This is a genomic window from Saccharopolyspora gloriosae (assembly GCF_014203325.1).
GTDB classification, from domain to species: domain Bacteria; phylum Actinomycetota; class Actinomycetes; order Mycobacteriales; family Pseudonocardiaceae; genus Saccharopolyspora_C; species Saccharopolyspora_C gloriosae.
On the sequence record NZ_JACHIV010000001.1, the window covers coordinates 2,695,162 to 2,750,395 of the forward strand.

Here is a 55,234-nt window from a genome sequence, read left to right on the forward strand (position 1 = left end):
GTGCGCACGCCCCGGGCGGTGGTGCTGCGGATCCCGGTGGAGGTCGTCATGACCGGTTCTCCTTGCGGTTCGGGCGGGGCTGTCCGTGGGGCGCGCACGCCTCGGTTCGCGGTCAGGGCTGACTGTAACCGACCGGGCGGCGCGTGCGGGAGAAGTCGATCGAGGGCGCATCCCGGCTCGCGCACCCGGTTCGGCTCCGCGCTATGACGTGTGACCGGGGTTGCACCGCGCGTGACCTGTTCGTCCCGTACCGCGGCCTATCCTGTGCCCGAACCGCCGGGGCGAGCGCCGCGGTGGCCGGGACGTGCCGGGAGGTCGTGGCAGTGGCGGAGACGAGGCCGGGCGGAATCCGCCCGCGCAACCGGCGGGAACTCATCCTCGAGGCCGCCTCGCGCCTGTTCTACGAGCGGGGCTACGCGCGGGTCGGCGTCAGCGACATCGCCGAGGCCGTCGGCGTCGGCCCCTCGGCGCTGTACCGCCACTTCAAGGGCAAGCAGCTGCTGCTGCGGCGGGTCGTGCTCACCCACCTGCAACCCTTCGAGCGGGTGCTCGACGACCGGTCCGACGACCTCGACGCCGTGGTGCGCGAACTCGCGGCGGCGGCGCTCGACCACCGGGAGCTCGGCGTGCTCTGGCAGCGGGAGGCCCGGCACCTGCCCGACGAGGACCGCGACGAGCTCAAGGACCAGCTGCGGGTGGTCGCGGGCGGCCTCGCCGACCTCGCGCGGGCCTGGCGCCCTGAGCTGACCGAGGACGACGCCCGGTTCCGCGGCTGGTGCCTGTTCAGCGCGCTGACCAGCCCGTCGTACCACCGCGTCGAGCTGCCGCGCGCCCAGTTCGAGGCGCTGCTGCGGGACGTGATCGTCACGATCACCGCGCTGCCGCCGCTGGTCTCCGGTCGCGGGACGGCGAACTCCGACGCCGACGCGCTGCTGCTGCAACGCGGCGGCGCGTCCCGGCGGCGGCAGCTGCTGTCGGCGGCGACCCGGCTGTTCGCCGAACGCGGCTACGCGGCCGTGACCACCGAGGAGATCGGGGCCGAGGTCGGCATCGCCGGCCCCAGCGTCTACAACCACTTCGCCAGCAAGCAGGAACTGCTCGACGCCGTGATCACCCGCGGTTCGGCGTGGCTGGAGATCGACCTCGGCCGCACGCTGGTCCGCTCCTCGGACGCGGCGGAGACGTTGCGGGCGCTGCTGTGGTCCTACATCACCTTCGCGCTCGACCACGGCGGGTTCATCGACATCCTCGTCGGCGAGGTGGGGCACCTGCCCGACCACGAGCGGCACCGGGCGCGCCAGACCCAGCACGAGTACGTCACCGAGTGGGTCTCGCTGCTGCGGGAGGTCCGGCCCGAGCTCGACGCGGCGACCGCGCGGGTGCTGGTGCAGGCGACGTTGACGTTGGCCAACGACATGGCCCGGACCGGCACGGTGCGCGCTCCCGAGGCGGTGCGGCGGGTCGGCGCGGCACTCATGTTCACCAGCGGTCCATGACTTCTTCTTGTGAGGTGCGTGCTAGCCGCTGTTCACTTCTCGCGACCCGCAGGGTGGTTTTCTAGGTATTTCGACGTTCATCGCAGGGTAGGGCGTGCTCACTTCTCGGTTGACTGACCGGGTGGGCTCGAACTAGCCTCCGAACGGGGGACCCGAGCGTCGAGGACGTGCGGGTTCCGGTCGTGCGGACGTGCGCAGGACGCGGTCCGCGGTGGTGCGGCCCGATCGCGGGCTCGCCGCCGAAGGGGCGCGACGGGCGCGTCCACGACCACGGAAGTCGTCCACGAGCGAGGAATGGCGGGTCGCAGGAGCGATGAGCAGCGCGACGGAACCGGTGGGCGTGCCGCCGGCGGAGGAGCCGGACATCCACACGACGGCCGGTCGGCTGGCGGATCTGTACCGGCGCAACCACGAGGCGGTGCACGCGGGTTCCGACCGCGCGATCGAGCGCCAGCACGCCAAGGGCAAGCTGACCGCCCGCGAGCGCATCGACCTGCTGCTCGACGAGGGCTCGTTCGTGGAGCTCGACGAGCACGCCCGGCACCGCTCGACGAACTTCGGCCTCGACGCCGACCGCCCCTACGGCGACGGCGTGGTGACCGGGTACGGCACGGTCGACGGCCGCAAGATCTGCGTGTTCTCGCAGGACTTCACCGTGTTCGGCGGCTCGCTGGGCGAGGTCTTCGGCGAGAAGATCGTCAAGGTCATGGACCTGGCGCTCAAGATCGGCTGCCCGCTGGTCGGCATCAACGACTCCGGCGGCGCCCGCATCCAGGAGGGCGTGGCCGCGCTCGGCCTGTACGCGGAGATCTTCAAGCGCAACACCCACGCCTCCGGCGTGATCCCGCAGATCTCGCTGGTCGTCGGACCGTGCGCGGGCGGCGCGGTGTACTCGCCCGCGATCACCGACTTCACGGTGATGGTCGACCAGACCTCGCACATGTTCATCACCGGCCCGGACGTGATCAAGACGGTGACCGGCGAGGAGGTGACGTTCGAGGACCTCGGCGGTGCCCGCACGCACAACTCCCGCTCCGGCAACGCGCACTACCTGGCCTCCGACGAGCAGGACGCGGTCGACTACGTCAAGGAACTGCTCTCGTTCCTGCCGTCGAACAACCTCTCCGAGCCGCCCGCGTTCGACGCGGAGGCCGAGGCCGGTTCCATCGCCGACAACGTCGGGGAGTCCGACCTCGAACTCGACACCCTGGTGCCGGACTCGCCGAACCAGCCCTACGACGTGAAGGAAGTCCTCGCCAAGGTCCTCGACGAAGGCGAGTTCCTGGAGGTCTCCGCGCTGTTCGCGCCGAACATCGTCGTCGGCTACGGCCGGGTCGAGGGCCGCAGCGTCGGCGTGGTCGCCAACCAGCCGACCCAGATGGCGGGCACCCTCGACATCGACGCCAGCGAGAAGGCCGCGCGGTTCGTGCGCACCTGCGACGCGTTCAACATCCCGGTGCTGACCTTCGTGGACGTCCCCGGCTTCCTGCCCGGCACCGACCAGGAGTGGAACGGCATCATCCGGCGCGGCGCGAAGCTGCTCTACGCCTACGCGGAGGCGACCGTCCCGCTGGTGACGGTGATCATCCGGAAGGCCTACGGCGGCGCCTACGACGTGATGGGCTCCAAGCACCTGGGTGCCGACATCAACCTGGCGTGGCCGACCGCGCAGATCGCGGTGATGGGCGCGCAGGGCGCCGCGAACATCCTCTACCGGCGCAGGCTCGCCGAAGCCGCCGAGAACGGCGAGGACGTCGAGGCGCTGCGCGCGCAGCTGCAGCAGGAGTACGAGGACACCCTCTGCAACCCCTACGTCGCCGCCGAGCGCGGTTACGTCGACTCGGTCATCCCGCCGTCGCACACGCGCGGCTACCTGGCCCGTTCGCTGCGGATGCTGGCGGACAAGCGCGAGTCCCTGCCCGCCAAGAAGCACGGCAACATCCCGCTGTGAGGAGCTCTTCCAGTTCAGCGGCTCCGCCGCTGGCAGGACGAGGATCGAGGGTCGTTCTTCGAGGACTTTTGAGGAGCCGCAATGAGCAGTTCGGACGAGGACGCGGCACCGGAGCTCAGCGTGGTGCCCGGCGAGGACGACGGCACCGGCTCGGACCGGCGCCCCGTGCTGCGCGTCGTGCACGGCAAGCCCACCGACACCGAGATCGCCGCGCTGACCGCGACGCTCACCGCGCTCAGCGGGAGCGGCGGGGCGGCCGAACCGGAGGCCCCGGTGTCGTACTGGGCCTCCCGCGGGGACCGGCTGCGGCACGGCCCGGCGCACGCGTCGCCGCGTCCCGGCAGGGGCGCGTGGCGCTACTCCACCCGGCCGCGCTGATGCGGGCCGACCAGGACGCCGCCGGGCGCGGCGTCCGCCTACCGACCCGGCGATCCCCCGCAGCGGGATCCGCCGAGACAAGACCACTGCGGACAGGGATGGTGTGAACACCATGGGGTTGAAGAAGGTTCTGGTGGCCAACCGCGGCGAGATCGCGGTCCGAGTGGTGCGGGCGTGCCGTGACGCCGGCATCGCCTCGGTGGCCGTCTACGCGGAACCGGACGCGGACGCGGTGTTCGTGCGGCTCGCGGACGAGGCGTTCGCGCTGGGCGGCGCCACCGCGGGCGAGTCCTACCTGGACTTCGAGAAGGTGATCTCGGCCGCGAAGCGGGCCGGGGCCGACGCGGTGCACCCGGGGTACGGGTTCCTGTCCGAGAACGCCGACTTCGCGCAGGCCGTGCTGGACGCCGGCCTGGTGTGGATCGGCCCGACGCCGCAGGCGATCCGCGACCTCGGCGACAAGGTCACCGCCCGGCGCATCGCGCTGGCGGCGGGTGCCCCGCTGGTGCCCGGCACCAAGGACCCGGTCGCCGACGCCGACGAGATCGTCGCGTTCGCGCAGGAGCACGGGCTGCCGGTGGCCATCAAGGCCGCGTTCGGCGGCGGTGGCCGCGGCCTCAAGGTCGCCCGCACGATCGAGGAGATCCCGGAGCTGTTCGACTCCGCGGTGCGCGAGGCCGTGTCGGCCTTCGGCCGCGGCGAGTGCTTCGTGGAGCGCTACCTGGACCGGCCCCGCCACGTCGAGGCCCAGGTGCTGGCCGACCAGCACGGCAAGGTGATCGTGGTCGGCACCCGCGACTGCTCCTTGCAGCGCAGGCACCAGAAGCTGGTGGAGGAGGCGCCCGCGCCGTTCCTCAGCGAGGCGCAGCGCGCGCAGATCCACTCGGCCGCCCGCGACATCTGCTCGCAGGCCGGCTACCACGGCGCGGGGACGGTGGAGTTCCTCGTCGGAGTCGACGGCACGATCTCGTTCCTGGAGGTCAACACCCGGCTGCAGGTCGAGCACCCCGTTTCCGAGGAGACCACCGGCCTGGACCTGGTCGCCGAGCAGTTCCGCATCGCCGCCGGTGAGCACCTGCGCCTCGACGAGGACCCGACCCCGGTCGGGCACTCCATCGAGTTCCGCATCAACGGCGAGGACCCGGGCCGCAACTTCCTGCCCGCGCCGGGCACGGTGACGAAGTTCGTCGCCCCGGCCGGCCCCGGCGTGCGCGTCGATGCCGGCGTGGAGTCGGGCAGCGTCATCGGCGGGCAGTTCGACTCGCTGCTGGCGAAGGTCGTCGTGACCGGCGCCGACCGCGCTCAGGCCATCGCCCGGTCCCGCCGGGTGCTGGAGGAGATGCAGGTCGAGGGCATCGCCACCGTGCTGCCGTTCCACCGCGCCGTGCTGCGGGACCCGGCCTACGTCGCCGACTCCGGCGCGGAGTCGTTCACCGTGCACACGCGGTGGATCGAGACCGAGTTCGACAACCAGCTGACCCCGTTCACCGACTCCGTCCCGCCGGAGGAGGAGGTCGCTCAGCGGCGGACGGTCGTCGTGGAGGTCGACGGCCGCCGAGTGGAGGTCTCGCTGCCCGCGGAGCTGGGAGCGGGCGCCGCCCCGGCCGCCGGCGCGGGGAAGAAGAAGCCGCGCAAGCGCGCGTCCGGCGGCGCGGGCGCGACCGTCTCCGGTGACGCCGTGACGGCGCCGATGCAGGGCATCCTGATCAAGCTCGCCGTGGAGGAGGGCCAGCAGGTCGCCAGCGGCGACCTCATCGGGGTGCTGGAGGCGATGAAGATGGAGAACCCCGTGACCGCGCACAAGGCGGGCACGGTCACCGGTCTCACCGCGGCACCGGGCGACTCCGTGTCGCAGGGCGCCGCGCTGTGCACGATCAAGGATTGAGGCGCCGTTCCCGGACCCGGTGAGCGACCGGGCGGGAGCGCGGGCGGGCGCGGCGGAATCCGCGCTCGCCCGCGGCGCTCGCTCTCGTCGGCGGGACGGCGCGCGGCGCTCCTCCCGCGGCGCGGGTGGATGTCCACTGTGGACCATCGTGTGGACGTCGCGGCGCGGGATCAGGGAACCGAACTCCCCGTTGGAGGAATGATGGACGCGTTGTGCACCTGCCTGTGCCGCCAAGCCGGGCACCACGGGATCTGCCAGGAGTCGCCGGAGCACGGCCTGCGGCTGCTGAGCCCGCAGCTCACGATGACCTCGACCGGCGAAGTCTGCCGGGCCTGCTACCAGGCCACCTCGGCCAGGTTCGCCGCCACCGGAAGGCGGCTGCCGCAACCCGCCTGACCCCCGCGTCCCTTCCCCGGCGACACGCCCGATGCGGGACTTTGGCCCATGTCAGCCGCCCCGCCCCGCCCTGCATCGTGGATCGACGGGGCTGGTCGGCAGCTGCGCCAGGCCACGAAGGGACGAGATCATGGAGGGCGTGTCGGGTTTCCCGGCGGCGCTGGGGCTGGCGCCGGAGCAGGTCGAGCAGGTGGTGCGGCTGGCGGGGCGCGCGCCGTCGTTGCACAACCGGCAACCCTGGCGGTTCCGGTTGACCCCCGACGTGATCGAACTGCACGCCGACCCGCTGCGGCGGATGCCCGGCACCGACCCGCAGGACCGGGAGCTGCGCATCGGCTGCGGAGCGGCGCTGTTCAACCTGCGGCTGGCGCTGGAGCACGTCGGGCTGCGACCGCTGGTGACCTTGCTGCCGCGCGGGCACGAGCCGACGCTGCTGGCCGAGGTGCGCCGCGGCGGATCGCTGCGGGTGGGCACCGAGCAGTCCGAGCTGCTGCGCGCCATCACCACCCGCCGCACCAACCGGCGGCCCTTCCTGCCCACCCCGGTCCCGAAGGTGCACCGCAACGCGCTGTGCGGCTCGGTGTCCGTGGAGCACGCCTGGCTGCACGTCATCGAACGCGCGCAACGCGCGGAGCTGCTCGGCATGGTCCGCAGGGCGCACGACGAGCAGCTGCGCAGCGAGGCGTTCCGCGCGGAGATGGCGGCCTGGACCGGGCTGCGCGAAGGCGCCCCGGAAGGCGTGCAGGCCTCCTCGGCGGGACCGACGCGCGAAGCGCAGGACGAATGGGTGCTGCGGGACTTCTCCGGTGGCCGGGAACGTCCGCGGGTGCCGGGCAAGGACTTCGAGGACGACCCGCTGACCTTCGTGCTCTGCACCTACAGCCAGGGCAAGCAGGCCGACCTGGAGGCGGGGGAGGCGTTGCAGCGGCTGCTGCTCACCGCGACCTCGCTCGGGCTGTCCACCTCGATGCTCTCGCAGGTGATCGAGGTGCGGGAGACGCGCGCGGAACTCCGCGCGATGCTCGGCGGCACGCTTGAACCGCAGGCGGTGCTGCGCATCGGCTACGGCACGCCGGTGCCTGCGACGCCGCGGCGCGCGCCGGAGGAACTGCTCATCACCGGGGCCGAGCGGGAGCGTGCGCCGTCCACTGCGGTGGCGCCGGGCTCCCGGTGAGCTCCTGAGCCGGCGGTGCGCCGGTCCCGCGCCGGGAAAAAGCGCGCCGGAATCGAATTCCGCGCATTGTGCGCAGCCTAACCTTCTTTGCGGGTCCACTGCGCGCGAACTATTTTGTCCGCATGGTCGCCACGAATGAACACGACGGAACCGATGAAATCGGGCACACCCACGCGGATGTGTCCGGCGGCTGGTTGCGACCCGCGGTTTTCGGCGCGATGGACGGGCTCGTGACGAACATCGCTCTGGTCGCGGGCGTGGGCGGTGCCGGGGCGAACGGCCACTTCATGGTGCTCTCCGGCACGGCCGGACTGGTGGCCGGGGCGTTCTCAATGGCGCTGGGCGAGTACAGCTCGGTGGAGACGCAGAACAATTCCGTGCGATCCGAGTCGGTGAAGGAACGCGCGGAATTGGTGCGCGACCCGGTCGGGGAAAGAGCGGAACTCGCCGACATGTTCGTCGAGGACGGGATGAGCCGGGAGACCGCCGAGCGCGCCGCCGCGGAAATCCACGAGAACACCGACCAGGCGGTGCGCACGCACCTGGTGCACGAACTCGGCGTGGACCCGCAGGAACAGCCGTCGCCGCTGGTCGCGGCAGGCTCGTCGTTCCTGTGCTTCGCGATGGGAGCGTTGATCCCGCTGCTGCCGTTCCTGGCGGGCGCGGACTCGCTGCCGCTGGGCTTGCTGGCCGGGGCGATCGGCCTGTTCATCTCCGGTGCGCTGGTCGCGCGCTTCACCACCCGGCCTTGGTGGTGGAACGGCACCCGCCAGCTGCTGTTCGGTGCGCTCGCGGCGGGCGCGACCTTCCTGGTGGGGCAGCTCATCGGGGTCTCGGCGGCCTGATCGCGATTGGCGGAGGGAACCCCTGGGGTGTCGGCCGGTCGTGGATCTGGGCGCGCCGATGTGGTTCCCTCCTGGTGGGACGTCCCGTCTCACAACGGCGTGGACGGGCGTCTCTTCACCGCACCGCCGTTCAGCGCGCGTCGCGGGAGCGGATGAGGACGTCGATCCCGTCGAGTACCCGCGCCAGCCCGAACTCGAAGTGGTGCTCCGCACTGCTGGCGGCGCCGTGCGCCGAGCCCGCGGCGCTGCCGACCTTCGCCGCGGTGGGGAAGTGCTCCGGATCGAGCAGCCGGTCCAGCAGCGGGGCGTGCGCCTGCCACCACTGCTCATCGGTGAGCCCGGTGCGGCGTTCCGCGTCGGCCGCCTCCAGCGCGCCGCGCGCGGCCGTGCGGGCGTGGCCGAGGACGAGGCTCAGCACCGAATCCATTTCGACCTCGCTGAGGCCGATGCCGTCGACGGTCCGCAGCTCGCGTTCGTACTTGGCGGTCTCCTGCGGTCCGAGCACCGGCCGGGCGGTCGCGATCTCCAGCGTCCACGGGTGCCTGCGGTGCAGGTCCCAGTTCTGCCGCGCCACGTGTTCGAGCCGGGCCCGCCAGCCGGTGACCTCGGGGCCGGGCGCCTCGGTCTCGCCGTAGACGGTGTCGAGCATGACGTCGATCAGGTCGTCCTTGCCGGGCACGTAGGTGTAGAGCGACATCGTCCCGGCGCCGAGGCGTTCGGCGACGCCGCGCATGGACAGCGCGGCGAGCCCTTCCGCGTCGGCGAGCGCGATGCCGGCCCGCACGATCTCGTCCGCGCCGAGGCCCGGTTTGCGGGAACGGTGCTCCGGGGCCCGCCACAGCAGTGCCAGCGTCCGCGCCGGGTCCCGTTTCCTGATCACCATGCACGCTCCTGTTCGCCGTCCGATGTTCCGGACGCCGCGTGCCGGGGCCGGATTCGGCCACCTAGCCTAGCCAACCCGCCGCGCCGCTTCACCGATCCCGATCATCAAACCCCGCCACCCCGACCACTCGGCACCCAGCGACCCGGATGAACGGCCCGTTCGCCCAATCCTGTTCGACGAACGGTCCGTTGACTCCGAAGCACCACGCGCAGGTCGCCGAGGTGGCGGGAGTGGGTGAGCGGCCCGTTCGCCCAATTCCGTTGGACGAACGGTCCGTTGACTCGAAACCACATGTCCGCGTCGGCGGGGCCGGAGTGGGTGAGCGGCCCGTTCGTCCAATGTCGTTGGTCGAACGGGCCGTTCACTTCGTTCGGTGGGGGCGCGGCGGGGTGGTGCGGCGGTATAAGGGGCGTATGCCTGCTGCTGGTACCACCGCTGTGGTGTTTCCCGTGCCCGGAGCCGATGCGTTGCTGCGCGCCGTCGGCGAGCGGTTCCCCGGTGCGGTGCGCGCCGGGTTCCCCGCGCACATCACGGTCCTCCACCCGTTCCTGCCGCTGTCCGATGTGGACGATGAGGTGGTGGCGGAGCTGGCCGCGATGTTCGCCCGCCGCGGCCCGCTGCGGGTGGAGTTCGCCGTGTCCGAGCAGCGGCGCCACTTCGACGAGGGCTTCGTGGCGCTGCTCCTCGAACCGGACGGCCCGCTGCGCGAGCTCACCGCCGAGCTCGGCGCTCGGTGGGACCTGCGCCCGTACGGCGGCGCCTACGGCGAGCCGGATCCGCACGTGACGGTCGCGCTCGACGTGGCGCCGGAGCAGGCCGGGCTCATCGCCGAGCAGGCGGCGGGCGCGCTCCCGCCGCCCGCCGACCTCGACGAGGCGTGGCTGGTGGCCTTCGACGGAACCTGGTCGCTGCGAGCGCGCCTACCGCTGGCTCCCGGAGGGGGCGGTCAGTAGACGCCGTCTTCGCCGTTGGCGGCGCGCAAGGTGCGCATGGCCTCGGCGAGCGCCTCCGAACGGTCCAGCCCCAGTGGTGCGAGCACGCGGCGGCGCAGGATCTCCGCGCAGGCTTCGCGCGCCCGCTCGGCGACGTCGCGGCCGTGGTCGGTGAGCACCGCGTAGGTGACCCGCCGGTCGGTGTCGCAGGGTTCGCGCACGATGAGGTCCGCCGCGGCGAGCCGGTCGGCGACCTTGGTGAAGCCGCCGCTGCTGAGCGCTGCTTCGCGGGCGAGCCGGGTCATCGGCATCTTGTGCTCGGGGGAGCGCACCAGCCGCAGCAGGATGTCGAAGGAGCCCGGGGCGAGGCCGAAGCGTTCGGCGATCTCGCTCATCAGGCGGTCCTGGGTGAGGTGGTAGCCCTCGATGACCAGTCCCCACCAGGTGACGATCTCGTCGTCGTCGGTGTTGGGGTCGGGGCGGGTGCCGGGTATCGCCGCGCCGTTGCCGCCCGCTCCGTTGTCTGCGGTTCCGGTCGCCCGGACCGCGTTCGTGGCGCTGCCGCCGCTCACCTGGTCTCCCCTCGCCTCGTCCGTTCGCGGTAGCCAGTCTACCTCTCTCATGTCTCGTGCAGAAATATCTTGCGTGGAAGACAAAACTCTCCTAAGCTTCGTGTCGCGGAGCCGCGAGGCTCCGAAGGTGGAAATCGGCCGGGCCAGTGTCCGGCATCAAGAAGGAGTTGATCATGGCCGACCCAGTCAAGCTCAGCGTCATCTACTACTCGTCGACGGGAACGATCAGCGAGATCGCGAACGCCCTGGTCGCCGAGGCGGAGAAGGCCGGTGCCGAGGTGCGCCTGCGCAAGGCGCCCGAGCTTGCTCCCGACGCGGCGATCGACTCGAACCCGGCGTGGCGCGCGAACATCGACGCCACGGCCTCGGTGCAGGAGGTCGCCGCCGACGACGTCGTCTGGGCCGACGCGGTGATCTTCGGTTCGCCGACGCGCTACGGCAACATCGCCGCGCAGCTCAAGCAGTTCATCGACACCCTCGGCGGGGAGTGGCAGCAGGGCCTGCTGGCCGACAAGGTCTACAGCGGCTTCACCTCCAGCGCCACCAAGCACGGCGGCCAGGAGTCCACGCTGCTGGCGCTGTACAACACGTTCCACCACTTCGGCGGGATCATCGTGAGTCCCGGGTACACCGACGGTTCCAAGTTCGTCGACGGCAACCCGTACGGCACCAGCCACGTCGACGCCCAGGGTCAGCTCAAGGTGGACGACGAGACCCGCACCGCCGCCTCCGTGCAGGCGCGCCGCGTGGTCGCGATCGCCCAGCGGTTGAAGAACGGCGCGTGAGCGTCCGCTGATCGCCGGTGCGGCGCGGGCCGCATCCCGCGCCGCACCGGTTCTTTCCGCCTGCCCGCTTCGGTGGCCGTGCGGGCGGCGGAAACGTCAACGGCCCTCCCGCCGGGAGGTCGCCTTCGGGGGGTCGGCGGTGGAGCCTCCCGGCGGGAGGGCCGCGGCGAGCCCGTGATATCGCTCCCATGTCCGAGCCGTCGCGCCCGGTCCAGGTCCCTCCGTGGACGAATTCCCTTCCAGGCATGGAGTTTTTCGATGAGCATCGCTACGAGCGGGCTGCACCACGTCACTGCGATCGCGGGCGACCCGCAGCGCAACGCGGACTTCTACCTGCGGACGCTCGGCCTACGCCTGGTCAAGACGACGGTGAACTTCGACGACCCGGGCACCTACCACCTCTACTACGGCGACGAGGCCGGACGGCCGGGATCGCTGATGACGTTCTTCCCCTGGAAGGGCGCCCCGAGCGGGCGGCACGGCACCGGCCAGGCGACCACCACGGCGCTGTCGGTGCCGGAGGCGTCGATCGGCTGGTGGAAGCAGCACCTCGCCGCGCAAGGCGTCGAAGTCGGCCAGGTGCACAACCGCGACGGCGAGGACGCGCTGACCTTCCAGGACCCGGACGGCCTGGGGCTCGCGCTGGTCGCGCACCCGCAGGGCGATCCGCGCGCGCCGTGGGACGACGGCATCGTGCCCGCCGAGCACGGGATTCGCGGGCTGCACTCGGTCACGCTGTCGGTCACCGACGAGACGGCGACGGCCGCCATGTTCGACGGCCTCGGCTTGTCCTTCGCCGCCCAGGACGGCAACCGGTTCCGGTTCACCGCGGGCGAGGGCGGCCCCGGCGCGTTCGTCGACGTGCTGGTCACCCCGGACGTTCCGCAAGGGCTGGTGGCCGCGGGCGCGGTGCACCACGTGGCGTGGCGCGCCCCGGACGAGGCGACGCAGGCGACGTGGCGGGAGGAGCTGCTCGGCTCCGGAGTCGACGTGACGTCCATCTTGGACCGCCAGTACTTCCGGTCGATCTACTTCCGGGAGCCGGGCGGTACGCTGTTGGAGATCGCCACCGACGAGCCCGGTTTCACCGCGGACGAGCCGCTGCTGGAACTCGGCCGCGCGCTGAAGCTGCCGCCGTGGCTGGAACCGAAACGCGACGAGATCGACCGGATGCTGCCGAAGCTGAACCTGCCCGCGGAGAACAACCCGGGGGCCACCGCATGAGCGAGCTGTCGCTGACCCACGACCACGTCGACGGCGACGCGGACGCGCCGGTGCTGGTGCTGCTGCACGGAACCGGTGGCTCGCCGGCGGATCTGCGTGGGGTCGCCGACGAGCTCAGCCCGCGATCCCCGGTGCTGGCACCGGCGGGCCCGGTCTCGGAGGGCGGCGCGGCGCGCTGGTTCCGCCGGTTGGCGGAGGGCGTGTTCGACACCGAGGACGTGGTGGCCCGCACGCACCAGCTCGCGGACTTCCTCGCCGAGGCCACCGACGCCTACGGCTGGCACGGCAGACGGCTCGTCGCGGTCGGTTTCTCCAACGGTGCCAACATCGCCGCGGCGTTGACGCTGCTGCGCCCGGACGCGTTGCGGGAGGCGGTGCTGTTCGCCTCGATGCTGCCCGTGCCGGAGCCGCCGGAGCTGGACCTGTCCGGTTCGCGGGTGTTCCTCGGCAACGGCGAGGCCGATCCGATGGCTCCGACGGCCGCGGCGAACGCCTTGGTCTCGGCACTGCGCGCCCGCGGAGCGGACGTCACCGAGCAGTGGCATCCCGGCGGGCACCAGATCACCTCGCCCGGCGTGCGCGCAGCCGCCGAGTGGATCTCCCGACGCTGACACGGGTCGGGGAGGGAGGAGCGGGCCGTTCGCCGGGTGGGGTGAACGGCCCGTTCCGCATCGCGGGTCGCCGGCGCGTCCGCGACGGTTCCCGGGCGCGGATCACTGCGGGCCGCACACCGATGCGGCCTTCCGCGCCGCGTCGGTGATCCACGGTTCAGCGGAGTTCAGGCTCGTGTACACCGCGGTCGCAGCGATCAGGTACCGCTCGTCGACCCGGATGCGCTGGGCGTTGCGCGCCGACTCGTAGCCGTCGGAGCACGCGTTCTGCCCGAGCCCGGACCGCGGGCACCAGATCCCGAACTCCCACGGGCCGCCGTCGCGGAAGGCGTCGTAGGCGCCGCGCGCCTGTGCCGCGCTGCCGAACGAGATGACCTGCACCGAGGCGAGCACCTGGTTGTCGGCCGTGATGGTGTCGCTGTCCACGAGATACGTCCCGACCATGGTCCCCGTGCACCCGTATCCGGTGAGCACGTCGGTGACGCCGTCGTCCATCCCGTAGGCCTGGCCGCAGGGTTTGCTGCCCGCGGATTCCAGCGCGTAGTAGGTGTTCCCGGCGGTGGTGAAGCCCGCCGGGAGCAACGCGTCCCGGGTGAACGGAGTTTCGGCGTCCCCGGTGTCCAGGTCGGCTTCGCCGGCCGACGGCTCGGCTTCCTCCGAGGTCGGTTCCGCACTGGTCGAGGGTTCCTCGGACTCCTCGGGTTCCTCGGTGGTCGACGGGTATTCCGAAGGCGCGTCCTGGTCGTGGATCCGAGAGGGGGACGGCGGCTGATCGGCGGCGACGAAGCGCCACAGCTGTTCGGCGTTGGAGATGCCGAGGAAACCGAACACGGCGATCACACCGGCCACCACCGTGGCGATCGCCGTCCAGGACGGCCCGGAGGAGTTCTCCGGCTGCTTCCCGGCTCGTTCTGCCTCGTCCTCGGTCAAGCGCGCCCCCCGGTTCAGCGGCCGTCCTTCGCGATCACGGCCGTGAACCAGGCAGCGTAGCGAATGCGCCGAGCCGGAAAGGCGCGTTCCGGTGCGCTCACGGTTTCGGGTCGGTGGGCGTGAAGGTCAGCGAGGAGGAGACCTCGCAGTGCGTGTTCTCCCCGGTTCCCTCGCACTGCGCCCCGCTCGACGGCCCTTCGGGCGCGTCGGAGCGTGCGGAGATCTTCGTGTCCCCGTGGCCGGTTCCGGAGGAGCCGACCTCCTTCTTCTCCGGCGGTGGCGGCGCCGGAGCCTGCGGGGCGGTAGCGGGTGCGACGTGCGGGCGCTGATCCGGCGCTGGCGCATCGAACAGGCACAGCGCGAGCACCGCGGCGACGATCGGTGCGCCGAGCACGGCCGCGCGACGAGCGGGGGAGGGTTTCCCGGCCCGCCCGATCGTCACGTCCCCGTGCACCGAGCCGACCTGCACGGTGTGCTCGCTGGTTCCCGAGACGACGTTGCGCGCGCCGCCCGGCTTTCCTTCGTTCACGATCCCTCCTATCGGAATCACCTGAGCGCAAGATTAGCCCTCCTATCGGTGAAGCGGGGCGGATCGGATCGGATCGGCGGATCACGCGAATTCGCGAACGGGTTCCCGTGAGCGCGGAGAATTGTGCCGAGGTGAACACCGGTTACCTCCCGTACGCCGTTCGGCGCATGATTCCGCGCGCTGAGCGATGCGCAGTCCGAAATCGGGATCCGCAATTCGCGCCGGGCGGCTGCGGGAAAATCCCGCACCTTAGCGGGCAGGTGCGGGATTCCCGTTCCTCCCTCGCGCGACCAGGGAATGCCGCAGCGTTCAGGAGGTGGGCAGCTCGATCGACTTCAGGAGTCGGCCAGGCTCACGCCGGTATCCAAGGCCGATCTTGCTGCTGAGGTTCGCGGCCGGAGCACGGTGATGTGGTGTGCGGCGATACTCCGCTCGGCGGCCACGTCATCGAAGACGGTCGGGATGTGACGGAACCGGCGAGGATGTTCGCGTCGTTGCAGGTTGCTGCACTCGGCGAGGCCGAATCCCTCGACTTGCCGCGGATCATCTCCGAGGAACCCGCCGCACGCATCGAGGAGTGGGAACGTGCTTGCTGAGCCCGACCGGACGAAATCAGATCGATCGGGGCGGGCCAACGCTTGCGTCGAAGTCGCGGTGAACCTCCCCGGGCGGGCGCTCTGGCTGGACACCGAGCTCGGGGTGGTTTCGCCCGTGTCGATTTCGGATGCTTTCGCGTCGTTCCTCGGTGCGGTGAAAGCCGGGCGCTTCGACTGCTGACGGCGTCGGGGGCGGGCAGCGCCGAGGAGGCCGTGTGTAGGGTTCCCGCAGGACGGTGCCGTGTTCGCCCCGGAAAGCGAGGAGTGTCCTGATGAGTACCCGGAGCATGACGTTGTTCCTGATCAGGACCCTCGTGTGCCTCGTCGTGGTGGTGGGCGCGGCCTTCTACCTCGGCTGGTCCTGGCCCGTCGGGATCGCGGTGGGTCTCATCGCCCTCGCCGCGGTCGCGCAGGGCGGCGTCATCCTGTGGCAACGCGGGAAGAACCGCGCCCAGTAGGTCAGCTCATCGCGTCGCAGCCGGTGGCCAACGGGTCGTTCGCTGCGGTGGGCTCCCACCGGATGTTCGAGAACGTGACGTCCATGCTCTTCTGGGAGAACACCACGAACGGGGTGTTGACCTTGCCGGGTTCCAGCGTCGACGTCAGTTCGTGGGACGGGACGCCGGTCGGGCGCTCCTTGCCTTCGGTGAAGCACTCCAGCGGGATCTCGACGGTGGTCCGCTTCCCCAGCGGCAGGTCGCGGAACAGCTCGGTGGCGGGGAGTTCGACTCCGCACGGGTAGTCGCAGTGGACGGCGATCCCGGCGTAGCCGGTCGGCGGCGCGTGCAGGACCGCGTCGAACACGAGCGCGCCCTCCGCCAGGTAGGGCGAGAGGTCGACCGGAGGCACGTCCCCCTTGGTCTGCACGTAGACCTGAGCGGGGAGCGCGTCGTCCCAGGTGGCGCGGAGACCGTCGGAGGTCGACCTGATCCGCGGCCCTTGGGCCAGTCCGTCCGTGAAGGACTCGCCGCGCCAGTCGTTGAGCTCGGAAGCGCCGAAACCGGAGAACTCAGCGGCGATCTGCCCGTCGTAGACGACGCGCGGCGCCGGTGGCGGTGCGGCCGTGGTGCCACCGGTGGTCGTGACGAACGAGGTGACCGCGATACCGACGAGCACGACGGCCGCCGCGGCGATTCCCGGCACCAGCCACTTCCGCCGCGGCCTCGACGGCCTGCCCGCCGGAGTTCCGGCGGACGCGCCTCCCGCTACCGAGGTCGACGCCGCCGAGCGAGGCGGCGCGGACACCTGGGCGGCGCCGAGCGCGACGGTGTGCTTCGGGTGCAGCGATCCGCGAACGGGCTTGTCGAATTCCTCGGCGATCAGCTGCCCCACCAGCGGGACGCGGGAGGAACCTCCGGCCAGCAGCACCGCGGAGAGGTCGTCGGCGGTGAGCCCGGCGGAGGCGGTGGTGCGGTGCAGCGCGTCGATGGTCTGCCGCACCGCGGGCGTGATCATCTCGTTGAACTCGAGGCGCGTGATGGTGACCTCGCGCGGTCCGCCCGGCAGCGGAACGGACAGCAGCACGTCCGGTTCGGACGACAGCTCTTCCTTGGCGCGCAAGCACATCGCCTGGATCGCCGCGCGCGCCTGCGCACCCTCCGGATCGGACTGGTCGAGCTCGCTGATGGCCCCGTCCAACCGCTCGTCGAGGTGAGCGCAGATCGCGTCGTCGAAGTCGGTGCCGCCGAGGTACTCGATGCCTTCGGGCGTGCCGAGGATCTCCATCCGGCCGTCGCGCATCCGCAGGATGGTGGTGTCAAAGGTGCCGCCGCCGAGGTCGTAGACGGCGATGACCTCGCCGTCGCCGAGGCGGCGTTCGGTGGAGTAGTGGGTGGCGGCGGCCTCGGGTTCGGTGAGCAACCGGAAATCGGGGACGTCGGCGAGCCGCGGCACCTCCGCGAAGTGCTCGCGCCGGTACGGCCCCCACATCGCCGGGTAGGTGAGCACCACGGAATCCGGCGGCCCGCCGACGAGGCGGGCGGTGGTGGCGAGCACGTCGCTCAGCTGCGCGGCCATCAGCTCGGCGGGGGAGTAGCCGGTGCCGCCGAGCAGCAGCGGGGTGGGATCGCCCAAGCGGCGCTTGAAGTGGCGGGCCACGTTCCTCGGATCGGCGTCCGGGTGCAGGGCGGCGTCCCCGGTCAGCAACGGGCCGTCCGGGGCGCGGTAGGCCACTGAGGGCACGATCACCGCAGGGGACATCGACACCATGCGAGTGCCGCCCGGCATGCTGAACGCAGCGGAGGTGAACGAGGTCCCGAGATCGATTCCGACGCCGTAACGCACTGCGCGTGCTCCCTTGAGGTCTCCGAAACCGCGGACATCGTGAGCGGTGTGATCAACAATAGCCCTCGGGGGATGCGCGCAAAATGCCTTTCTTCCGGAGTTTCGGCGCATCTCCGCCCGCTCGCGGTGACGCCGGAACGCGGTCGACGACCCCGGCTCGGAAGGTGGTGCGCGGTCCTCGGAGCTCGGCCTTCCACGCGGTCGAGCGGTGCACTACTGTCGCGTTCGCCCGATGCCGACCTGCTCGCGGGTCGGCTGGATCGAGGGTTAGGACGGCATGCCGAGACCTCGCCGCGCGCACGAGCTCATCGAGCCCGTCCCAGCCGAACGGTCCCTCGGACCTCGCGCGGCCCTGGAAGAGCTGGCGGCGACGTTGCCCCGCCCCGTCCGGTTCGGAGGCGACCTCGGTGCCCGCGCCGGGCAGGAAGTCGAATCCGCCTTCTGCGACGCGGTCGCCGCCGTGCTGAAACTGCTGGCGGCAGCGGGATCGGCCGCCGAACCCGCGATCGCGGTGGAGTTCGGGCGCGACGACGCGCTGCGCGCCCGCGTGACGTGCCCGGCCGGGACGCGATCGGCGAGCTACCTGCGCGTCGCGCTCGGCCGCGACGCCGAGCGGATCGCCGCGGCAGGCGGCGCGCTGGACTGCGCGGTGGCCGACGGCACCGCGATCATCACCGCGTCGCTCGTGGACGCGACGGCGTCCCCGGGCCGAGGACGGGACGGCGCGTTCGACCAGCGGGTGCTCGACCTCGTCCGAAGGGGACGGCTCGCGGTCGGCGACGGACCGGACCGGGACCGGTGGGACGCCGTCGAAGCGAGGGCGGGGACGCCGCCGCGCCTGGCGGTCGTGACCGACGATCCGGTGGACCCCGAGGTGCTGTCCGAGGCGACGGCGCTCGGGATCGACGTGGTCGTCGTGGACGGTCCCGCCGACGCGGCGCTGGCGGAGCGCTTCCTCGACGAGGACGGTCCGCACGGATCGATCGACGCGGTGTTCGCCTCCCCGGCGCCGACCCCCGCGTTCCTCGCCGCGCTGCGCCGGAGCAGGCAGCGGGTGGCGGTGAGCCGGCTCGACGGCCTCGGCGAGGCGGCGCGCGAACTGGCCGAGCGGGCACCGGTGATCGCCGCGCGCCGCGCGCTCGTGTCGGTGCGCGGCTTGATGTCCGGACTGCCGCAGGAACACCCGCTGCGGTGGGACGTGGACCAGCTGGCCGCCGAGGCGCACGAGATCACCGAGCTGGACCTGCTCGACGAACTCCTGGCCGGGGGCATCCGGTTGCCCCGCGGCGTCGGCGAGGACGCCGCGCGGCTGCTCGGCGCGCGCGGCACCGACCCGCGCACCCGGCTCGCGCTGGGCGCCGCCGCGGACGAGGAGCAGGTGTGCGCCGCCGCGCAGCGGGAGGTGCTGCGGTGGCGGGCGCAGGCCGGGGCGGTGGGCTTCGGCGGGCGCAACGCGGTGCTGTGCGAGGTGCTGGTGCGCACCGCGGAAGGACTGCTCAACTCCGCGCGCACTTCCTGACGGGTTCCGGGCTCCGCCCGGCGCCGCGATCCACGTCCGCTGCGGCCGAATCGGCCCGGCCCGATCGGTTCGAGTGAACGGACCGTTCGTCCGACGGGATTGGACGAACGGTCCGTTCACTCCGAACTCCCCGCCGATGTCGCGGTGGGAGCGAGGGTCGCGGACGAGGTTATAGCCTCGGCGTCCCGCCGAGTCGGGATTGCGCCCCGTTGCAGCCCTGAATGCTCTCCGTCACGCCTCGAATCGAGTGTCGTCAACGTCACGAACAGTGCCTATGGATCTGCCGGTGAAGTCGGCGGTAGTGATGTGCGAGGCTATAAATGATCGGAAGGCGGGGCATGGGCGAAGCAGTGGATGGTGCACGACCACGTCGGCCTCGTGATCCGGATCGACCGCCCGTCGCGGCGGCCCCGGGAGTGATCGCGTCGTGAAGTTCGACCGGCGGATCTCCGTCCTGCTGGCGCACGCGGTGCTGACGCAGGTCGTCACGTTCGTGCTCCGCCCCGCGACGACCTACCGCGCGCTGGAGCTCGACGTGCCCGCCTCCTGGCTGGGCGTGCTCTCCGGCAGCTTCGCGCTGGTGCCGCTGGTGCTGGCGCTCCCGGCCGGGCACATCGTGGACCGGTTGGGGGAGCGGCGGGTCATGATCGCCGGTGGTGTGCTGCTGTGCGCGTCGGGAGCGTGCTTCCTGCTGCTGGGCGGATCGGTGCTGGGGCTGGTCGCGGGCAACGTGCTGCTGGGGACCGGGCACCTGTGCTCCGTGATCGGCCAGCAGGCGTTGGTCGCTAACAAGACGTCCTCGGCCCGGCTGGACGCGGCGTTCGGGTACTACACGTTCGCCGCCTCGCTGGGGCAGGCGGCGGGGCCGCTGCTGATCGTCGTGTTCGGCGGGGCGCGGGCCATCCCGGACACCACGCCGATCTTCTGGGGCGCGACCGCGCTCGCCGCCGCGCTGCTGGTGTGCTCGTTCGGCATCAGCGGCGGCACCCCGTCGGCCGGGACCGCGCCGGAAGGCTCGCCGGGCGTGCGCGAACTGCTGCGGCTGCCCGGTCTCGTCCCGGCGCTGAGCACGAGTTGCGTGGTGCTGGCGGCGGTGGACCTGTCGCTGGTCTACCTGCCCGCTCTCGGGGCCGAGCGCGGCATCGCCTCCGGTGTGGTCGGCGGGCTGCTGGGGCTGCGGGCCGTCGCCTCGATGGTGTCGCGGTTCTTCCTGGGACGGAGCACGCGGCTGCTCGGTCGCCGCCGCCTGCTGGCCCTGAGCCTCACCGCCTCCGCGGTGGGCCTCGGGCTCACGGCGGCCCCGGTGCCGATCTGGGTGCTCGCGGTCGCGGTGCTCGTCGCGGGCCTCGGACTCGGCGTGGGGCAACCGCTGACGATGTCGTGGCTGGCGGAGTCGACGCCACCGGGGTTGCGCGGGCGCGCGATGTCGTTGCGCCTCACCGGGAATCGCGCGGGCCAGGTCGTGCTGCCCGGCGCGGTGGGCCTGGTGGCCAGCGGCGTCGGCGCCGCCGGAGTCCTGCTCGCCACCGCGCTCGGCCTCGCGGGCACCACCTTCCTCGCCCGCCGCCTCCCGCTGGACGGCGGGACCGGCGAGAACCGGTCGGAGTGAACGGACCGTTCGTCCGATCTCATTGGGCGAACGGTCCGTTCACCCGACTCCGGACGCGTCACGTCGTGGTGCGGCAGGCCCCGGTTTCGGCCGGGCCGAAGGTGGGGGAGTCCTCCTTCACGACGTAGACCTCCCACGGTTCGCGGCCGGGGCCGTGCACCCACACCTTGTCCTGGCGGGCGTAGCAGCAGGTCGTGTCCTGCTCCGGTTCCGCGAACAGGCCGAGTTCGGTGAGGCGCGCGGTGGCGTCGGAGACTTCGTCAGTGCTGTCGACTTCGACGCCGAGGTGGTCGAGGGCGGTGTCCTGGCCGGTTTCTCCTTGCAGCAGGACCAGCTTGACCGGTGGTTCGCTGATGGCGAAGTTCGCGTAGCCGGGGCGGATCTTGGCGGGTTCCGCGCCGAGCAGCTTGCAGTAGAAGGCGATCGATCCCTCCAGGTCGCCGACGCGGAGGGCCATTTGCACGCGAGACATCACGAACCCCTGTCTGGACGGTCATCGAAGCAGCCACCGCGAGCTTGCGCCGTTGTTTCGACATATGTCAAGTTAGAAGCATGTCGAAACAAGAGCGGTGCTGCTCGCCGATGCTGCGGGAGCCGCTGAGCGCGGACCGGTCCGTGGAGCTGGCCCGCGTCTTCAAAGCCATCGGCGAACCGGTCCGGCTCCGGCTGCTGTCGCTGATCGCCTCGCACGCGGGCGGCGAAGCGTGCGTGTGCGATCTGACCGGCGCGTTCGAGCTGTCCGGGCCGACGATCTCGCACCACCTCAAGGTGCTGCGGGAGGCCGGGGTGATCGAAGGCGAACGGCGTGGCACCTGGATCTACTACCGGGTGTGCGCCGAGGCGCTCGCCGCTGTGTCGGATCTGCTCGCCCCCACCGCCTCGGGTGTCTCCGCATGACCACCACGACTCCCGAGACCGCGGTGAGGGCGAGGCTGTCCGCGCTGGACCGGCTGCTGCCGCTGTGGATCGGGGCCGCCATGGTCGCGGGGCTGCTCGCCGGACGCTGGATACCCGGTCTCGGTCCGGCGCTCGACGCCGTGCGGATCGACGGCATCTCGCTGCCGATCGCCCTCGGACTGCTGGTGATGATGTACCCGGTGCTGGCGAAGGTGCGTTACGACCGGCTCGACGCCGTCACCGGAGACAAGCGGCTGCTGCTGAGCTCGCTGCTGCTGAACTGGGTGCTCGGCCCGGCATTGATGTTCGCGCTGGCCTGGACGTTCCTGCCGGACCTGCCGGAGTACCGCACCGGGCTGATCATCGTCGGGCTGGCGCGCTGCATCGCGATGGTGGTCATCTGGAACGACCTGGCCCGCGGTGACCGCGAAGCCGCGGCGGTGCTGGTCGCGCTGAACTCCGTGTTCCAGGTGCTCGCGTTCGCCGGGCTCGGCTGGTTCTACCTGTCCGTGCTCCCCGGCCTGCTGGGGCTGGCGCAGGCGGAACTCGCGGTCTCGCCGTGGGACATCGCCGGATCCGTGCTCGTCTTTCTCGGAGTGCCGCTGGTGGCGGGCTATCTCAGCCGCACGTTCGGAGAACGGATCAAGGGACGTACATGGTACGAGGGGACGTTCCTGCCCAGGGTCGGGCCGCTGGCGCTGTGCGGGCTGCTGTTCACCATCGTCGTGCTGTTCGCGCTGCAAGGGCAGCAGATCACGACCAGGCCGTGGGACGTCGCGCGCATCGCGGTGCCGCTGCTGGCTTACTTCGCGTTGATGTGGGCGGGCTCGCTGCTGCTCGGGCGGGTGCTGGGGATGGGCTACGCGCGGTCGGCGACGCTGGCGTTCACCGCCGCGGGCAACAACTTCGAACTCGCCATCGCCGTCGCCATCGCCACGTTCGGCGTCACCTCCGGGCAGGCGCTGGCCGGAGTGGTCGGGCCGCTGATCGAGGTTCCGGTGCTCGTCGGACTGGTCTCCGTGTCGTTGTGGTGCAGGCGCTACTTCACCCGATCCTGACCACCCCGAATCCGACCGCACGACGAGGAGAAGCATGTCAGTGCCCGAAGTGCTGTTCGTCTGCGTGCACAACGCCGGCCGCTCGCAGCTGGCCGCCGCACTGCTCGACCACCACGCGGCCGGCCGCGTGACCGTGCGCTCCGCCGGTTCCGCGCCGGCTGCCGAGATCAACCCCGCCGCGCGCGAGGTGCTGGCCGAATGGGGCCTCGACCTCTCCCGCGAGTTCCCGAAACCGCTGCGCGCCGAGGCGGTCGAAGCGGCGGACGTCGTGATCACCATGGGCTGCGGGGACGCCTGCCCGGTGTTCCCCGGCAAGCGCTACTTGGACTGGGCGCTGGACGATCCGGCCGGGCAGCCGATCGCGGCGGTCCGCCGCATCCGCGACGAGATCGACGCCCGGGTGCGCGGCCTGCTCGCCGAACTCACCTCCGAACAGGGCTGAGAAGTCTTCCCCGACCCGAGCCGCGCGCTCGGCGGTGCTCCCGCCGCGTCGGATTCCGGTCGGGCGCGCGCACGCGGATCAGCCGTCGCGGGCGGCTCGGAGGTAGTCGGTCACCAGGGATTCCAGTTCCGGCGCGCGGCCCTCCCAACCCGGTGGGAGCGCGCCGGAATCGCGGACGAGCAGCCGCCGCTGCCGTCCGGTGCCGCGGCCGTGGATCACCGTGCCCACGATGTCGGCTTCGCCGTCGGCGGGGCCGACGAGGTCGCGGTGGTCCGCCAGGAGCTCGTCGACGTCGCCGTCGAGGTGGACGCGTCCGTCGTGCAGCAGCAGCACGTGGTCGCACACCTCGCGCAGCTCGCCGAGCAGGTGCGAGGACAGCACCACGGTCGTCCCGCGCTCCGCCACGTCGGCCATGATCGAGCGCAGCACCTCGTCCCTGGCGAGCGGATCCAGATCGGACAGCGGCTCGTCGAGCAGCAGCAGGTCGGGCATCCGCCCGAGGCCGAGCGCCAGCGCGAGCCGCGTGCGCACGCCCGGCGACAGCGAACCGACCTTGGCTCCGCGGTCCAACGCGGTGTGCGCGGCCAGCGCCTCCTCCACGCGCTCGCGCGACCAGCGCCGGTTCATCGCCCCTACCGCGCGGATCATCTCGTCCACGGTGAAGTCCGGGTACAGGGCGCGGCGCTGCGGCAGGTAGGAGGCGCGCGGGTGCAGCCCGCCGCGCACCTCCTCGCCGAAGATCCGCACCGAGCCGGAGGTCGGGGCCACCAGGCCCGCGGCCAGCGCGAGGAAGGTGCTCTTGCCGGCGCCGTTCGCGCCGACCAGCCCGATCACCTTGCCCTCGGGGAGGTCGACCGTGCAGTCCGCGACGGCGGTCCGGGTGCCGTAGCTCTTGGACAGTGCGGTGGTGTGCAACGCGGTCATGATGCTCGTCCCGGTCCTCGTGCGTGGAAGTGCTCGTCGCGGACGGCCGCGTAGAGGGCGTCCACTTCTTCGATGGCGAGTCCGCTGCTCTTGGCCCGGCCCACCCACTCCGCCAGGTCGCGCCGCAGCGGTGCCTCGACGGACGTGAGGTCGCTGGCCAAGGAGCGGGTCACGAAGGTGCCGACGCCGCGGCGGGCCTCGACCAGGCCGTCGCGCTCCAGCTCGCGGTACGCCTTGAGCACCGTGTTCGGGTTGACCGCCGTCGCCTCCACGACTTCGCGGGCCGTGGGCAGGCGGTCACCGGGGCCCAGCAATCCCAGCCGCATCGCCTGCGTGACCTGCTGCACGATTTGCACGTAGGTGGAGACCCCGGAGCGACGGTCGATCCGGAACTCGATCATACCGACCAGCATAAAGGGTCCTTGCAGGGTGATCTTTCGATCGTTGTCGTGTCCGGGGCGGAGCCGCTGAGCAGCGACCGGATCGAGCACGGCGACCACCGGCGGGCGCCCGGTTCGCGGGCGCCCGCCGGTGGTCGGGGGTCAGTGCTGCTTGCGCAGCAGCCAGGCGGTGGCCACCAGGAGCAGCACGCCGGCCGCGCCGAACAGCGCGAACTCCGCCCACTGCAGCACCGGCGCGTGCTCGGCGGGGATGACGTCGTGGAACCGCCCGGCGATGCCCTGCTCCCGCAGGCAGGCGTCCGGGTCCTGGTACGCCTCCGTCGCGGAGCCGCGCGTCCCGCAGGCGTTCAAGCGGACCTGCGCGTCGGGCAGCGGATTCCCGGCGGCGTCGAGGTAGCCGCTGTCCACGAGGGAGTCTCCGGTGTCCGGAGTGGACGCCGACGGTCCCGAGACCTCGCGCCGCACCGGGGACAGGTGCGGGTGCACGTTGGTGGCCACCGCGCGCACCACCACCAGCGCGCCGAGCGTGCTGATCATCGCCGGTAACGGGCGTTTCAGCGCGGTGCCCAGCAGCGCCCCGAGGCCGAAGGAGAACAGCAGGTGCGCCACCGGCAGCGGACCGGAGGTGTCGAGGTTGAGGAAGGTGAACGGGCCGCTGGTCAACGGCCCCAGCTCCCCGGCCGCCGAAACCCAGCGCTGCACCGCGAACTGCAGGACGACGACGGTGATCAGCGCAGGCACCAGCACCATCGCCACCTTCGCGGCCATCCAGCGCACCCGGCTGACCGACTGGGTGAACACGAGGACGTGCGTGCCGTTCTCGATCTCCCTGGCGAACAGCGGTGCCGCGCTGAACACCCCGAGCAGCACGGGGAGCGCCAGGATTCCCGCTTGGCCCGCCTTGAGCGGATCCAGCCACCGCGGCTGGAACTCCATCGCGAACCGGAGGCACTCCGCGGACCGCTCGGCGGCCGGGGCGACGCAGCCCCGCATGCCCTGCTCGGCGATGTAGCCCGCCATGCTCGCGTGCAGCGCGGACACCGCGATCACGCCCGTCACGAGCACCGCGGCGAGCGCGATGAGCTGCGCCCGGTGCTGCCGCCACGCCACCCAGATCATGCCGCCACCTCCGAGTTGTCGGCGCCGCGCATGTGCGCCAGCGCGATGTCCTCCAGGCGGGGGCGTTCTTGGCGCCAGCCGGGAGCGGTCACGGGGCCGCCCGCGCGGGCGAGCAGGAACCGCTCCCGCGGCGATCGGACCTCGTCGATGATCTCAGCTCGGCGCACCGGGTCGGGCGCGGCGCCCGGTCCGCGCAGCACGCGGTGACCGGCGACCAGGTCGGCGACCGAGCCGTCGAGCCGCACCGCGCCCGCGCTCATCAGCAGCAGGTGGTCGCACACGTCGGTGAGGTCGCTGAGCACGTGCGAGGACAACACGATCGTGATCGGGTGCCGCCGGGCCTCGTCCTGCAGGGTCCGCAGCGTCGCCTGCCGCGCCAGCGGATCCAGGTCGGCCATCGGCTCGTCGAGCAGCAGCAGCGCGGGGCGCTTGCCCAGCGCCAGCGCCAGCGCGACCCGGGTGCGCTGCCCGCCGGAGAGGGTGCCGATCTTGGCCTCGAAGGGCACGGCGGCCTCGCGCACGAGGCGTTCGGCGCGGTCCTGGTCCCAGGTGGTGTTCATCCGCGCTCCCAACCGGAGCGTCTCGCGCACGGTGAGGCCGGGGTAGAGCGGTTTCTGCTGGGCGAGGTAGGCCACGTCGGCGGGGGCGGCGGACCCGGAGGGGCGCCGGCCGAAGACCTCGGCGACGCCTTCGCTCGGGGCGAGCAGCCCGGTCAGCAGGCCCAGCAGCGTGCTCTTGCCCGCGCCGTTCGGCCCGACGAGGGCGACGATCCGGTTCGGCGGCAGCCGGAACGAGCACTCGCGCAGCGCCCAGCCGCGGCGGTAGCGCTTGCCCAGTCCCTCGGCGCGCACGGCTGCCGTTCCCGATCGCACTTGAGGTGGTGCGGACATCCCTCGCCCTCTCTCTCAGACGCATTTCACTAGTTAGCTAGTGGAATAGTACATGTGGTGATCGCGGCGGTACGGGGACGCACTGCGCGAGCGGCGCGCGGATCAGGTGCGGGGCGCGGAGTCCACGAACGGCCCACCGTTGCCCGGTTCGCGCGCGTTCCGGAGCCGTGGCGTTGCGCCGAACGTCGCCAACCCGCGGAGTTCCGTTGACACCGCGCCGGAAACGCGAAGATCGTGGAACTCGTCCCGCCCGATCGCGGGCGGCAGCCGAGGGGGCTTGCGATGACCGGATACCGGGGCCGGGCGTTCGGTGCGCTGATCGGCGTGCTGCTGTGCGTCCCGCTCGCTCCGGCGGCGATCGCGGCACCGCGAGCGGAGATCTGCAACCGGCACTGCGACGGGCGCGATCCGCAGCTGGCCACCGGAGACCGGATCCCGGTCAGCGCCGACGCGTCCGGGCGCACCGTCGAGCTGCACGTCGACGACGGCGACGCGATGGGCTGGGCCTCGATCAGCGGCGCGGCCGAAGGCGACCAGGTGTGGCTGGACCGCTCCTTCGACGGCGGGAAGACCTGGGATTCCGGCGGCAGGCTCGGCGAGACGACCGTCCCGGCCGGGCAGACCGGGTGGCGCACGCTCATGTTCAACGCCGACGACTGGAACGCGCGCGGAGTCGGCGCCCTGCGGGCCTGCGCCTCCCCGCCGGACGGGGCGGCCGCGTGCACCGGCTGGGCGCGGCCGGACTGGAACGCGGGCAGCCGCGACACCGCCGCCGCGACCGCGCTGATGATGCGCTACCGCCAGGACATCGGGCTGTTCGACACCGGGAACTGGTGGACCTCCGCGAACGCGCTCACCGCGCTGATCGACAACATCCGGATCAGCGGGCTGCGCGGCTACGAGTACGCCGTCGCGCACACCTACGACCTCAACGTCGACGCGCAGGGCGGGAACTTCACCAACGAGTACCTCGACGACACCGGGTGGTGGGGCTTGGCGTGGATCGCGGCCTACGACCTCACCGGCGACGGCCGCTACCTGGAGACCGCGCGCGCGGACGCCGACCACATGGCCGCGCACTGGACTCCCGAATGCGGCGGCGGAGTGCTGTGGAACCAGCACAAGACCTACAAGAACGCCATCACCAACGAGCTCTACCTGCACCTCAACGCCGCGCTGCACAACAGGATCCCGGGTGACGCGACCTATCTGCAGCGCGCCCGCGACGAGTGGGCGTGGTTCGAGGCCAGCGGCATGATCAACGACGACGGCCTGGTCAACGACGGGATCACCGAGGGCTGCGCGAACAACGGTGACACCACCTGGACCTACAACCAGGGCGTGCTGCTCGGCGGGCTCGTCGAACTGCACCGGGCGACCGGGGAGCAGGCGCTGCTCGACCGGGCCCGCTCCCTGGCCGACGCCTCGACCGGATCGGAGTACCTGAACCCGGGTGGAGTGCTGCGCGAACCCGTCGAAGCCGACGACTGCTTCGGCGACGGCGCGTCGTTCAAGGGCCCCTACGCGCGCGGGCTCGGGGTGCTCAACGCGGCGCTCGACGACCGGCCCTACACCGATTACCTGGCGCGGCAGGCTTCGGCCGCGCACGCGAACGATCGCGACTCGCTCGACGCGTACGGGCCGCACTGGAACGGGCCGTTCGTCGCTCCTGGTGACGGCCACGGTTGCCAGCACAGCGCGCTGGACCTGCTCAACGCCGCTGCGCAGGGTTGACCAGTGCGTTTCGGCCGAACGGTGGTGCGGATGGGCGAGAAGACCGCGTGCAATCGATCAGGACTCGTGTCACGCCACGTCACCACCCGCGACAATTCCACCGAATTGGTGCAGCACGTTTGCGGTGATCGGAGCACCGTCGTTCATTAGGGTGACGACGGGAGCCGGGGCCGCTCGTTCCGTCCTGGGTCCGAGCACAGGTCGGAGTGGGCGCTGAAGTCCGCACCGACATCGTGTCCCTTCGTGGAGGAGAGCCAATGGCTGACGCCGGTGATTCGCCCGAGACCAGTGACGACGAGCCACCGCTGCCCGAGAGGGCCGCCGCCCTGGTGGAGCTGCTGAGCCGGAACGCGGCCACGGCCGAGCAGGACCGCGCGCTGCCGGACGAGAACGTGCGGGCGTTGCAGGAAGCGGGATTGTTCGGCCTGCTCGCCCCGGCGAGGTTCGGCGGACACCAGACCGATTTCCGCACGTTCGTGCGGGTCATCGCCGAACTCGGCAGGGGGTGCGGCTCGACGGCGTGGGTGGTCACCCTGATCAACACCTGCCAGTGGATGGTCGGACTCCTGCCCGAACGGGCACAGCAGGAGGTCTTCGGGGTAGACCCCGACGCCCGCGTGTGCACCGTCATCGAACCGAACGCGTCCAGCACGGCGGCCGAAGGCGGCCAGGTCATCACCGGGAGGTGGGCGTTCGCCTCCGGATGCGGCCACTGCCAGTGGGCGATGCTGGGAATCCCGATCGTCGACGACGCCGGTGAGCAGGTCGACCAAGGGCTGGCGCTGGTCCCGATGGAGGAGCTGGAGGTCGTCGACACCTGGTTCGTCAGCGGCATGCGCGGGACCGGGAGCAACACGCTGGTCGGCGAGGAGATCTTCGTTCCCGAGCACCGCATCCTGTCGGTGTCCCGCGCGCTGCGGGGCGACTACCCGACCGAGCACGACGACGAGGTGCTGTACCGGTCGGCGTTCGCGCCGGTGCTGATCATCATCCTGGCCGCGCCGCTGCTCGGTCTCGCCCGGGGCGGTCTCGACGCGGTGCTGGAGGGGCTCGGCAAGGACAAGAAGATCGCCTACACCTTCTACGCGGACTCCCGGCACGCCCCGTCCACCCAGATGCAGCTGGCCGAGGCCGCGCAGCTCATCGACACCGCGGAACTGCACCTCACCAGGGCGGCCACGGACATCGACACCTGGGCGGCCGGGCCGGAGTACATGCCGGAGTTCCACCGCGCGCGGGTGCGGATGGACACCGGCTCGATCGCCGTGCGCACGCGCGAAGCCCTCGACCTGCTGCTCAACATCGGCGGCGCGGGCAGCTTCGCCGAGGCCAACCCGCTGCAGCGGATCTGGCGCGACCAGGAGGTCGCCGGGCGGCACGCGGTGATCAACCCCGCGATCGCGACCGAGGTCTACGGCCGCGCCCTGCTGGGAATCGAAGACCAGGTCACGCCGATCATCTGACCGCCCGTCAGGTCGTCGTCGTGACGACGATGTCCCCGAGCACGGGGGCTTCGTCGCGTTCCAGGACCGACGACGTCGCCACCAGCCGCCCGCCGCCCTCCTCCCAGATCCGGGTGCGGATGGTCTCGCCGGGGAACACGACCCCGGTGAAGCGCGCCGCGTACGACGACATCCGGTGCACCTCGCCGCCGAGCGCGGTGTCCGCGATGGCCTTGCACGCCACGCCGTAGGTGCACAGCCCGTGCAGGATCGGGGCGGGGAACCCGGCCGCCTCGGCGAACGCGGGGTCGGCGTGCAGCGGGTTGCGGTCGCCGCAGAGCCGGTAGAGCAGCGCCTGCTGCGGCGAGGTGGGGAAGTCGGTGACGAGGTCCGGTTCCCGCTGCGGCGGTTCGGCCCGCTGCGACGAGCCGCGGTGCCCGCCGAAACCGCCTTCGCCGCGGGCGAAGATGGTCGAGCGGGCCGCGCACAGCGGGCCGTCCTCGTCGGTCATCGTGGTCTCCTGCACGATCACCGCCGCCTTGCCCTTGTCCTGCACGTCGACGATGCGGGTCGTCGCCCGCGCGCCGCCGGCGGCGGGGAACGGGCGGTGCACGGTGATCTCCTGGCCGCCGTGCAGCACCTTCGCCAGGTCGACCTCGACGCCGGGGAACGACAGCGTCGGCGGCTCGAACTGGCGCAGGTTCGGCGCCACCACCGCGAACGACGGCAGCACCTGCAGGTCCTGCTCGTAGGCGTAGCGCAGCTCACCGGGATCTGTCGGCGGGTTCCCGGCGCCGAGCGCGAGCTGGTAGAGCAGCACGTCGGACGAGCTCCACTCGACGTCCTGGGCGGCCACGGTCGCGCCGATCGCGACCTCGGGATCGATGGGCATGCGGTTCCCTCACTCGTAGCTGACGTGGACTTCGTCGGTGACCGGCAGCGACTGGCAGGCCAGCACGATGCCGTCGTCGAGGTCCTCCTGCTCCAGGATGTCGTTGCGCACCATGCTCACCTCACCACCGCTGATGCGGCACGCGCAGGCGCTGCACGCACCCTGCCTGCACGAGTAGGGCGCGTCGATGCCGCGTTCCAGCAGCAGGTCCAGCAACCGCTGCCGACGCGGCCAGTCGAACCGGTGGCGGGCGCCGTCGATGTCGACCTCGACGGTCGCGTCGGGCTGCGCGGGCTCGGCGGGCTCCGGTTCGCCGCCGCGTTCGAACGGGTTCTCCGCCAGGGACAGGAAGCGTTCGACGTGCAGCCGGTCGCGGGCGAAGCCGAGCGGTTCGAGCGCACCGCACGCGACGTCCATGAACGCGCCCGGACCGCAGACGAACGCCTCGTGGTCCGCGAACGGTTCCGCCAGCGCCCGCAGCGACGACTCGTCCGGCAGGCCCTGCACCGTTTCCAGCCAGTGCACGACGGTGAGCCGCCCCGGGTGCCGCGCGGCGAGCTCCCGCAGCGCCGCCGCGAAGATCACCGACTGCTCGTCGCGGTTCGCGTAGAGCAGCACGATCCGCCCGTCGCCGCCGGCCAGCACCGAGCGCACGATCGACATGATCGGGGTGATCCCGCTGCCACCGGCGAGCATCAGGAAGTTCCCGTCCAGCGACTTCGGCGTGAACCCGCCGTCCGGGGCCAGCACGTCCACTATGGACCCCGCGGTCGCGTTGTCGCACAACCAGTTCGACCCGTGGCCGCCGGGAACGCGCTTGACGGTGACCCGCGGCGCGGAGTCGGTGTGCGGCGAGCTCGACAGCGAGTAGCACCGGGCCACCGACCCGCCGTGCTCGCCGGGCACGCGCAGCGTCAGGAACTGGCCCGGCCGGTAGGCGAACTCGCCGCCGTCCGGGACGGCGAAGACCAGGGAGATCGCATCCGGGGTCTCTTCGACGACTTCGTCGACCTTCAACCGGTGCACGCCGGATTCGGAAGGTTCGGACATGACGCCCTCCTACTCCTGCTCCTCGACCGCCCGGACCGACGCGGCGATGCTCTCGTGCAGGTCCGCGCAGCTCTCCACGTGGGCGGTGCTGCCGTCGCGGGCGCGCGCCGCCAGCTCGGGGCACTGCCGGGCCGCCGCCCCCGTCCACTGGATGCTGGTGTGCGACGGGCTGTTCTTCTTCGCCAGCACGCACGCGCCGCACCGGGTGCACTCGACCGGGCGCAGGCCCCCTTCGAGCTGTTCTCGGCGGTCCTCGGCGGTGCGCTCCCGCAGCCGCGCCCGCATCCGCGGATCGTCGGCGAACGAGGGCGCCTTGGCCCAGCCGCCGCCCGCCGTGCTCACCGCCCGTCCGCTCGGCGCGCGAGGTTGTCGGCGACCTCCTGCTCCCACGCGACGTTCGCGCGGGTGGTGTCCACCTCGAACTCGAACCGCCCGGCCATGTCCTCGGTGACGTCGGCGGCGTCGACGTAGAACTGCTCGTACCAGCGCCGCAGCTGGTACACCGGCCCGTCCTCCTCGCACAGCAGCGGATTGTCGATGCGGGTCTTGTTCCGCCAGATCTCCACGTCCTGCAGGAAGCCGACGCTGGTGTTCTTGGCGATCTTGCCCGCCATCTTGTCCGCCTGCTCGTCGGTGAGGCCGGGCAGCTTCTTCGCCAGCACGCCCCACTGCAGGACGAACGAGTTCTCCGTGACCGGGTAGTGGCAGTTGATCAGGATGGTCTCGATGGTCATGCCCTTGTGCTCGTTCCACAGCCTGTCGATCATGTACGACGGCCCGTAGTACGACGCCTCCGAGCGGCCGAAGTTCTCCTCGCCCGCGTAGTTCGACTGCGAGCCGCCGACGTCCGGGCGCCCCTTGGTGTTGAGGTACTGGGTGGCGATGTGGCCTTCGAAGACGTTCTTGAAGTACGTCGGGAACGCGTAGTGCACGTAGAAGAAGTGCGCCATGTCGACGACGTTGTCGATGATCTCCCGGCAGTTCGACCCCTCGATCAGCTCCGAGTCCCAGGTCCAGTTGCTCCACTCCGGGGAGTGCGCCTCGGGCAGTTCCGGCACCACGATGTCCGGCGGTGGCGGGTTGCCCTCCGGGTCGTTCCACACGAACAGCTGCTTGTTGCGCTCCAGGCAGATCCACGCCTTGGTGCGCGCCCGCAGCGGAATCCGCTTGGCGTAGGGGATTCCGACGCAGCGGCCCTCGCCGGACCAGCGCCAGTCGTGGAACGGGCAGGCCACCGCGTCGCCCTTGACGGTGCCCTGGCTGAGGTCGCCGCCCATGTGCCTGCAGTAACCGTCCAGCACGTGCAGCTCGCCGTCGCCGGACTGGAAGACGACGAGCTTCGTGCCGAACGCCTCGACGGCGTGCGGTGATCCGTCCTTGAACGTCTCGGCGAGCCCCAGGCAGTGCCAGCCGCGGGCGAACCTGGTCGGCGGGGTTCCGACGTCGATGGTGCGCACTTCGCTGTCGCCGTTGTTCGACGCCTGCGTCATCGCTGTCTCCTCCGTCCGCCCCTGCCGGGGCTCGAAGCGTGGTCCGTCTCGGCTCGGCCGGTCGCGTCCGCCATGTGCAGCGCGGCCAGGTATCCGAAGGTCATGGCCGGTCCGAGGGTCGCGCCCGGTCCGGCGTAGGTGCGGCCCATGACGGCCGCGCTGGAGTTGCCCGCCGCGTACAGGCCGGGGATCGGGTCGCCGTCCTCGCGCAGCACGCGGGCGTGCACGTCGATGCGCAGCCCGCCCTTGGTGCCGAGGTCCCCCGGCACGATCTTCACCGCGTAGAAGGGTGCGGCGGCCAGCGTCGCCAGGCACGGGTTGGGGCGGTTGAACGGGTCGCCGTAGTAGCGGTCGTAGGCGCTGCGCCCGCGCTGGAAGTCGGTGTCCTCGCCGCCGCGCGCGTGCTCGTTGAACCGGTCGACGGTGCCGCGCAGCCGATCGCGCGGTACGCCGATCTTGTCCGCGAGCTCCTCCACGGTGCTCGCGCGCTGGATCACGCCGGCCGCGTACCAGCGCTTCGGGAACGGCTGGCGCGGTCCCAGGCCCGCGAACACGTAGCGGTCGCGGTAGCGCTGGTCGGCGATCAGCCAGGTCGGGAGGTTGCGCGCGGGCCCGTCGCCCGGCCCGTACATCGCGTGCACCGCGTCCACGTACGGAGCTGCCTCGTTGACGAACCGGCGGCCATCGCCGTTGACCATGATGCAGCCCGGCAGCGTGCGCTCGGCGAGGCAGAACCACGGGCCGCCGGTCAGCGGGATGGACGGGCCCCACCAGGCGTCGTCCATCAGGTCCACCGCGGCGCCGAGTTCCTGGCCTGCGCGGATGCCGTCGCCGATGTTGGCCGCCGCGCCGACGGTCCACGCCGTGCCGATCGGTTCCCGCTGGTGCTGCTTGCGCATCACCTCGTTGCGCTCGAACCCGCCCGCGGCGAGCACGACGCCGCGCCGGGCGTGCAGCTCGACGCGTTGCCCGTCGCGGCGCACGACGACTCCGGTGACGCGTCCCGCGTCGTCCCGGACCAGGTCGAGCAGTTCGGTGCCGAGCCACAGCGGCACCCTGAGGTCGCGCAGCCCGGCCCGCAGCCCTGCCGCGAGCGCCTGGCCCCGCACCAGCAGCCGCTTGCGCAGCAGGTTGGCGAGCATCCAGCGCGCACCGACCCGCACGGCGCGCAGCGCACCGCGGGGGTGGCGGGCGACGAGGTTGAGCCAGCGGAAATCGGCCTGGGTGACGGCGAAGTTGCGCGGGGACTTGGTGAAGTCCGGTTCGAGGTGGGCGAGTTCGTCGCCGAGCAGGTGCCCGTCGAGCGGCTTCGGCTCGATGGAACGCCCGCCGGGGCGTCCGCCGGGCGCTTCGGGGTAGTAGTCGGAGTAGCCCGGCACCCACCGCATCCGCAGCGGGGTGGCGTCGAGCACGGTCGAGAGCATCGCGGGGCCGTGGGCGAGGAAGGCGCGCCGCAGCTCGGCGGGCGCGGTGTCGCCGACGATGTGGTCGAGGTAGGCGTCGGCGGCCTCGGCGGTGTCCGGGAGTCCCCGGCGCGCGAGCACCTCGTTGTTCGGCACCCACACGCCGCCGCCGGAGCGGGCCGTGGAGCCGCCGAAGCGGTCGGCCTTCTCCACCACCACGACGTGCAGGCCCGCCCGCGCGGCGGTGATCGCCGCGGTCATCCCCGCGGCTCCGCTGCCCACCACGACGACGTCGACCTGGGAGCCCGCCGGGTCCGGTGCCGGGACGGATGCGCTCATGTCACCTCCATCGCTCTCAATACTGAAACAGGTTATAGTTTTATCCGCAGTGGCGCTACGGTGATGACCGGAAACATGGACTCGGGTCGGAGATCTCGATGGAGAACCGGTTTCAATCGGAGGACGTCGTGACGGAGGAGCTGTGGGCGGACGTGGTGGTCGTGGGCTTCGGCGTCGCGGGCGCGTGCGCCGCTATCGAAGCCGCCCGCGGCGGAGCCGAGGTCGTACTGCTGGACCGGTTCTCCGGAGGCGGCGCGAGCAGGCTCTCCGGCGGAGTCGTCTACGCGGGCGGCGGCACCCGCCTGCAGCGCGAAGCGGGCGTCGCCGACACGGTCGAGGACATGTACGAGTACCTGCGGCTGGAGACCGGCGACGCCGTGTCGGAGGGCACCCTGCGGCGGTTCTGCGAGCAGAGCCCCGAGATGATCACCTGGCTGGAGGAGTGCGGCGTGCCCTTCGGCAGCGGCCTGGCCCCCTACAAGACGTCCTACCCGAGCAACCGCCACTACCTCTACTACTCGGGCAGCGAGGCCTCCGGCGGATTCCGCGACGTCGCCCGCCCCGCGCCGCGCGGACACCGCGCCTACGGGCGCGGGACCTCCGGCAAGGTCCTGTTCGCCGCGCTTGCCGCCGCGGTGCGCGCCGCCGGCGTGCGGATCGTCGACCAGACCCGGTGCACCGACCTGATCACCGACCCCACCGGCCGAGTCCGCGGAGTGCAGTGCGAGTCGCTGACCACCGCCTCCCGCCGAGCGCGGCGCACGCACCGGGCGGCGGCGAAGTTCGCCGCGAAACCCGGCCTCTACGTGCCCGCGCTGGGCAAGCGCCTGCACGCGGTGGCCGAGCGGGTGGAGCGGCGCCACGCGCGCCCGCTGCGCGTGCGGGCCAGGCGCGGTGTCGTGCTCGCCGCGGGCGGCTTCGTCGCGAACCGGGAGATGCTGCGCCGCCACGCCCCGCTGTACCGGGGCGGGCTGCCGCTGGGCACGCGCGGCGACGACGGCAGCGGCATCCGGCTCGGCACCGCGGCGGGCGGCGCGACGGACAAGATGGAGAAGGTCTCGGCGTGGCGGTTCATCACCCCGCCCAGCCCGTTCCTCGGCGCGGTCCTCGTCGACGAGCACGGCGACCGGGTCTGCGACGAATCCCGCTACGGCGCCGCGCTCGGCGACGCGCTGATCAACCACCACGGCGGTCGCGGCTGGCTGCTGATCGACGCCGAGCTGCGGCGGGAGGCGCTGCGCCGGTTGCGCGAGCAGACCGTGTGGTTCCAGCTGATGCAGGCGCTGCACCTGCTGGGCGGGCGGTCGGTGAGCGCGCCGACCCTCGCCGAGGTGGCGGTGCGCGCGGGCATCGACCCGGTGCGCTTGCGCAAGACCGCGGAGGCGCACGACGGCGCGGCGGACGGCGAAGACCCCGCGGGCAAACCGGCGGAGTTCGTGCGGCGGCTGCGCACCCCGCCGTTCACGCTGCTCGACATCTCCATCCGGCCCAGCGTCGCCTACCCGTGCCCGATGCTGACCCTCGGCGGGCTGGTCACCGACGAGACGACCGGCGCGGTGCTCGACGACGACCGCGCCCCGATCCCCGGCCTCTACGCGGCGGGCCGCACTGCCGCGGGCTTGTGCTCGAACTCCTACGTCAGCGGCCTCTCGCTCGCCGACTGCGTGTTCTCCGGACGCCGAGCGGGCCGCCACCTCGCGGGAACGGACGCCGATGGCTGACCGCGCCGAGACCTCGGGCGTCCACCGCCCGCAAGCACCTGACACCGGAGGCACCGTGCTCACCAGCGAACAACGCGACGAGCTGGCGCTGCGGCTGCGCGACGCCGAGCGGGACCGGGCGCCGATCGCGCCCCTGATCGACTCGCACCCGCGCCTCACCGCCGTCGACGCCTACGAGATCCAGCTCGCCAACATCCGCCGCAGGCTGCCCGGCACCGAGGTCGTCGGGCACAAGGTGGGCCTGTCCTCCCCGGTGATGCAGGCGATGATGGGCGTCGACGAACCCGACTACGGCCACCTGCTCGCCGACATGCGCCTGTCCGAGGACGAGCCGATCGAAGCGGCGCGCTACTGCTTCCCCCGGGTGGAGGTGGAGGTCGGCTTCCTGCTCGGCGCGGACCTGCCCGGCGAATCCTGCACCGAACAGGACGTGCTGGCGGGCACCGAGGCGCTGGTGCCGTCGATCGAGCTCATCGACAGCCGCATCACCGACTGGCGGATCAGCCTCGCCGACACCATCGCCGACAACGCCTCCTCGGCCGGTTTCCTGCTGGGAGCGGCCAGGATCGCGCCGGACGCGGTCGACCCGCGCGCCATCGACGTGGTGCTGCGCCGCGACGGCTACCGGATCGCCGAGGGCAGCTCGGACGCCGTGCTCGGCGATCCGACGACGGCGGTGGCGTGGCTGGCGCGGAAAGTCGCCGGGTTCGGCGTCCGGCTGCGCGCCGGGCACGTGGTGCTGCCCGGATCGTGCACCAGGGCCGTCGACGTGGCCTCCGGGCAGCGCTTCGAAGCCGAGTTCGGCACCGGCGGCCACCAGCTCGGCGCGGTGTCCGCGTCCTTCCGGTGACCAGGAACAGACCGACGAGGGTGCGAGGAGCTTGATGATGAGTCCAGGCAAGGCGACCGCGGCGATCGTGGGATCCGGAAACATCGGCACCGACCTGCTCTACAAGCTGAGCCGGTCCCCGGTGGTCGAACCCCGCTGGATGATCGGCATCGACCCGGCGAGCGAAGGGCTGCGCCGGGCGGCCGATCTCGGCGTGCGCACCAGCGCTGACGGGGTGGACTGGCTGCTGGCGCAGGACGACCGGCCGGACCTGGTCTTCGAGGCCACCTCGGCGGGAGTGCACCGCGCGAACGCGCCCCGCTACGCGAGCGCGGGCATCCGCGCGATCGACCTCACCCCGGCCGCGGTGGGTCCGCCGGTGGTGCCGCCGGTGAACATCGGCGCGCACCTGGAGGCGCCCAACGTCAACCTGATCACCTGCGGCGGCCAGGCGACGATCCCGATGGTGCACGCGGTGTCCCGCGTCGCGCCGGTGAGCTACGCGGAGATCGTCGCCTCGGTCGCGTCCGTGTCGGCGGGCCCCGGTACCCGCGCGAACATCGACGAGTTCACCAAGACCACCGGCCTGGGCATCGAGACCATCGGCGGCGCCGAGCGCGGCAAGGCGATCATCGTGCTCAATCCCGCGGACCCGCCGATGATCATGCGCGACACCATCTTCTGCGCCGTGGCACCGGATTCCGACACCGACGCGATCGGCGAGTCCATCACCCGCATGGCCCGGGAGATCGCCGAGTACGTCCCCGGCTACCGCCTGCTCGGCGAGCCCCAGTTCGACGCCGCCGACGACCACGTCCGCGTCGCCACCTTCGTCGAGGTCGCCGGCGCCGGGGACTTCCTGCCGCCGTACTCCGGAAATCTCGACATCATGACCGCCGCCGCCGTGCGCGTGGGCGAGGAGCTCGTCCGAGCGGGCGCGCGGCCGGACACCGCAGAGGAGCGAATCTCGTGACCGAGCTGCCCAGGACGTTCTCCGAATCGCTGGACCTGCGGGTGACCGACACGTCGCTGCGCGACGGCTCGCACCACAAGCGCCACCAGTTCACCGCCGAGGAGGTGCGCGACATCGTCGCCGCGCTCGACGGCGCCGGGGTGCCGGTGATCGAAGTGACCCACGGCGACGGGCTCGGCGGCTCGTCGTTCAACTACGGCTTCTCCCGCACCCCGGAGCAGGAGCTGATCGCGCTCGCGGCCCGCACCGCCGTGCACGCCCGGATCGCGTTCCTGATGCTGCCCGGCGTGGGCGTGCTCGACGACATCGTCCGCGCGCAGGACAACGGCGCCGCGGTGTGCCGGATCGCCACGCACTGCACCGAGGCCGACGTCTCCGAGCAGCACTTCCGGCTGGCCAGGCAGCGCGGGCTGGAGACCGTGGGCTTCCTGATGATGGCGCACTCCCAGCCGCCGGAATCGCTGGCGAAGCAGGCGCGGATCATGGTCGACGCGGGCTGCCAGTGCGTGTACGTGGTCGACTCGGCCGGTGCGCTGGTGCTGGAGCAGGTCGCCGACCGGGTCGCGGCCATCGTCGCCGAAGTCGGCGACGACGCCCAGGTCGGCTTCCACGGGCACGAGAACCTCGGCGTGGCGGTGGCGAACTCCATCGCCGCCGCGCGGGCGGGCGCGGTGCAGATCGACGGCAGCGCCCGCAGGTTCGGCGCCGGTGCGGGCAACACTCCGGTGGAGGCGTTCGTCGGGGTGTGCGACAAGCTGGGCATCCGCACCGGCGTGGACTTCTTCGCGATGGCCGACGCCGCCGAGCGCGTGGTGCGCCCGGCGATGCCGCAGGAGTGCCTGCTGGACCGCTCGGCGCTGATGATGGGCTACGCGGGCGTGTACTCCAGCTTCCTCAAGCACGCCGAACGCCAGGCCGAGCGCTACGGCGTGGACGCCGGGGACCTGCTGGTGCGCGCGGGGGAGCGCAAGCTCGTCGGCGGGCAAGAGGACCAACTCATCACCCTCGCCTTGGAACTGGCCTCTTCCGGATGACCTGCGTAGTGGTCGGGTGGCGGAACCTCAGCGGTTTCCTCGCTGCGGGATCTTTTTTCCAAGTGGCTCCGCCACGAGGGAAAAAGCTGTCCTCGCGAGGAAACCGCTGAGAACCCGCCGGTGGTCGGCTTGCTCTGGTGGTCGCTGCTCAGCGGCTCCGGGCCGCTGACAGGACAACGATCAAAAGATCATTCGGTACAACCTTTCGATCATTCTATCCACAATGGACGTTTCGATTCGACGGGGCTGGAGCGTGCTGCGGCTTTCTCGGCTCGGGTGGCCCGGCGGAGTGCTCGACACTAACGAGAACATGTTCTAGTATTGGCCGCGTTGTGATCGCCGATCAGGGAACTTCGCGGAGCAGCAATCCGCTCCGGTCCGCCGGTTCTGCGGCGGAACGGGTTCCACATCGTGCTCGTGCGGCGGGTGCGGGAACGGGAGCGCTTGGATGAGCGACCAGGACGGCCAACGGGTCATCGAGGAAGTGCGGCAGTTGCTCCCGGTGCTGCGCGAACGCGCGCAGAAGGCCGAGGACGCCCGCCGGGTCCCCGAGGAATCGATCGAGGAGCTGCAGCGGACCGGCTTCTTCAAGCTGCTGCAACCGGCCCGGCACGGCGGCTACGAGGCAGACCCCGTCGACTTCTACACCGCGGTGCGGCTCATCGGCAGCGCGTGCGGCTCGACGGGCTGGGTCGCCTCCATCATCGGCGTCCACCCGTGGCACCTCGCGCTGTTCTCCGCGCAGGCGCAGGACGAGGTGTGGGGTGAGGACGCGAGCACGCTCGTGTCGTCCTCGTACGCGCCGATGGGCAAGGCGAAGCTGGTCGACGGCGGCTACCGGTTGTCCGGGCGGTGGAGCTTCTCCTCCGGCTGCGACCACGCCCGGTGGGTGTTCGTCGGGGGACCCGCCTACAACGACGCGGGCGAACCCGTCGACTTCTGCACCTACCTGCTGCCGCTGGGCGACTACCGGATCGACGACGTGTGGGACACCGTGGGCCTGCGCGGCAGCGGCAGCAACGACATCGTCGTGGACGACGTGTTCGTGCCCGCGCACCGGGCGCTGAGCTTCATGGCGATGACCGAGACGCGGTGCCCCGGCCACGAGGTCAACACCTCGCCGCTGTACCGGCTGCCGTGGGGCACGGTGCACCCGACGACGATCACCGCACCGATCATCGGGATGGCCCAGGGCGCCTACGACGCGCACGTCGAGCACCAGGGCAAGCGCGTGCGGGCGGCCTACGCGGGGGAGAAGTCCAAGGAGGACCCGTTCGCGAAGGTGCGGATCGCCGAGGCCGCCAGCGAGATCGACGCGGCCTGGCTGCAGCTGACCCGCAACATCTCCGAGGAGTACGAACTGCTCAAGGCCGGCCAGGAGGTCCCGATGGCGCTGCGGCTGCGCGCCCGCCGCGACCAGGTCCGCGGCACCGCCCGGTCCATCGAGGCGATCGACCGGCTCTTCGAGAACTCCGGCGGCCGGGCCCTGGCCAGCGGCACCCCGATCCAGCGCTTCTGGCGCGACGCGCACGCCGGCCGCGTCCACGCGGCCAACGACCCCGAGCGCGCCTACACCATGTTCGGCACGGGCGAGTTCGGCCTGCCGATCAAGGACTCGATGGTCTGATGGGAGAATTCGTGGCCACCGCAACGGAAACCGAGCCGACCACCCGCGTCGCCGAACTGCCCTCAGGCCTGCGGCTGCAGTACCACGAGGCCGGGACCGGGCACCCCGACACGGTGGTGATGCTGCACGGCGGCGGACCCGGTGCGTCGGCGTGGAGCAACTTCAGCCGCAACTTCGAGGTCTTCGCGCAGCGGTTCCGCACCATCGCCGTGGACCAGCCCGGATTCGGCGGCTCCAGCAAACCCACCGAGCACGGCCAGTACTTCACCCACAGCGCCACCGCCCTGCGCGAGCTGTTCGACGAGCTGCGCCTCGACCGGGCGCACCTGCTGGGCAACTCGCTCGGCGGCGGCACCGCCGTCCGCTTCGCGCTCGACCACCCCGACCGGGCCGGGCGCCTGGTGCTGATGGGACCGGGCGGGCTGAGCATCAACCTGTTCGCGCCGGACCCCACCGAAGGTGTGCGGCGGCTCTCCGAGTTCGGCGCGCCACCCGGCCCGAGCAAGGAGAAGCTCGAAGCGTTCCTGCGGACCATGGTGCACGACCAGTCCCTGATCACCGACGAGCTCGTCGAGCAGCGCTACGCGGCGGCCTCCTCCCCGGAGTCGCTGGCCGCGATGCGCGCCATGGGCGAGTCGTTCCGCCGCGCGGAGACCTTCGAACAGGGCATGTTGTGGCGGGAGGCCTACCGCCTGCGCCAGCGGGTGCTGCTGGTGTGGGGCCGCGAGGACCGGGTGAACCCGCTCGACGGCGCGCTGCTGGCGCTGAAACTGATCCCCCGCGCGCAACTGCACGTGTTCGGCGGCTGCGGGCACTGGGCGCAGGTCGAGAAGTTCGCCGAGTTCAACCGGATCACCCAGGACTTCTTGCTGGACTGACGACCGAGGGAGTGCGCGATGGGCATCCGTTCGCTGGGATATCTGCGGATCGAGGCCACCGACGTCGAGGCGTGGCGGGTGTTCGGCACCAAAGTCCTCGGCATGATCGAAGGCGACGGCCCCGACCCGGAAGCCGTCTACTTCCGGATGGACGACTTCCCGGCGCGGCTTGTGATCGTGCCCGGCGAGGCCGACCGGCTCGCCCAGACCGGCTGGGAAGCCGCCAACGAGGCCGAGATGCACGAGGTGGCGCGCAACCTGGAAGCCGCCGGGGTCTCCTACAAGGAGGGCGACGCCGCCGACCTCGCCGACCGCCGCGTCAACGGCCTGATCCGCTTCGAAGACCCCTCCGGCAACACCCAGGAGGTCTTCCACGGCGCCGAACTGCGGCACCGCCGCGTGGTGAGCCCGTACGGGCACCGGTTCGTCACCGAGGAACAAGGACTCGGGCACGTGGTGCTGTCCACCCACGACGACGCGGCGGCACTGCGCTTCTACCGGGACGTGCTCGGGTTCCGGCTGCGCGACTCGATGCGGCTGCCCCCGGAACTGGTGGGCAGGCCGTCGGACGGCGAACCGGCGTGGCTGCGCTTCTTCGGCTGCAACCCGCGCCACCACAGCCTCGCGTTCATGCCGATGCCCACGCCCAGCGGCATCGTGCACCTCATGGTCGAAGTCGCCGACGTCGACGACGTGGGCCTCACCCTCGACCGCGCGCACCGGCGGAAGGTGCCCATGTCGGCGACGCTCGGCAGGCACGTCAACGACCTGATGCTGTCGTTCTACATGAAGACGCCCGGCGGCTTCGACGTCGAATTCGGCTGCGAAGGCAGGCAGGTCGAGGACGAGGACTGGATCGCGCGGGAGAGCACCGCGGTCAGCCTCTGGGGCCACGACTTCAGCATCGGGATGCAGGGGTGATGCGGCCTGCGTAGCGGGTCGGGTGGCGGAACCTCAGTCGTCATCTCGCTGCGGGATCTTCTTCCCGAGTGGCTCCGCCACGAGGGAAAAAGCCGTCCTCGCGAGAAGACTGAGAACCCGCGGGTGGCCGGCTTGCGCTAGCTGGTCACTGCTCAGCGGCTTCGCCGTTGACAAGATCGGAAGATGAACGTGGGAGGGCTTGTTCGTCATGGCCGGAGACGTCGAGGTTGCGGGGGAAAGCGGTTCGGCCGGGCTTGATCAGGTCAGGTTTCGGCGGGTGCTCGGGCGGTTCTGCACCGGGGTCACCGTGGTGGCCGGGATGGACGGGGAGCGGCCGGTCGGGTTCACCTGCCAGTCGTTCGCCGCGTTGTCGCTGGAGCCGCCGCTGGTGCTGTTCTGCCCCGGCCGGAGTTCGCGGACCTGGCCGCTGCTGGCCGAATCCGGGCGGTTCTGCGTGAACGTGCTCGCCGATCGGCAGGAGGCGGTGAGCACCGTGTTCGGCCGCGGCGGCGTCGACAAGTTCGCCGAGGTCGGCTGGCACCCCGGCCCGTCCGGTTCACCCGTGCTCGACGACGTCCTCGCCTGGGCGGACTGCACGGTCGAAGCCGTGCACGAAGCAGGCGACCACTACGTCGTGATCGGCCGGGTGCAGGCGCTCGGCGAGGGCGACGCCCGCAACCCCCTGCTGTTCTACCGAGGCGCCTACGCGGGCGTCCGAGCCGAAGCAGGCCCCCTCGACGCTCTGCTGGCCTGGCCGAGCCAGGACGACTGGCTCTGACACCGGGCCCGGTGCGGCGATACCGGAGGCGTCCTCCTTCCTGGAGCGGCGATCATGCGGTATACAACCAGTATGCCGAACACTCATGCTTACACCGCGACGGTGACCTGGACCGGGAACACCGGAGGTGGCACGACGTCCTACCGGGACTTCAGCCGCGACCACGTGGTGGAGGTCGCGGGCAAGCCGCGGGTGGAGGCCTCCGCCGACCCGGCGTTCCGCGGGGATCCGGCCCGGCTCAACCCGGAGGACCTGCTCGTGGCCTCGTTGTCGGAATGCCACCTGCTCACGTACCTGTCGTTGTGCTCGAACTCCGGCGTGGTGGTGTTGAGCTACCAGGACGAGGTCCGCGGCACCATGGCCGAGAGCGTCGGCGGTGGCGGGCGGTTCACCGAAGTGGTGCTCCGCCCGAAGGTGACGGTGGCGGACGAGTCGATGCTCGCGAAGGCCGAGCGGCTGCACGAACTGGCCCACCGCAACTGCTTCATCGCCAACTCCGTCAACTTCCCCGTCCGCCACGAACCGCAGATCACCGTCGTGGGTTGAGGGGTCGCACTTCGGCCGCGGGGGACCCGGACGTCGAGCGCTGGACGTCACCGCCCTCGGCGGTCGTGGCGGTCGTCTTGGTCCAGGCGCCGAGACGGCCTCCTACGATGTCGGGATGAGCACCAGGCTGGCCGCGTACGCGGTGTGCGCGCAGGACGGCCGGGTGCTGCTCGTGCGCTGCGCGGAACCGAACGGCGAGCACACCTGGAGCCTCCCGGGCGGCGGGGTCGAGCACGGCGAGGACCCGTTCCACGCGGTGGTCCGGGAAGTGGCCGAGGAAACGGGCTGCGACGCGGTGGTCGAGCGCCTGCTCGGCGTCGACTCGCGAGTGATTCCCGCGGCCGAGCGCTGGGTTCCCGGCCGGGAACCGCACCAGAACGTCGGCGTCTTCTACCGAGTCCGCATCACCGGTGGCGAACCACGACCGGAGCCGAACGGCGCGACGAGCGAACCGATGTGGACGCCGATCCCGGACATCGCCCACCTCCGGCGCTCCTCCCTGGTCGACGTCGGCCTCGCCCTGGCCCGGACCACCCCGGCCACCGGCCACGTGGCCCCCGTCCCCACCGGCGGCCTGCTCCAGCACTGAACCGTTCACCGCAGTTCGTGTTTGAGGACTTTGCCGCTGGGGTTTCGGGGGAGGGCGGGGCGGAACTCGACGTGGCGGGGGAGCTTGTAGTTCGCGAGGTGGTCGCGGCAGAAGGTCAGGACGTCGTGCTCGGTGAGGGCGTGGCCGGAGCGCGCGACCACGTAGGCCTTGCCGACTTCGCCGAGGCGGTCGTCGGCGACTCCGATCACGGCGGTCTCCGCGACGCCGTCGAGGCGGGCGAGCGCCTGCTCCACCTCCGCCGGGTACACGTTGAAGCCGCCGCAGATGTACATGTCCTTGAGCCGGTCGGTGATGGTGAGGCCGCCGCGGGAGTCCACGCGGCCGACGTCGCCGGTGTGCAGCCAGCCGTCCGCGTCGATGGCGGCGGCGGTCTGCTGCGGGTCGTCGCGGTAGCCGAGCATGGTGTTCGGGCCGCGCAGCAGGACCTCGCCGGTGGAGCCGGCGGGGACGGGGCGGCCGGCGGCGTCGGCGATGCGCAGCTCGAATCCGGCGGTGGGCCGGCCGCAGGTGTTCGCGACGGTCTCGTCGTCATCGTCGGACCGGCACATGGTGGCGACGACGGCTTCGGTCAGCCCGTAGGCGGTGAGGACGGTGGCGAAGCTCAGCTCGCGCTGCATCCGCTCGATCAGCACCACCGGCACCGACGCTGCCCCGGTCACCGCTAGCCGCAGGCTGGAGAGGTCGTGCTCGGCGCGCGCCGGTTCGTCCAATATGGACTGGTAGAGGGTCGGGGCGCCGGGCAGCACGGTGATCCGCTCGCGCTGCACCAGGTCGAGCGCCGCGCGGGTGTCGAACACCGGCATCGGCACGATCGTCGCGCCGCGCAGCAGGCAGACGAGGATGCCCGCTCTGTAGCCGAAGCTGTGGAAGAACGGGTTCACCACGAGGTAGCGGTCCGCGGCGTTCACTTCGCCGTGCCCGGCCCACGCGTCGGCGACCGCGAGCGCCTGCCGGTGCGCGCTGAGCACGCCTTTGCTGCGCCCCGTCGTCCCGGAGGTGTAGAGCATGTCGCTGAGGTCGGTGCCGCGCACGCTCGCGGCCACCTCCGACGCGCGCTGGGCGGGCACGGATCGCGCGCGGTCGCCGACGTCCGCCCAGTCCGTGCACCAGGGCACGGGCGGTTCGGTGCGCTCCACCGGCAACCGCAGCACGGTGCGCAACGCGGGCAGGCCGGGAATCGGCCCGGCCGAGCCGGTTCCGCCGGAGGAATCAGGGCCGCGGTCGTCCCTAGCCGCATCGGCGCGCAGCTCCGCCGCCCGATCGCGGCCCAGGAACGTCCCCGCCACGACCAGCGCGCTCGCCGAGCTGCGTTCCAGCACGTCGCGCGTTTCCGAGGCGGTGAACCGGGTGTTGATCGGGACCAGCACCGCGCCGACGTGCAGCGCGGCCAGCGCGGCGATGACCCAGTGGTGGGTGTTGGGGGCGTTCAAGGCGACCCGATCGCCGGGCCGGACGTCCTCGGCGAGCAGGAACCGGGCAAGTTCGCGGACCCGCTCGCGCAGCTCCCGGTAGGTCAGCCGCACCTCGTGCTCACCGGAGTGGTCCACCAGCGCCTCGCCGTCGCCGAAGGACTCGGCGGCGCGGTCCAGCGCGGCGGGCACCGTTTCCGGAACGTGCATGGGCTCAGATCCGTTCGATGATCGTTCCGGTGGACAGCGCGCCGCCCGCGCACATCGTGATCAGGGCGGTCGTCGCGTCCCGGCGCTCCAGTTCGTGCAGCGCGCTGGTGATCAGGCGGGCGCCGGTGCTGCCGACCGGATGGCCCAGCGCGATGGCGCCGCCGTTGACGTTGACCCGATCCCAATCGGGGCGGTGCACGTCGGCCCAGGACAGCACGACCGAGGCGAACGCCTCGTTCACCTCGAACAGGTCGATGTCGCCGATCTTCATCCCGCTGCGTTCGAGCACCCGGCTGGTGGCCTGCACCGGGCCGTCCAAGTGGTAGTAGGGCTCGGCGCCGACGAGGCATTGCGCGACGATCCGGGCGCGCGGGCGCAGGCCCAGGGCGCGGGCGCGGTCGGCGTCGGCCAGCAGCACTCCCGCGGCGCCGTCGGAGATCTGCGAGGCGGTGCCCGCGGTGTGCGATCCGCCCTCCAGCACGGGTTTCAGTGCGGCCAGCGCCTGTTCGCTGGTGTCGCGCAGGCCCTGGTCGCGGGTGACGAGGGTCGTCTCGCCGGTGGCGGCGCCGTCGCCGTCGAGCACGGGCGCGCGGGTCTGCACGATCTCGCGGGCGAACCGGCCGTCGTCCCACGCGGCGCGGGCGCGCTGCTGCGAACGCACCCCGAACCGGTCGATGTCGGCCCGGCTCAACCCGCGGCGCGCGGCGATGCGGTCGGCGGCCAGGTACTGGTTCGGCATGTCGATGTCCCAGGAATCGGGTCTGGGACGGCCCGCGTCGGAGCCGATGTTGGCGCCCAGCGGCACCCGGCTCATCGCCTCCACGCCGCAGGCCATGCCGAAATCGATGGCGCCGGTGCTGATCAGGCCCGCGATCAGGTGGGTGGCCTGCTGTGCCGAGCCGCACTGCGCGTCGATCGTCGTGCAGCCCGCTTGCTCCGGAAGTCCGGAGTGCAGCCAGGCGGTGCGGGTGAGGTTTCCCGCCTGAGCCCCGGCCTGCGTGACGCAACCGCCGATGACCTGCTCGACGAGTTCGGGCGCGAGGCCGGTGCGTTCCAGCAGGCCGCGTTGCGCCGCCCCGAGGACCTCTGCCGGGTGCAGGCCGGACAGCCAGCCCCGGCGCTTGCCGATCGGAGTGCGCGCCGCGTCCACGATCACCGGATTGCCCACGGTCTTCTCCCCTCGGTGCGAACAGCCGAGTACGAATGTAGAACGTGTTCTCGCATGCGGCAAGGATCTGGGCGCGGGGTGATGGACCGCCGGAGTGCGTAGTGTCATCGCCCCTTGATTGGCGGACATCGCCCTGGTTACTGGGGTTTACTTATCCGGGGCGCTGTGGTTCGGTTCACATAGAACAAGTTCTCTTTATTGATCTCGTGGCTCCGTGCGGACCGCAGGAGGTTGCCGTGGTCTCCCCCCACATCCCGGCCGGCTTCGACTTCACCGACCCAGACCTCTACGCCGAGCGATTGCCGATGCAGGAGTTCGCCGAACTCCGGCGCACCGCTCCGGTGTGGTGGAACCCGACTCCGCGTGGCAAAGCCGGGTACGACGACGAGGGCTACTGGGTGGTGAGCAAGCACGCCGACGTCAAGGAGATCTCCCGTCGCAGCGAGGTGTTCTCCTCCTGGGAGAACACCGCGATCACCCGGTTCAACGAGGAGATGAACCGCGAGCAGATCGAGATGCAGCGGCTGATCCTGCTCAACATGGACCCGCCCGAGCACACCAAGCTGCGCAGCATCGTCTCCCGCGGGTTCACGCCGCGCGCCATCAACGGCCTCAGCGCGGCGCTCAACGAACGGGCCGAACGCATCGTGTCCGCGGCCGTCGCCGGTGAGACCGGGGACTTCGTCACCGACGTGGCCTGCGAACTGCCGCTGCAGGCCATCGCGGAACTGCTGGGCATCCCGCAGGAGCACCGCAAGGACATCTTCGACTGGTCCAACCAGATGATCGCCTACGACGACCCGGAATACCAGATCGACCCGACCACGGCCGCGACCGAACTGCTCGGCTACAGCATGAACATGGCCGAGCAGCGCCGCGGTTGCCCGATGGACGACATCGTGACGAAGCTGGTGAACGCCGACGTCGACGGGCACAAGCTCAACGACGACGAGTTCGGCTTCTTCGTGCTGCTGCTGGCCGTCGCGGGCAACGAGACCACCCGCAACGCGATCACCCACGGCATGCACGCGCTGCTGGAGCACCCCGAGCAGTGGGAGCTGTTCAAGGCCGAGCGCCCGGCCACCACCGCCGACGAGATCGTGCGGTGGGCGACGCCGGTGATGTCGTTCCAGCGCACCGCCCTCGCCGACGTCGAACTGCGCGGCACGCCGATCAAGCAGGGCGACCGGGTGGCGATGTTCTACAGTTCGGCGAACTTCGACCCCGAAGTCTTCGACGCCCCGGAGCGCTTCGACGTCACCCGCGATCCGAACCCGCACGTCGGCTTCGGCGGCACCGGCGCGCACTACTGCCTGGGTGCGAACCTGGCGCGGCTGGAGATCGACCTGATCTTCAAAGCGATCGCGGAGCAGATGCCCGGCATCAAGAAGGTCGCCGAACCGCGTCGGTTGCGCTCCGGCTGGCTCAACGGCATCAAGGAGTTCCAAGTCCGCTACCGGTGAGCCGTGCGGTCCAGGTGAGCGCTCCCTCCCTGCGGAGGGAGCGCTCAGCCGTCGATGACGGCGGTGGCCTCGACCTCGACGAGCATGTCCGGCTCGGCGAGGGCGGCGACGCCGATGCCCGTGAACGGCGGGAGCGGGGTGGTGCCGAGCTTCGCCGCGGCGCGAGCCACTCCTTCCTCGAACAGCGGGAACTTCTCGGGCGTCCAGTCGACGAGGTACGCGGTCAGCTTCGCCACGTCGTCGAACGTCGCTCCGGCCGCCTCCAGCGCGGTGCCGATGTTGAGGTAGCACTGCTCGACCTGGGCGGTGAAATCGCCCTCGCCGACCCGGCCGCCGTCGGCGTCGCGGGCGACCTGGCCGGCGATGAAGACCAGCTTCGATCCGGTGGCGACCGAGACCTGCCGGTAGAGGTCGACCGTCGGCAACCCGTCCGGGTTCACCAGGTTGATGGTCATGTTGCGCGCCTCCTCGTGCTGAGCCCGCGGGCTCGTCCGGACCGCGCGGTCCGGTCTCTTGTGGTTACTCGGGAACCATAGGAGAGTGTGCGATGACGAGGAAGAACGCACTTTCCAGTGACCGAGGAACCAGATGGTGACCAAGCAGCTCAAAGGCACGCCCGAGGACGCGGACCTGACGCGCGCCGACTCGCTGGCGCGGGAGATCTTCTCCGACATCGCGAACAAGTGGGCGCTGCTGATCATCGACGCGCTGGGGGAGCGGACCCTGCGCTTCACCGGACTGCGCGCGGAGGTCGAGGGCATCAGCCACAAGATGCTCACCCAGAACCTGCGCATGCTGGAGCGCAACGGTCTCGTGGAGCGGACCGTGCACCCGACCGTGCCGCCGCGCGTGGAGTACGCCCTCACCGAGCCGGGCCGCGACCTGCGCAAGACGGTCCACTGGATGTGCGACTGGACGCACCAGCACTTCCACCACATCGAAGGAGCCCGCCGCCGCTTCGACGGGTGAGCGGTCCTTTCGGAATGACCTGCGTAGTGGGTCGCTCGGCGGAACCTCAGCGGCTTCCTCGCTGCGGGATCGATTTCTCATGTAGCAGCCCTACACAGCGAAATCGCTGTCCTCGCGAGGACGGCTTTTTCCCTCGTGGCGGAGCCACTCGGGAAAAAGATCCCGCAGCGAGGAAACCGCTGAGGTTCCGCCACCCGGCCATCTGCGGCTCAGGACCGAAGAGAAGTCAGGGTTTGTGCAGTGTCGTCATGGCTCGGTCGAATTCCCAGAAGGCTCGCATGGACACGAGCCTGCCCTGGTCGTCGACCCGGTAGACGAACACGCCTTCGGCGTCCATGACGGAGCCGTCGGGCAGGTGGGTGCGGATGAAGCCGGTGTTGGCCACCTCGTCTCCGGCGGCGAACGAGTCGAGGACGTGGAAAACGAGGCGTTCCGCGGTGGAGATCACCGAGTCCCAGAACGCCTCGATCCCCTCCCTGCCGTGGTGCCCGAGCCCGGTGGGGTCCAGCGGGGATTCGCCCACCGGGTCCTGGATCACGGCGTCCGGGGCGAACAGCGCGAGCCATTCCTGCTTGGCCCCGCGCACCACGGCGTCCATCGAGGCGCGCGCCGCCCGGCGGGCCGGGTGCTCGGCGGTGGTGGCTTTCCAGACGACGTCGGCGTGCATGGGGCACCTCTCGGGTCCGTGGCGGGGCGGCGGCTCAGAACTTGCGGATGACGTCGTCGGCGAAGCGCGCGAGGGAGTCCTTCTTGATCTCGACGTCGGCGTCGAAGCCGTGGCCCTCCAGGACCCACGGCACCACGATCGCGTCGGTCACCCCGGCCTCGGCCTGCTCGCGGTAGCCGTCCAGGCCGAACTTGTCGATGCACACCGCCTGGATCTCGAACGGTTCGCCGGCGCGGCCGTGCTCGGCGCGCAGCTCGGCGAGGCGGTCGATGGTGCCGCGCAGCTCGCTGAGCCGCATCATCGCCGAGGACCAGCCGTCCCCGCGCAGCGCGGCCCGGCGCAGCGCCCGCTCGGTGTGCCCGCCGATGTAGATCGGCACCTTGCCGCCGGGCGCGGGGGAGACGCGGAGGCGGTCGAAGTCGAAGAACTCGCCGTGGTGCTCGACCATGCCGCCGCCGAGGATCAGCCGCAGCACCTCGATCGCCTCGTCCACCCGCGGACCGCGCCGTTCGAACGGCGCGCCGCACCACTCGAACTCCTCCGGCGTCCAGCCGATGCCGATGCCGAGCCCGAATCGGTCACCGGTGAGCGCGGCCACCGAGGCGACCTGCCGGGACAGCAGCACCGGGTTTCGCGGGCCGAGCTTGAGCACGGAGGTGTAGAACCGGATCCGCTCGGTCACCGCGCCCATCGCCGCCGCCGCGACCAGTGGATCGGTCCACGGGGTCTCCTCGGTCCACATCCGCTTGCCGTCCGGCGTGTACGGGTAGTCGGCGGCGACGTCCTCGGAGTAGAACAGGGAATCCGGCAGCGCGATGGCGGAGAAGCCGAGCTCCTCGGCCGTCCGCGCGAGCTCGGTGAGCTGGTCCAGCGGGCACATGGCCACCGACAACGTGAACTTCATCAGCGCACCCCCGGCCTATCGGAACCCACGACCCACATCGAGAAGTACTGCGAACCGCCGCCGTAGGCGTGCCCGAGCGCGGTGCGCGCGCCGTCGACCTGGTGGTCCCCCGCGCGTTTCATCACTTGCATCGCCGCCTCCGCGAAGCGCAACATGCCGGAGGCGCCGATCGGGTTCGACGACAGCACTCCTCCGGACGGGTTGATCGGCAGCCGCCCGCCGATGGCGGTCTCGCCCGCCTCGGTCAGCCGCCAGCCGGAACCTTCTTCGGCGAACCCCAGGTTCTCCAGCCACATCGGCTCGAACCAGGAGAACGGCACGTAGATCTCCGCGACGTCGATCTCGGCCAGCGGATCGGTGATCCCGGCCTGCTTCCACAGCGCCGCCGCCGCGTCCCGGCCGGCCTGCGGGTTCACCTGGTCCCGCCCGGCGAACGTGGTGGGTTCGGTGCGCATCGCGGTCGCGTGGATCCACGCCACCGGTCCCGCCGCGGCCGCGGCGGCGGTCTCGTCGCCGAGCACGATGGCGCAGGCGCCGTCCGACGACGGGCACGTCTCGTCGTAGCGGATCGGATCCCACAGCACCTGCGAGGCGAGCACCGACTCCACCGTCAAGTCGGACTGGCGCACGTGCGCCCACGGGTTCTTGCTGCCGTTGAGCCGGTCCTTCACCGCGACCATCGCCCCGATGTGCTCGGGGGCGCCGGAGCGCCGGATGTAGGAGCGCACGTGCGGGGCGAAGTAGCCGCCCGCGCCGGCGCCCACCGGCATGCTGAACGGCGGCATGATCGACAGCGCCCACATCGCGTTCGACTCGGACTGCTTCTCGAACGAGACCGCGAGCACCCGCCGGTGCACGCCCCCTTGCACCAGGCTCGCGGCCACGTTCGCGGTGGACCCGCCCACGGAGCCCGCGGTGTGCACCCGGAGCATGGGTTTCCCGTTGGCGCCCAACGCGTCGGCGAGCATCAGCTCCGGCATCATGACGCCCTCGAACAGGTCGGGGGCCTTGCCGACGACGACGGCGTCCACGTCCGCCCAGCCCACCCCGGCGTCGGCCATCGCCCGGTCGACCGCTTCGCGGCACAACCCGGCCATCGACACGTCGGTGCGGCGGCTGGCGTGCCGGGTCTGACCGGTTCCGAGCACCGCGGCGATCTGCTTGCCCATCAGCCCTCCATCACGCACACGAGATTCTGCTGCAGCGCCGGGCCGCTGGTGGCGTGCGCGAGCACCTTGCCCGCCTCGCCCGACCAGACCCGACCGGCCGCCTCGCCGATCCGGGACAACCCGGCGGCGAACATCGGATTTCCGCACAGCGCGCCACCGGAGGGGCTGATCCGCACCGAGTCGTCCAGCCCGATCGCCGCGCGCAGCAGCAGTTCCTGGTGGCTGAACGGGGCGTGCAGCTCGGCGACTTCGACGCCCGCCGCGCCCGCGGCCCCGGCCGCGTCCGAAGTGGACGGTGACGCGGTGAGATCGCGTCCGCCGAGCTGCGCCGACTCGATGCGGTGCTCCAGGCCGGTGATCCACGCCGGTCGGTCGCGCAGCTCGCGCGCTCGGTCCGCGCTCGCCAGCAGCACCGCGGAGGCGCCGTCGGTGATGGGAGCGCAGTCGTGCGCCCGCAGCGGATCCGCCACGTACGGCTGCTCCAGCAGATCGGCGACCCGCTCCTCACCGGACACCTGGGCGTTCGGGTTCTGCCGCGCGTCGGCCCGGGACCGGGCCGCGACCTGCGCCATCTGCTCCTCGCCGAACAGTCCGGATTCCAATCCCAGCCGGGCCTGCAACCCGGCCACGGCGATCGAATCCGGCCAAAGCGGGGCGACGAAGTACGGATCCAGCTGCATCGCCAGCGTCCGGCGCAGTTCGCCCGCCGAGGACTTGCCGAATCCGTACACCAGTGCCGTGTCCACCTCGCCGGTGCGGATCTTCACCCACGCCTCGTAGAGCGCCCACGCCGCGTCCATCTCCACGTGCGACTCGTTGATCGGCGGGAACGCGCCGATCGCGTCGATCGCCGCGATGAACGAGAACGCGCGCCCCGCCAGGTAATCCGACGAGCCGGAGCACCAGAACCCGATGTCCTTTTTGGACAACCCGGTGCCGTCGAGCAGTTCGTCGAAGACCGGCACCAGCATCTCGACGCCGTTCGTGGTGCCGTGGGTGGCGCGGACGTTCGGCGCCTGGGCGAACCCGACGACGGCGACATCGCTCTCGGTCATTCTCGCGCTCCCTCACGATGTTCGGATCTCCAGCGGGCCCGCGCGCTCACAGGTGGTGCGCGTACGACTCGTACGGCGCGTCGGGCTCGCCCGTCGGGGTGAAGTGGTCGATGTTCTGCAGCGTCGAGTCCCATTCCGCGCGCGGCTTCCACTCGGCGCGCACCCGCATGCCCATCCGGACGTCCTCGGCGGCGCAGCCGAGCACCAGGTGCAGGAACGCGATGTCGGCGCCGTCGAGCAGCACGTAGGCCGCGACGTAGGGCGGCTTGATGCGCTGGCCGAGGAACGGGACGTTGACGATGCAGAAGGTCGTGACGATCCCGGTGTCCGGGAGCTCGACCTCTTCTTCGGTGGGCACGCCGTCGGTGGGGCAGGCGCCGCGCGGCGGGATGTAGACCTTGGCGCAGGCCGGGCAGCGCTGGCCCAGCAACCTGCCCTCTGCGAGTCCGCGCAGGTAGCGGCTCTCCTCAGGCGAGGCGGAGTGCTGGTAGTGCAGGTGGATCGGCGTGGTCAGGGTGGTGACCTGCTCGTCCGCGTCCGGCGGTGCGGGCGGCTGCGGCGGAGCGTCGCCGTCGACCGGGTCGAAGCAGGCGATGTCGCGGATGCCGCCGGTCGGCTCCGCCGCCCACCTGGCGCGCACGCGCATCCCGGTGCGCATCCCGTCCGACGTTCCGGCGTCGACGGCGTGCAGCAGCGGAGTGTCGGCGCCGTCCAGCCGGATCAGCGCCCAGCCGAACGCGTGCTCCAGCGGCTGGCCTTCCAGGGGCTGCGGGGCCCACGACCAGCTCAGCACCGTGCCCTCGGAGCCGACGTCGACCAGCTCGTCGAGGGGTTCGAAGGTGTTCGGGTCGTACTCGACGGCGGGGACGTGCACTCGGCCGTCCGAGCCGCGCACTCCGGTGATCCGCCGCTGCCGGAGCGCGGTGGCGAAGCGGCCGAGCACTGATCCCAGGGAACGGGTGTAGTCGAAACCGACTTCCAGCGGTGCGCTGAGCGGTTCGGAGGTCTCAGTCACGCCGATAAGTGAAACATGTTCTCGCCAAGGCGGCAATGTTCGGCGCAGGATGGGAGACCCCGCGGCCACCGGGCCGCGACCGGATGCGAGGAGGTTCGTCGTGCGGATCGGTCTGCAACTCGGGTACTGGGGCGCGGCGCCCCCGGACGGCGCCGGAAAGCTCGTCGTCGAAGCCGAAAGAGCGGGGTTCGACGGGGTTTTCGCCGCTGAGTCCTGGGGTTCCGACGCGTTCACCCCGCTGGCCTGGTGGGGCGCGAGCACCAGCCGGGTGCGGCTGGGCACCTCGGTGGCGCAGCTGTCCGCGCGCTCGCCCGCCTCCTGCGCGATGCACGCGTTGACGCTCGACCACCTCTCCGGCGGCCGGTGCGTGCTCGGGCTCGGCGTCTCCGGGCCGCAGGTGGTGGAGGGCTGGTACGGGGCGCCGTTCGGAAAACCGTTGGCGCGCACCAGGGAATACGTCTCGATCGTGCGCCAGGTGCTCGCCCGCGAGCAGCCCGTGCGCAACGACGGCCCGCACTACCCGCTGCCCGCGACGGGCCCGGGGACGCTCGGGCTCGGCAAGCCGCTGCGCCCGATCACCCACCCGCTGCGCGCGGACCTGCCGATCTG

At 71.5% G+C, this 55,234-nt stretch carries 56 protein-coding genes and 1 pseudogene (2 of these 57 running past the window's edge); 33 read left to right on the plus strand and 24 right to left on the minus strand.

From position 1 onward, the window contains the following. Positions 1-50, minus strand: the 5' portion of a protein-coding gene (locus BJ969_RS11895; RefSeq protein WP_184478995.1) for an enoyl-CoA hydratase-related protein. Its footprint begins 745 nt before the window's first position; the window shows 50 of its 795 coding nt (coding positions 1-50); it begins with the start codon at positions 48-50; the stop codon falls past the left edge of the window. A 273-nt stretch (positions 51-323) separates the two neighbouring features. Between BJ969_RS11895 and BJ969_RS11900 the strand changes: the two genes are divergently transcribed. The 7 genes from BJ969_RS11900 to BJ969_RS11930 all read left to right on the plus strand — a co-directional run bounded on the left by BJ969_RS11900 (position 324) and on the right by BJ969_RS11930 (position 8,125). Next, positions 324-1,496, plus strand: a complete 1,173-nt coding sequence (locus BJ969_RS11900; RefSeq protein WP_343071354.1) for a TetR/AcrR family transcriptional regulator — start codon at positions 324-326, stop codon at positions 1,494-1,496. A 313-nt stretch (positions 1,497-1,809) separates the two neighbouring features. Next, the gene (locus tag BJ969_RS11905; RefSeq protein WP_184478997.1) at positions 1,810-3,447 is read left to right on the plus strand and encodes an acyl-CoA carboxylase subunit beta; all 1,638 of its coding nucleotides are present in this window, start codon (positions 1,810-1,812) and stop codon (positions 3,445-3,447) included. A gap of 81 nt (positions 3,448-3,528) precedes the next feature. Then, a complete protein-coding gene (locus BJ969_RS11910) occupies positions 3,529-3,825 on the plus strand; it encodes an acyl-CoA carboxylase subunit epsilon (RefSeq protein WP_184478998.1) in 297 nt (98 codons plus the stop codon). Between the two features lie 112 nt (positions 3,826-3,937). After that, the gene (locus tag BJ969_RS11915; RefSeq protein ID WP_184478999.1) at positions 3,938-5,710 is read left to right on the plus strand and encodes an acetyl/propionyl/methylcrotonyl-CoA carboxylase subunit alpha; all 1,773 of its coding nucleotides are present in this window, start codon (positions 3,938-3,940) and stop codon (positions 5,708-5,710) included. A gap of 201 nt (positions 5,711-5,911) precedes the next feature. Continuing rightward, on the plus strand, positions 5,912-6,106 hold the full coding sequence (locus BJ969_RS11920; RefSeq protein WP_221315789.1) for a hypothetical protein: 195 nt from the start codon (positions 5,912-5,914) through the stop codon (positions 6,104-6,106). 130 nt (positions 6,107-6,236) lie between these two features. Next, the gene (locus tag BJ969_RS11925; protein WP_221315790.1) at positions 6,237-7,280 is read left to right on the plus strand and encodes an Acg family FMN-binding oxidoreductase; all 1,044 of its coding nucleotides are present in this window, start codon (positions 6,237-6,239) and stop codon (positions 7,278-7,280) included. Between the two features lie 122 nt (positions 7,281-7,402). Then, on the plus strand, positions 7,403-8,125 hold the full coding sequence (locus BJ969_RS11930; RefSeq protein WP_184479001.1) for a VIT1/CCC1 transporter family protein: 723 nt from the start codon (positions 7,403-7,405) through the stop codon (positions 8,123-8,125). A gap of 130 nt (positions 8,126-8,255) precedes the next feature. On the opposite strand, the gene BJ969_RS11935 is transcribed toward BJ969_RS11930, so the two are convergent. Then, positions 8,256-9,008, minus strand: coding sequence for a TetR/AcrR family transcriptional regulator (locus tag BJ969_RS11935; protein ID WP_184479002.1), 753 nt, complete (start codon positions 9,006-9,008; stop codon positions 8,256-8,258). A 449-nt stretch (positions 9,009-9,457) separates the two neighbouring features. Between BJ969_RS11935 and BJ969_RS11940 the strand changes: the two genes are divergently transcribed. After that, positions 9,458-9,961 carry a 2'-5' RNA ligase family protein gene (locus BJ969_RS11940; RefSeq protein ID WP_184479003.1) on the plus strand — a complete coding sequence of 168 codons (504 nt, stop codon included), beginning with the start codon at positions 9,458-9,460 and terminating at the stop codon, positions 9,959-9,961. Here the strand turns inward: BJ969_RS11940 and BJ969_RS11945 are convergent. Beyond that, positions 9,955-10,434, minus strand: coding sequence for a MarR family winged helix-turn-helix transcriptional regulator (locus BJ969_RS11945; RefSeq protein ID WP_343071706.1), 480 nt, complete (start codon positions 10,432-10,434; stop codon positions 9,955-9,957). The two genes, BJ969_RS11940 and BJ969_RS11945, sit on opposite strands and share 7 nt — an antisense overlap. Positions 10,435-10,685: 251 nt before the next feature. Between BJ969_RS11945 and wrbA the strand changes: the two genes are divergently transcribed. From wrbA to BJ969_RS11960, 3 genes are all read left to right on the plus strand, one after another. After that, positions 10,686-11,297 (plus strand): NAD(P)H:quinone oxidoreductase, encoded by a 612-nt coding sequence (wrbA, locus tag BJ969_RS11950; RefSeq protein WP_184479005.1) that lies wholly within the window; start codon positions 10,686-10,688, stop codon positions 11,295-11,297. Positions 11,298-11,555: 258 nt separating this feature from the next. Continuing rightward, positions 11,556-12,521 (plus strand): ring-cleaving dioxygenase, encoded by a 966-nt coding sequence (locus BJ969_RS11955; RefSeq protein ID WP_184479006.1) that lies wholly within the window; start codon positions 11,556-11,558, stop codon positions 12,519-12,521. Beyond that, the gene (locus BJ969_RS11960) at positions 12,518-13,132 is read left to right on the plus strand and encodes an alpha/beta hydrolase (RefSeq protein ID WP_184479007.1); all 615 of its coding nucleotides are present in this window, start codon (positions 12,518-12,520) and stop codon (positions 13,130-13,132) included. The genes BJ969_RS11955 and BJ969_RS11960 overlap by 4 nt, the downstream gene beginning before the upstream one ends. Before the next feature lie 102 nt (positions 13,133-13,234). On the opposite strand, the gene BJ969_RS11965 is transcribed toward BJ969_RS11960, so the two are convergent. Further along, on the minus strand, positions 13,235-14,062 hold the full coding sequence (locus tag BJ969_RS11965; protein ID WP_184479008.1) for a hypothetical protein: 828 nt from the start codon (positions 14,060-14,062) through the stop codon (positions 13,235-13,237). Between the two features lie 97 nt (positions 14,063-14,159). Then, on the minus strand, positions 14,160-14,591 hold the full coding sequence (locus tag BJ969_RS11970; RefSeq protein ID WP_184479009.1) for a hypothetical protein: 432 nt from the start codon (positions 14,589-14,591) through the stop codon (positions 14,160-14,162). 585 nt (positions 14,592-15,176) lie between these two features. Between BJ969_RS11970 and BJ969_RS11975 the strand changes: the two genes are divergently transcribed. Further along, positions 15,177-15,368, plus strand: a complete 192-nt coding sequence (locus tag BJ969_RS11975) for a DUF397 domain-containing protein (protein ID WP_184479010.1) — start codon at positions 15,177-15,179, stop codon at positions 15,366-15,368. Positions 15,369-15,459: 91 nt separating this feature from the next. Next, positions 15,460-15,645: a hypothetical protein gene (locus BJ969_RS11980; protein WP_184479011.1), complete on the plus strand. Its 186-nt coding sequence runs from the start codon at positions 15,460-15,462 to the stop codon at positions 15,643-15,645. A 1-nt stretch (position 15,646) separates the two neighbouring features. Here the strand turns inward: BJ969_RS11980 and BJ969_RS11985 are convergent, their stop codons facing one another. Then, a complete protein-coding gene (locus tag BJ969_RS11985; protein ID WP_343071355.1) occupies positions 15,647-17,470 on the minus strand; it encodes an Hsp70 family protein in 1,824 nt (607 codons plus the stop codon). Between the two features lie 277 nt (positions 17,471-17,747). On the opposite strand from BJ969_RS11985, the gene BJ969_RS11990 reads away from it, so the two are divergent. Further along, the gene (locus tag BJ969_RS11990) at positions 17,748-18,989 is read left to right on the plus strand and encodes a hypothetical protein (RefSeq protein WP_184479012.1); all 1,242 of its coding nucleotides are present in this window, start codon (positions 17,748-17,750) and stop codon (positions 18,987-18,989) included. A gap of 427 nt (positions 18,990-19,416) precedes the next feature. Further along, positions 19,417-20,598, plus strand: coding sequence for an MFS transporter (locus BJ969_RS11995; protein WP_184479013.1), 1,182 nt, complete (start codon positions 19,417-19,419; stop codon positions 20,596-20,598). 58 nt (positions 20,599-20,656) lie between these two features. Here the strand turns inward: BJ969_RS11995 and BJ969_RS12000 are convergent, their stop codons facing one another. Next, a complete protein-coding gene (locus BJ969_RS12000; protein WP_184479014.1) occupies positions 20,657-21,070 on the minus strand; it encodes an ArsI/CadI family heavy metal resistance metalloenzyme in 414 nt (137 codons plus the stop codon). Positions 21,071-21,150: 80 nt separating this feature from the next. On the opposite strand from BJ969_RS12000, the gene BJ969_RS12005 reads away from it, so the two are divergent. Genes BJ969_RS12005 through BJ969_RS12015 form a run of 3 tightly spaced genes read left to right on the plus strand, consistent with a single transcriptional unit; the run spans position 21,151 to position 22,995 of the window. Next, the gene (locus BJ969_RS12005) at positions 21,151-21,495 is read left to right on the plus strand and encodes an ArsR/SmtB family transcription factor (RefSeq protein ID WP_184479015.1); all 345 of its coding nucleotides are present in this window, start codon (positions 21,151-21,153) and stop codon (positions 21,493-21,495) included. After that, positions 21,492-22,553 carry an ACR3 family arsenite efflux transporter gene (arsB, locus tag BJ969_RS12010; protein WP_184479016.1) on the plus strand — a complete coding sequence of 354 codons (1,062 nt, stop codon included), beginning with the start codon at positions 21,492-21,494 and terminating at the stop codon, positions 22,551-22,553. The genes BJ969_RS12005 and arsB overlap by 4 nt, the downstream gene beginning before the upstream one ends. A 34-nt stretch (positions 22,554-22,587) precedes the next feature. Beyond that, positions 22,588-22,995 carry an arsenate reductase ArsC gene (locus BJ969_RS12015; protein WP_184479017.1) on the plus strand — a complete coding sequence of 136 codons (408 nt, stop codon included), beginning with the start codon at positions 22,588-22,590 and terminating at the stop codon, positions 22,993-22,995. A 78-nt stretch (positions 22,996-23,073) separates the two neighbouring features. Here BJ969_RS12015 and BJ969_RS12020 read toward each other — a convergent pair whose 3' ends face one another. The 4 genes and pseudogenes from BJ969_RS12020 to BJ969_RS30985 all read right to left on the minus strand — a co-directional run. Continuing rightward, on the minus strand, positions 23,074-23,919 hold the full coding sequence (locus BJ969_RS12020) for an ATP-binding cassette domain-containing protein (RefSeq protein ID WP_184479018.1): 846 nt from the start codon (positions 23,917-23,919) through the stop codon (positions 23,074-23,076). Further along, the gene (locus tag BJ969_RS12025; RefSeq protein WP_184479019.1) at positions 23,916-24,320 is read right to left on the minus strand and encodes a GntR family transcriptional regulator; all 405 of its coding nucleotides are present in this window, start codon (positions 24,318-24,320) and stop codon (positions 23,916-23,918) included. Before BJ969_RS12025 ends, BJ969_RS12020 begins: the two co-directional genes overlap by 4 nt. Before the next feature lie 141 nt (positions 24,321-24,461). Further along, complete coding sequence (locus BJ969_RS12030; RefSeq protein ID WP_184479020.1) at positions 24,462-25,439, minus strand: hypothetical protein; 978 nt, start codon at positions 25,437-25,439, stop codon at positions 24,462-24,464. Positions 25,440-25,813: 374 nt separating this feature from the next. Then, a pseudogene (locus BJ969_RS30985) lies at positions 25,814-26,329 on the minus strand (ATP-binding cassette domain-containing protein); the annotation flags it as partial. Positions 26,330-26,611: 282 nt separating this feature from the next. Between BJ969_RS30985 and BJ969_RS12040 the strand changes: the two are divergent. Together BJ969_RS12040 and BJ969_RS12045 are read left to right on the plus strand one after the other, a co-directional pair. Next, positions 26,612-28,063, plus strand: a complete 1,452-nt coding sequence (locus tag BJ969_RS12040) for a glycoside hydrolase family 76 protein (protein WP_184479022.1) — start codon at positions 26,612-26,614, stop codon at positions 28,061-28,063. 257 nt (positions 28,064-28,320) lie between these two features. Next, positions 28,321-29,526, plus strand: a complete 1,206-nt coding sequence (locus BJ969_RS12045) for an acyl-CoA dehydrogenase family protein (RefSeq protein WP_184479023.1) — start codon at positions 28,321-28,323, stop codon at positions 29,524-29,526. Positions 29,527-29,533: 7 nt separating this feature from the next. On the opposite strand, the gene BJ969_RS12050 is transcribed toward BJ969_RS12045, so the two are convergent. The 5 genes from BJ969_RS12050 to kstD are packed head-to-tail and all read right to left on the minus strand — an operon-like array spanning position 29,534 to position 34,679. Continuing rightward, positions 29,534-30,397, minus strand: a complete 864-nt coding sequence (locus BJ969_RS12050; RefSeq protein WP_184479024.1) for a MaoC/PaaZ C-terminal domain-containing protein — start codon at positions 30,395-30,397, stop codon at positions 29,534-29,536. Between the two features lie 9 nt (positions 30,398-30,406). After that, on the minus strand, positions 30,407-31,447 hold the full coding sequence (locus tag BJ969_RS12055) for a ferredoxin--NADP reductase (protein ID WP_184479025.1): 1,041 nt from the start codon (positions 31,445-31,447) through the stop codon (positions 30,407-30,409). 9 nt (positions 31,448-31,456) lie between these two features. Next, the gene (locus tag BJ969_RS12060) at positions 31,457-31,789 is read right to left on the minus strand and encodes a hypothetical protein (protein ID WP_184479026.1); all 333 of its coding nucleotides are present in this window, start codon (positions 31,787-31,789) and stop codon (positions 31,457-31,459) included. Beyond that, the gene (locus BJ969_RS12065; RefSeq protein ID WP_184479027.1) at positions 31,786-32,937 is read right to left on the minus strand and encodes a 3-ketosteroid-9-alpha-monooxygenase, oxygenase component; all 1,152 of its coding nucleotides are present in this window, start codon (positions 32,935-32,937) and stop codon (positions 31,786-31,788) included. Before BJ969_RS12065 ends, BJ969_RS12060 begins: the two co-directional genes overlap by 4 nt. Beyond that, the gene (gene kstD, locus BJ969_RS12070) at positions 32,934-34,679 is read right to left on the minus strand and encodes a 3-oxosteroid 1-dehydrogenase (RefSeq protein WP_184479028.1); all 1,746 of its coding nucleotides are present in this window, start codon (positions 34,677-34,679) and stop codon (positions 32,934-32,936) included. The genes BJ969_RS12065 and kstD overlap by 4 nt, the downstream gene beginning before the upstream one ends. Before the next feature lie 98 nt (positions 34,680-34,777). Between kstD and BJ969_RS12075 the strand changes: the two genes are divergently transcribed. The 10 genes from BJ969_RS12075 to BJ969_RS12120 all read left to right on the plus strand — a co-directional run bounded on the left by BJ969_RS12075 (position 34,778) and on the right by BJ969_RS12120 (position 44,575). Then, positions 34,778-36,400 carry an FAD-binding protein gene (locus BJ969_RS12075; RefSeq protein WP_184479029.1) on the plus strand — a complete coding sequence of 541 codons (1,623 nt, stop codon included), beginning with the start codon at positions 34,778-34,780 and terminating at the stop codon, positions 36,398-36,400. Further along, complete coding sequence (locus BJ969_RS12080) at positions 36,393-37,250, plus strand: 2-keto-4-pentenoate hydratase (protein WP_221315791.1); 858 nt, start codon at positions 36,393-36,395, stop codon at positions 37,248-37,250. Before BJ969_RS12075 ends, BJ969_RS12080 begins: the two co-directional genes overlap by 8 nt. Positions 37,251-37,287: 37 nt before the next feature. Then, positions 37,288-38,202: an acetaldehyde dehydrogenase (acetylating) gene (locus BJ969_RS12085; RefSeq protein WP_184479030.1), complete on the plus strand. Its 915-nt coding sequence runs from the start codon at positions 37,288-37,290 to the stop codon at positions 38,200-38,202. After that, positions 38,199-39,236: a 4-hydroxy-2-oxovalerate aldolase gene (gene dmpG, locus BJ969_RS12090; protein ID WP_184479031.1), complete on the plus strand. Its 1,038-nt coding sequence runs from the start codon at positions 38,199-38,201 to the stop codon at positions 39,234-39,236. The genes BJ969_RS12085 and dmpG overlap by 4 nt, the downstream gene beginning before the upstream one ends. A gap of 448 nt (positions 39,237-39,684) precedes the next feature. Continuing rightward, the gene (gene hsaA / locus BJ969_RS12095; RefSeq protein WP_184479032.1) at positions 39,685-40,863 is read left to right on the plus strand and encodes a 3-hydroxy-9,10-secoandrosta-1,3,5(10)-triene-9,17-dione monooxygenase oxygenase subunit; all 1,179 of its coding nucleotides are present in this window, start codon (positions 39,685-39,687) and stop codon (positions 40,861-40,863) included. 11 nt (positions 40,864-40,874) lie between these two features. Beyond that, positions 40,875-41,741: a 4,5:9,10-diseco-3-hydroxy-5,9,17-trioxoandrosta-1(10),2-diene-4-oate hydrolase gene (hsaD, locus tag BJ969_RS12100; RefSeq protein WP_343071357.1), complete on the plus strand. Its 867-nt coding sequence runs from the start codon at positions 40,875-40,877 to the stop codon at positions 41,739-41,741. Positions 41,742-41,759: 18 nt separating this feature from the next. Next, entirely contained in the window at positions 41,760-42,662 is a 903-nt protein-coding gene (gene hsaC, locus BJ969_RS12105) for an iron-dependent extradiol dioxygenase HsaC (protein ID WP_184479034.1), read from the plus strand. Between the two features lie 208 nt (positions 42,663-42,870). Then, complete coding sequence (gene hsaB / locus BJ969_RS12110) at positions 42,871-43,440, plus strand: 3-hydroxy-9,10-secoandrosta-1,3,5(10)-triene-9,17-dione monooxygenase reductase subunit (protein WP_184479035.1); 570 nt, start codon at positions 42,871-42,873, stop codon at positions 43,438-43,440. Positions 43,441-43,512: 72 nt separating this feature from the next. After that, a complete protein-coding gene (locus tag BJ969_RS12115) occupies positions 43,513-43,986 on the plus strand; it encodes an OsmC family protein (RefSeq protein ID WP_184479036.1) in 474 nt (157 codons plus the stop codon). Between the two features lie 115 nt (positions 43,987-44,101). After that, on the plus strand, positions 44,102-44,575 hold the full coding sequence (locus tag BJ969_RS12120; protein ID WP_184479037.1) for an NUDIX hydrolase: 474 nt from the start codon (positions 44,102-44,104) through the stop codon (positions 44,573-44,575). Between the two features lie 5 nt (positions 44,576-44,580). On the opposite strand, the gene BJ969_RS12125 is transcribed toward BJ969_RS12120, so the two are convergent. Together BJ969_RS12125 and BJ969_RS12130 are read right to left on the minus strand one after the other, a co-directional pair. Beyond that, positions 44,581-46,215: an AMP-binding protein gene (locus BJ969_RS12125; protein WP_184479038.1), complete on the minus strand. Its 1,635-nt coding sequence runs from the start codon at positions 46,213-46,215 to the stop codon at positions 44,581-44,583. Positions 46,216-46,219: 4 nt separating this feature from the next. Then, a complete protein-coding gene (locus BJ969_RS12130; RefSeq protein WP_184479039.1) occupies positions 46,220-47,383 on the minus strand; it encodes a steroid 3-ketoacyl-CoA thiolase in 1,164 nt (387 codons plus the stop codon). A gap of 236 nt (positions 47,384-47,619) precedes the next feature. Between BJ969_RS12130 and BJ969_RS12135 the strand changes: the two genes are divergently transcribed. Next, positions 47,620-48,846: a cytochrome P450 gene (locus BJ969_RS12135; protein WP_184479040.1), complete on the plus strand. Its 1,227-nt coding sequence runs from the start codon at positions 47,620-47,622 to the stop codon at positions 48,844-48,846. Positions 48,847-48,890: 44 nt separating this feature from the next. On the opposite strand, the gene BJ969_RS12140 is transcribed toward BJ969_RS12135, so the two are convergent. Further along, entirely contained in the window at positions 48,891-49,301 is a 411-nt protein-coding gene (locus BJ969_RS12140; protein ID WP_184479041.1) for a RidA family protein, read from the minus strand. 133 nt (positions 49,302-49,434) lie between these two features. Between BJ969_RS12140 and BJ969_RS12145 the strand changes: the two genes are divergently transcribed. After that, entirely contained in the window at positions 49,435-49,815 is a 381-nt protein-coding gene (locus BJ969_RS12145; RefSeq protein ID WP_184479042.1) for a winged helix-turn-helix transcriptional regulator, read from the plus strand. Positions 49,816-50,041: 226 nt separating this feature from the next. On the opposite strand, the gene BJ969_RS12150 is transcribed toward BJ969_RS12145, so the two are convergent. From BJ969_RS12150 to BJ969_RS12170, 5 genes are read right to left on the minus strand one after another with little or no spacing between them, the layout of a single operon-like run. After that, positions 50,042-50,482, minus strand: a complete 441-nt coding sequence (locus tag BJ969_RS12150) for a nuclear transport factor 2 family protein (protein ID WP_184479043.1) — start codon at positions 50,480-50,482, stop codon at positions 50,042-50,044. Positions 50,483-50,516: 34 nt separating this feature from the next. Then, positions 50,517-51,386, minus strand: a complete 870-nt coding sequence (locus BJ969_RS12155; RefSeq protein ID WP_184479044.1) for a TIGR03619 family F420-dependent LLM class oxidoreductase — start codon at positions 51,384-51,386, stop codon at positions 50,517-50,519. Next, positions 51,386-52,555 (minus strand): thiolase domain-containing protein, encoded by a 1,170-nt coding sequence (locus BJ969_RS12160; RefSeq protein ID WP_184479045.1) that lies wholly within the window; start codon positions 52,553-52,555, stop codon positions 51,386-51,388. The genes BJ969_RS12155 and BJ969_RS12160 overlap by 1 nt, the downstream gene beginning before the upstream one ends. Beyond that, positions 52,555-53,610, minus strand: coding sequence for a thiolase domain-containing protein (locus tag BJ969_RS12165; RefSeq protein WP_184479046.1), 1,056 nt, complete (start codon positions 53,608-53,610; stop codon positions 52,555-52,557). The genes BJ969_RS12160 and BJ969_RS12165 overlap by 1 nt, the downstream gene beginning before the upstream one ends. Positions 53,611-53,656: 46 nt before the next feature. Further along, complete coding sequence (locus BJ969_RS12170) at positions 53,657-54,625, minus strand: OB-fold domain-containing protein (RefSeq protein WP_184479047.1); 969 nt, start codon at positions 54,623-54,625, stop codon at positions 53,657-53,659. Between the two features lie 100 nt (positions 54,626-54,725). Between BJ969_RS12170 and BJ969_RS12175 the strand changes: the two genes are divergently transcribed. After that, positions 54,726-55,234, plus strand: the beginning of a protein-coding gene (locus BJ969_RS12175) for an LLM class F420-dependent oxidoreductase (RefSeq protein ID WP_184479048.1). It continues 556 nt past the right edge of the window; the window shows 509 of its 1,065 coding nt (coding positions 1-509); its start codon is at positions 54,726-54,728; its stop codon lies off the right edge, out of view.

Coding starts and splice junctions, on each gene's coding strand:
- BJ969_RS11905 (WP_184478997.1), top strand. CDS start 1,810: ATGAGCAGCGCGACGGAACCGGTGGGCGTGCCGCCGGCGGAGGAGCCG.
- BJ969_RS11910 (WP_184478998.1), top strand. CDS start 3,529: ATGAGCAGTTCGGACGAGGACGCGGCACCGGAGCTCAGCGTGGTGCCC.
- BJ969_RS11915 (WP_184478999.1), top strand. CDS start 3,938: ATGGGGTTGAAGAAGGTTCTGGTGGCCAACCGCGGCGAGATCGCGGTC.
- BJ969_RS11920 (WP_221315789.1), top strand. CDS start 5,912: ATGGACGCGTTGTGCACCTGCCTGTGCCGCCAAGCCGGGCACCACGGG.
- BJ969_RS11925 (WP_221315790.1), top strand. CDS start 6,237: ATGGAGGGCGTGTCGGGTTTCCCGGCGGCGCTGGGGCTGGCGCCGGAG.
- BJ969_RS11930 (WP_184479001.1), top strand. CDS start 7,403: ATGGTCGCCACGAATGAACACGACGGAACCGATGAAATCGGGCACACC.
- BJ969_RS11935 (WP_184479002.1), bottom strand. CDS start 9,008: ATGGTGATCAGGAAACGGGACCCGGCGCGGACGCTGGCACTGCTGTGG.
- wrbA (WP_184479005.1), top strand. CDS start 10,686: ATGGCCGACCCAGTCAAGCTCAGCGTCATCTACTACTCGTCGACGGGA.
- BJ969_RS11955 (WP_184479006.1), top strand. CDS start 11,556: ATGAGCATCGCTACGAGCGGGCTGCACCACGTCACTGCGATCGCGGGC.
- BJ969_RS11960 (WP_184479007.1), top strand. CDS start 12,518: ATGAGCGAGCTGTCGCTGACCCACGACCACGTCGACGGCGACGCGGAC.
- BJ969_RS11980 (WP_184479011.1), top strand. CDS start 15,460: ATGAGTACCCGGAGCATGACGTTGTTCCTGATCAGGACCCTCGTGTGC.
- BJ969_RS11990 (WP_184479012.1), top strand. CDS start 17,748: ATGCCGAGACCTCGCCGCGCGCACGAGCTCATCGAGCCCGTCCCAGCC.
- BJ969_RS12000 (WP_184479014.1), bottom strand. CDS start 21,070: ATGTCTCGCGTGCAAATGGCCCTCCGCGTCGGCGACCTGGAGGGATCG.
- BJ969_RS12005 (WP_184479015.1), top strand. CDS start 21,151: ATGTCGAAACAAGAGCGGTGCTGCTCGCCGATGCTGCGGGAGCCGCTG.
- arsB (WP_184479016.1), top strand. CDS start 21,492: ATGACCACCACGACTCCCGAGACCGCGGTGAGGGCGAGGCTGTCCGCG.
- BJ969_RS12015 (WP_184479017.1), top strand. CDS start 22,588: ATGTCAGTGCCCGAAGTGCTGTTCGTCTGCGTGCACAACGCCGGCCGC.
- BJ969_RS12020 (WP_184479018.1), bottom strand. CDS start 23,919: ATGACCGCGTTGCACACCACCGCACTGTCCAAGAGCTACGGCACCCGG.
- BJ969_RS12025 (WP_184479019.1), bottom strand. CDS start 24,320: ATGATCGAGTTCCGGATCGACCGTCGCTCCGGGGTCTCCACCTACGTG.
- BJ969_RS12030 (WP_184479020.1), bottom strand. CDS start 25,439: ATGATCTGGGTGGCGTGGCGGCAGCACCGGGCGCAGCTCATCGCGCTC.
- BJ969_RS12040 (WP_184479022.1), top strand. CDS start 26,612: ATGACCGGATACCGGGGCCGGGCGTTCGGTGCGCTGATCGGCGTGCTG.
- BJ969_RS12045 (WP_184479023.1), top strand. CDS start 28,321: ATGGCTGACGCCGGTGATTCGCCCGAGACCAGTGACGACGAGCCACCG.
- BJ969_RS12050 (WP_184479024.1), bottom strand. CDS start 30,397: ATGCCCATCGATCCCGAGGTCGCGATCGGCGCGACCGTGGCCGCCCAG.
- BJ969_RS12055 (WP_184479025.1), bottom strand. CDS start 31,447: ATGTCCGAACCTTCCGAATCCGGCGTGCACCGGTTGAAGGTCGACGAA.
- BJ969_RS12065 (WP_184479027.1), bottom strand. CDS start 32,937: ATGACGCAGGCGTCGAACAACGGCGACAGCGAAGTGCGCACCATCGAC.
- kstD (WP_184479028.1), bottom strand. CDS start 34,679: ATGAGCGCATCCGTCCCGGCACCGGACCCGGCGGGCTCCCAGGTCGAC.
- BJ969_RS12075 (WP_184479029.1), top strand. CDS start 34,778: ATGGAGAACCGGTTTCAATCGGAGGACGTCGTGACGGAGGAGCTGTGG.
- BJ969_RS12080 (WP_221315791.1), top strand. CDS start 36,393: ATGGCTGACCGCGCCGAGACCTCGGGCGTCCACCGCCCGCAAGCACCT.
- BJ969_RS12085 (WP_184479030.1), top strand. CDS start 37,288: ATGAGTCCAGGCAAGGCGACCGCGGCGATCGTGGGATCCGGAAACATC.
- hsaA (WP_184479032.1), top strand. CDS start 39,685: ATGAGCGACCAGGACGGCCAACGGGTCATCGAGGAAGTGCGGCAGTTG.
- hsaC (WP_184479034.1), top strand. CDS start 41,760: ATGGGCATCCGTTCGCTGGGATATCTGCGGATCGAGGCCACCGACGTC.
- hsaB (WP_184479035.1), top strand. CDS start 42,871: ATGGCCGGAGACGTCGAGGTTGCGGGGGAAAGCGGTTCGGCCGGGCTT.
- BJ969_RS12115 (WP_184479036.1), top strand. CDS start 43,513: ATGCCGAACACTCATGCTTACACCGCGACGGTGACCTGGACCGGGAAC.
- BJ969_RS12120 (WP_184479037.1), top strand. CDS start 44,102: ATGAGCACCAGGCTGGCCGCGTACGCGGTGTGCGCGCAGGACGGCCGG.
- BJ969_RS12125 (WP_184479038.1), bottom strand. CDS start 46,215: ATGCACGTTCCGGAAACGGTGCCCGCCGCGCTGGACCGCGCCGCCGAG.
- BJ969_RS12140 (WP_184479041.1), bottom strand. CDS start 49,301: ATGACCATCAACCTGGTGAACCCGGACGGGTTGCCGACGGTCGACCTC.
- BJ969_RS12145 (WP_184479042.1), top strand. CDS start 49,435: ATGGTGACCAAGCAGCTCAAAGGCACGCCCGAGGACGCGGACCTGACG.
- BJ969_RS12150 (WP_184479043.1), bottom strand. CDS start 50,482: ATGCACGCCGACGTCGTCTGGAAAGCCACCACCGCCGAGCACCCGGCC.
- BJ969_RS12155 (WP_184479044.1), bottom strand. CDS start 51,386: ATGAAGTTCACGTTGTCGGTGGCCATGTGCCCGCTGGACCAGCTCACC.
- BJ969_RS12160 (WP_184479045.1), bottom strand. CDS start 52,555: ATGGGCAAGCAGATCGCCGCGGTGCTCGGAACCGGTCAGACCCGGCAC.
- BJ969_RS12165 (WP_184479046.1), bottom strand. CDS start 53,610: ATGACCGAGAGCGATGTCGCCGTCGTCGGGTTCGCCCAGGCGCCGAAC.